This window comes from Levyella massiliensis (genome assembly GCF_000308275.2).
Lineage (GTDB): Bacteria > Bacillota > Clostridia > Tissierellales > Peptoniphilaceae > Murdochiella > Murdochiella massiliensis_A.
In genome coordinates this window covers 288,358-336,608 of the sequence record NZ_HG529490.1, presented here as the reverse complement: position 1 = coordinate 336,608, position 48,251 = coordinate 288,358, and the positions used below count along the sequence as shown (strand labels likewise).

The following is a 48,251-nucleotide window of genomic DNA, read 5'->3' as shown; positions in this document are numbered from 1 at the left end:
TCTATCTGCTTGTAAGCACAAGGTTTCAGATTCTTTTCACTCCCCTTCCGGGGTTCTTTTCACCTTTCCCTCACGGTACTAGTTCACTATCGGTCACATGATCGTATTTAGGCTTAGGAGGTGGTCCTCCCATGTTCCCACCAAATTTCTCGTGTTCGATGGTACTCTTTCGTGATGATTCCTTCTTCTTTCGCGTACCGGACTGTCACCGTCTTTGGTGTTCCTTTCCAGAAACTTCCGCTAGATTTCAGAATCGTGATTCACTGTTGGCCTGTTCCCCGTTCGCTCGCCGCTACTAAGGGAATCGAGTTTTCTTTCTTTTCCTCCGGGTACTGAGATGTTTCAGTTCTCCGGGTCTCCCCTCCTAACGTTATGGATTGGCGTTAGGATGACAGGATCTTCTCCTGCCGGATTGCTCCATTCGGAAACCGACGGATCAAAGCTTTTTGCAGCTCACCGTCGTTATCGCCTGCTCGCGTCCTTCATCGGCGTCATGTGCCAAGGCATCCGCCTCGTGCTCTTCTCAATTTGACCAGAAATATCTATTACGATTGAATTGTCAAGGATCAAACTTTCCTATTGGAAAGATGCCGCACGGCATAAGCCGAAATCGGCATGGAGATAAAGGGAATCGAACCCTTGACCCCCTGCTTGCAAGGCAGGTGCTCTCCCAGCTGAGCTATATCCCCACAAAATCACCCCGAAGGGTGATCAAGTGAACCTAATCAATCAATAAACCTTGAACGACTCTAATTGAGTCTTATCTTGCAAAAAGAATTCCGAATGGGTTTCGCGGGTTCGTCCTCCGTACTTCTTCCGTATAAACGGCCTTTTCCGAATTTCTTCCTCCGTGTATCTCCATCCTTCCTCTCTTTTCGCTTCCTTAGAAAGGAGGTGATCCAGCCGCAGGTTCTCCTACGGCTACCTTGTTACGACTTCACCCCAGTCATTGATCCTACCTTCGACGCCTGCGTCATAGGTTCGCTCAGCGGCTTCGGGTATTACCAACTTCCATGGTGTGACGGGCGGTGTGTACAAGACCCGGGAACGCATTCACCGCGACATGCTGATTCGCGATTACTAGTAACTCCGACTTCGTGTAGGCGAGTTGCAGCCTACAGTCCGAACTGAGACCGACTTTTCGTGGTTCGCTTGCTCTCACGAGGTTGCTTCACGCTGTTTTCGGCCATTGTAGCACGTGTGTAGCCCAGGACATAAAGGGCATGATGATTTGACGTCATCCCCACCTTCCTCCGGTTTATCACCGGCAGTCTCGCTAGAGTCCCCAACTTAATGCTGGCAACTAACGACAAGGGTTGCGCTCGTTGCGGGACTTAACCCAACATCTCACGACACGAGCTGACGACAACCATGCACCACCTGTAGCAGTGTCCCCGAAGGGAACGGTTAATCTCTTAACCCGTCACTGTTATGTCAAGCCCTGGTAAGGTTCTTCGCGTTGCTTCGAATTAAACCACATGCTCCGCTACTTGTGCGGGTCCCCGTCAATTCCTTTGAGTTTCACACTTGCGTGCGTACTCCCCAGGCGGAGTGCTTAATGTGTTAACGGCGGCACCGGGCTTTGACACCCGACACCTAGCACTCATCGTTTAGGGCGTGGACTACCAGGGTATCTAATCCTGTTTGCTCCCCACGCTTTCGTACCTGAGCGTCAGTATGTATCCAGACAGTCGCCTTCGCCACCGGTATTCTTCCTAATCTCTACGCATTTCACCGCTACACTAGGAATTCCACTGTCCCCTCTACTACTCAAGTTTGCCAGTTTTCAACGCTGAACGGGGTTGAGCCCCGTGATTTAACGCCAAACTTAACAAACCGCCTACGTACCCTTTACGCCCAATAATTCCGAACAACGCTCGCCCCCTACGTATTACCGCGGCTGCTGGCACGTAGTTAGCCGGGGCTTCCTCCTGAGTTACCGTCATTATCTTCACCCAGGACAGAACTTTACAATCCGAAGACCTTCTTCGTTCACGCGGCGTCGCTGCATCAGAGTTTCCTCCATTGTGCAAAATTCCCCACTGCTGCCTCCCGTAGGAGTTTGGGCCGTGTCTCAGTCCCAATGTGGCCGTACACCCTCTCAGGCCGGCTACTGATCGTCGCCTTGGTAGGCCGTTACCCCACCAACTAGCTAATCAGACGCAAGACCATCTTTCACCGAAATTCTTTAACCTCTTCCTCATGCGGGGAAAAAGTGTCATCCGGTATTAATAGCCGTTTCCAGCTGCTATCCCGGTGTGAAAGGCAGGTTTCTTACGCGTTACTCACCCATCCGCCACTGTCCTGTGCTATCTTCACCCTAAGGATCTGTCAGCACATTCTCGTTCGACTTGCATGTGTTACGCACGCCGCCAGCGTTTATCCTGAGCCAGGATCAAACTCTCAAAAAATTTTTTTGAGAGCCAATATCTTGACTCTAAATTTGTTGTTTTGAATTATTTCAACTCAAAGTTTATTGATTGATTCAGTTGTTTAGGTTCGCGTCACGCGAGGTGACTTATACATATTAGCAACATCGTATGGCTTTGTCAAGAAATTTTTCAAATATTTTTCATATTTTTTTCATTTCTGTTTGCCCCACGAGTGAAGCCGTTGATTAGAATACTAAAAGGTGCCTGAACTGTCAAGCACCTTTTCCAAGCTTTTTTCATTTTTTCATGTAGAGAAACTCTATTATCCACTGACGAAGGTTTTTTTTCGCCAAATCAAGCCTTTCTATTGATAGAAAAGCATCTCATTTGGTCGATCTTTGGACGACCTTCCATAGACGAGAATTACTGTTTCTCTGCCACATTATGCTTCTGCATAATGGGAATCAACATGTCCCGGTTCTCTATTCCCATGATAGAACGTACAAACATGCCCATCGTATAGTAAAAATCCATTGGACTTTTGGGATCACATTTCTTCTTCGCCTCGTCGATATCCTTTTGATACGCCGCTTTTACATCCGGTGAATCAACTGTTGACAGTAATCTTTTTTCCAAAAGATCAATATCCTTGCGCATCTCTTCTACCGTCATGTTTGAGCATAGTTTATGGCGTCCTCACCGCTTTCTCCAATGATTTGATCAAGCCTTAGATGATCATCTTCCATCGTTAAGAGCAAACGATAAACGCAACCGGAACCGAATGTTTGCGCTTCATTGGTCACAACTGTATCGACTAGCATAAGGATGGAATCCTCTTTTTTAAACGTATCCATCACGTTAAATCGTTCAAATTGTGTCATCGAAGGATCTCTTACGGCGCTATCACGTTCCATATAAAGCGAACGAAAGCATGGTTTTTTTAATATCCATAGTTGCCTCGAATCTTTAAACCTAACCATTGGCGTGTAGAAGATATGCCTAACCCCAGTTTTTTTAATGGATAAATCCGTCTTGCTGTAGTGTGTGCTGAAATCCCTATGTTTCCGGCATTGCTTCCTGTTGAATGAACAATCATCGTATGATACGGAACGCCTCCATCACATGAAGATCGTTACAACGTTTTCGTTAGTTGTCCCTTGCTCATATAAAAAAGTCTATTCGTTACTTGTGACAAGAATTGCTCATCATGGCTTGCAATCAGAATGATTCGTTTCTTAGATGCATACATCTTCAGCAGCTGCACTAATATTTCAATTCCTTGTGAATCCAATGCATTCGTGGGTTCATCTAATATAATGAGACGCGGTGCGTGAAGGAAGGCCGAGGCAAGACCTAATCGTTGCTTCATGCCCAATGAATACTTTCCGTACGCTTTGTTCTTCGCCTTTGCCAGTCCTACTTTGTTCATCATGTCGGATATTTCTTTATCCGTTATTTCCGACTTCAAATAGGAAAGCAATTTTAAATTTTGCTGTCCGCTCAGATAGGGCAAGAATGCCGGAGATTCAAGGAGTAGTCCCACATCCTTTGGTAGATGATCAAAATCTACTTTATGCCCGTCTATGTAACATTCCCCCTCTGTGAGCTGAATGAGTCCAAGAATAGCCCGAAAGAGCATCGTCTTCCCCGATCCGTTCTGTCCTACGAATCCATAAATTCCACCTTCTTCTATGTCCAACGTGACATTTTTCAAAACCCACTCTTCAGCCAACTTTTTTCCAACGTTTTTTAATTCAATCACGGTGTCCTCCTCACAGAACATCGACGTTCTTCGTTCGTCGGTAATAGAGAATAAAAACCACAAATAAATATAGTGCGCAGACAATAAGATTTAGAGGAAGCGAATATCCTTCCGGTTCCATAAAATCCTGGCGAAAAACGAGAGAGCCACTGCCCAACAGAAATGGCGATGGTATCAAGCTAACTGCTCCTAACCACAAAAAAACAACGACAAGCCCCACTCGATACAGTATCCATGCACTTAGAAAAAGCACTGCTGTAAGGAACACAATATTCTCTATGGTAAAAAACAGATGAATTCGTAAAAAAGACATCCATCCACTAACACCTCCGCCTTTGACCAATGCGAGAACGCTTAGTACAAGAACTAACGTCCCATGAAACGCTATACACAGGGTACATAGGCTTCCAAGTCCTACTATAAAGTAAAGTCTTTTCGATCCGGACTGCAATAGGAGCTGACATCCGTTCGCTTGATAGTCCTTCCAAAAAGCATCGGAAAACAGCCACACAGGAAGGAAATGTAATAGAAACCACACCGAAGGAAGTCGATACATGGAAGCATCCACATGCAAGCCCACGTCACATTGAACGATCTGTGTCCATGTCTCATAGGGAGATAATCCCAGATCTGCCCCCTCCTGTAATGCCATCCCCTGGAAAAGCGTAAAAATCATCAGAATGAGAAGTGATTTCCGCAAGCAAAAGAAAAAATAATAGATGAGGTTGCGACTAAATAGCTTCATAGCACATCTCGATTTCGACAGGCATGCAAATATGTTGCGAAAATGAAGAAGACCAAAACGCCGAGTTCGATTTTTGCCATAGTGTTTAAGGCTACAACGCCATAGGGGAATCGGATCGATAGCTGGGCAAACCACTCGATGGGAAGCTGAAGAAGTCGAGCCAATCGGTTCCATAAAAAGTCGAAAACTTGAATGACAAAAAACGGAATAAATAGCCCCGCATAGCTTCCTTTTAACCAATAATTTATTGACAGCGACGCACACGCCAATATTCCCCCAAAAAGTCCACATCGTAATAATGCAAAAACAAGATAGAAGAAAGGCTGCTTCAGGAAAAACAGAGAAAAGATATTTTGACCTGACGCCGGGGGAATATAGTGTTCTGAAATGGGGATCATGGGGATTCGCGTAAAAATGATGGCATTCTGCACCACCCCCAAAAGAAGCAATACAGAAAAGCCGACTAAAAAATTCAGGATATAGTGCGATCTGGTAATTATCTTTTGACTCTTCTCTGTGCGAAAAGGAACAACCAGGCGATGTTTTTGATCTTCATAGAAGAGGTCGCTTGCCGGTAGGGCAACCATCACAAAAGAAAGCCACCCCAATATCGTCGCCGGAATTCCATTGGAGAAGGGTTGCCACATATTCCATGCGCTATTTAACGGAAACCAATGCCTTACATCCAGGGGTATTTCCCCTCCATCTCCAAAGGAAATATCCTGTATGGCTACAACACAACAAATGATGAGGATGGGAATGATCGCCCAAATGCGTTTTCTATAACCTACTCGATATAAGTCAAGATTGAACACGTTTTGCCTCCAAAGGAATAAATTCAAGATAAAGATTGCCTGTGTTCCACTCACGATCATACAATTCAAGATATGCGCGCGGCTTCATCACCAATGCCGGTCGAACGGAATCGGCTTTTTGTGCAGCGCTCAGCAAAAACATAATGCTTCCTTTCACCGTGTTATTGGGCTCCAACACAAGCGCTCTCGTTTCGGGGTCGCGAAGATTTTCTGAATATCCTTGTATATCCGGGAAAATATAATCATTTTCAACCATGGCAAAAGGAAAGAGAGGCGCCTTCGGATCAGGCATCACGTCGCCTGTTTTTACTTGCAAAAAGATCGTACAAGTATGATAGGCTATTCCATCCAGTTCTTTCGTGCCAAACGCATAATCGGTCACCGTTACTTCGGTGCCATCTATGTTCAACGTATATGGCAGTGACTTTTGTACTTCTCTAACTTGATTCGGTATTTCACGATTGATCTGAACGATTTGAAAGGCGCAAAATAGAAAAAGCAATGCTAAAGCACTTAGAAAGACTTTGAATCTCTTAGGCATTTTCATTCCTCCCTTTCTTTGATTAATACTTTTGCAGCGCAGTTGAGTCCCTTGTTTCAGATAGCGATGATAATTTTTAGCCAGTAGAAATCATTTTCCCTATTTAGCCGACAACAATCTTACTTGTGTATACCCCCCCCATTTTCTATCAAGACAACCTAACTGTCTACTCCAATTATAATACATGCTATATCGTTTTCACAAGAAAAATGATGATTATTGTTTTGTAAAAATAGAATGAAAATAAAGAACCGACTTCCACTCAAAATCAAAATTTACCGCCTCTTGTTTTTTTGAAGTCGGTTCATAATTAAGAATTCAGAACGAAAGGATTCCCCCTTAAAACCACAGCGTGTCGCGGTTAATCGGCGTTTGAAAGAGTTTTCGTGCTTCCTTTGGATCCTCGGTTTGACCCAATATCCACATCAATTTTGTCACTACCGACGGCAGCGACATATCATAGGCTTCCCAAAGATCAAGATCTTCTTTCACATCCCGCCCCACGGCATAGACGGACATATCGCTTCCTTCATACGGTACCTGCGTGGTCATCACGATCGTTTTACCTGCCTGCAGCAGCTTTTCGACGGCATCGCGATAAGCACCTGCTCGATATGTTGGCAAACCGCCCACGCCGAACGCTTCAATGATAACAGCGTGGAACGAGCGGCCAAAAACAGTGAGCATCACCGGATCAAGAGACGGCGTCAACTTAAACAGGCCAACAGCAGGATCAAGCGTGGAATAAAAATGAACCGGTGCACTTTGGCGCGCTTTGTCATCAATATAAAAAGCGATGCGCTCCTCCTGGATCGCTGCCAGCAAAGGATAATTCACGCTATCAAAAGCATTGTAGCTTTTTGTACGCACCTTTTGTACGCGCGTACCGCAAATCACCTTTCCCTCAAAAACGACATTGACATCATGGGCGCGCGAATCGGCCGCAAAGCGTACAGCGTCACGCAAATTGACACGCGCATCGGTATTGTCGAGATTTATCGGTTTTTGTGATCCGGTAAGCACGATAGGCTTGGACGAATGCTGAATCAAATAGGAAAGAGCAGCCGAGGAATACGCCATCGTATCCGTACCGTGACAAAGTACAAAACCGTCATAGGCATCGTAATTTTGTTGAATGGTTTTCGCCATCGTCAGCCAATGGCAGGTTTCAATATTGGTGGAATCCAGGTTCAAAATCTGCTTTGCATCCACATCCACTTTGGTAGCAATCTCTGGCACATATTGCAATAACTGATCCGCCTTGATAGCGGGTGTTAATCCGTCTTTCGTCTGTACCGAAGCGATGGTGCCCCCAGTTCCCAGCAACAATATTCTTTTCTTCTTCCCTTTCGTTTCCATTCCATCCCCCTTCCCTATCCAAAGACCTAAACCATGGATTTCGCCAAACAAGCGTTGAGGTTCGATCGTTCTTGCGATGTTCACTCGCTAAAATCTACCTATGGGGCCGTTTCATAGGCATACCCGTTACTCTCAATTGCAAGTGAAGAAATCCATAGATGTCCGCCACGGTTCAAGATTCCATTCTCGCTCAAAGAGCTGATACACAAAGCGCGCATGGCAATAGAATTGCTGTTTCATCACATCCGTATGATCCCAACGCGGGTCATCAGAAAATTTTGCAACAACCGCATCCCATGCTTTTTGTTTGTCCGAGGGCAGCCAAGCCCATCGCTTCGGATACAGCGTGAGGCAGATTTCGCCGCTGCGGGACTCGAAATATCCATCGTTAAAATAGGTATGAAAAACGGCTTCGATGGCCGCTTGATTGTCAATTGTGTCCATTTACTTTCTCCTTCAGAACCATTATAGAGGAGTTGAATGAAAATTAAAAAATAATAGGCAATGCTTAGCAATTCAATGAAACAGCATAACAAGGCGAGATTGACCGGGAATACTGCTTGTCTGCGACAAAGCGATAAATGAGTAGCGGCATTTTTGCTAAGAAAGAAAAGCGCTCGCCATGCTTCTTTATGAGAAAGCGCACGGCTTTATGCGGATGATGCATCTGCAGGCTAGGTAAAAGTTAAAATAGCAGAAAACCCTAGTTAGCTTTTGGTGCCTATGGGCGCTATTCGACTAGGTAAAAACTGTATATGGAAAAATACCTAGCTGCTGTGGAGCGTTCGTGGGCGATTTCCGGCTAGGTAAAAACTGTATATGGAAAAATACCTAGTCGCGGCATGCCGAACGGCTCCGATTTTCGACTAGGTAAAAAACGTATATGGAAATATACCTAGTCGCAACACGCCGATCGGCTCCAATTTCCGGCTAGGTAAAAAACGTATATGGAAATATACCTAGTCGCAGCATGCCGAACGGCTCCGATTTTCGACTAGGTAAAAAACGTATATGGAAATATACTTAGTCGCGACACGACGATCGGCTCCGATTTTCGGCTAGGTAAAAACCGTATATCAAAATATACCTAGTCGCAACACGCCGATCGACTCCGATTTCCGGCTAGGTAAAAAGCGTATATCAAAATATACCTAGTCGCCATCAGGCGTTTCACCATACGGCAAAGAAAGAAGCGGAGGGCGGCCCAAAGGCCGCCCTCCGCTTCTTCACTTAGTATCTCTCTTCTACGCCTTGCCCTTTTTGCGCGTCTTCTTCTTTTTCAGCAATTTTAAGCGGAAAAATTCCTCGCGCTCTTTCTCTTCAAGGGATTGAGCAATGAAATCCCGGAATTTCTTGTACTTCGGGATCTGCACTTTTTCGAGGGCATTGGCACGCTTCTGCGTCTTTAGCATCTCTCGCTGCAAGCGATCGGCGGCATCGGTCACCGACGCGAGCTCCAAGAGGATGTTCTTAAAATCCTGCATTGCTTGGGTGGCAAAGTCTAACGTAATATGCACGGTATCAAAGTCTGTTTCATCCTTTGTGGTTTCGCCGTGTTGCAGACGTGCCACTTCCACGCCCATGTACGAGCGATTCTGGAGGGTTACGGATTCGTCGACAGGCATTCCCGCGGCGATGGACTCCAAGTGATAGTGCCCCATGGCAACCGTAGCATGCTTTAATTTCTCACGAAACGCATCGCTGACGGAAGCAAGATCCGCCTCCAGCTCTTTCTTTTTCTTCAATTCTGCGTTTGCCGCACGCAAGAGCACGACGCGCTTCTTATCCAAAAGAGTGTAGCTGGACTCCATCAGGGCGAGCATGGATTTTACTTTCATTAAATTGGCTTTGGTCGGAGTAATCTTAAAGAATGCCATGACTCACCGCTTTAAATACTTTTCTTTCATCTCCGGGCTGATCTGCGAAAGCTCGCTCTCAGGGAGGAGTTTGAACAGGGACCAGCCGAGATCCAGCGTTTGCTCAATGGAGCGATTCTCCGTAAAGTCCTGTCGCAGGAATTGCTCTTCAAAGGCATCGCCAAAGGAGAGAATCTTGCGATCGTCGTCACTCAAATCATCTTCGCCGATAATCTGGGCCAGATTGCGTACTTCCTGGGCTTTGGCATAAGAAGCGTAGATTTGACGCATGACATCGGCATGATCTTCGCGAGTGAAACCTTCCCCGATACCATCCTTCATCAAACGCGAAAGGCTCGGCAGAATATCGATGGCAGGATAGATGCCGCGGCGTGATAATTCACGCGACAGCACGATCTGCCCTTCTGTAATGTAGCCCGTAAGGTCCGGAATCGGGTGGGTAATATCGTCGTTTGGCATGGAAAGGATCGGAATCAGCGTGATGGAGCCTTCGCCCGAACGCAAAATGCCGGCGCGTTCATACATGGCGGCCAAATCGGAATAAAGATAGCCCGGGAAGCCTTTACGACTCGGTACCTCTTCACGCAAGTTCGAAATCTCGCGCAAAGCTTCAGCGTAAGAGGTGATATCCGTCAACAAAACCAAGACGTGCTTATGTTCTTCAAACGCCAGATATTCGGCGGCCGTCAAAGCGCATTTCGGGGTGATTAAACGCTCCATTACCGGATCATCAGCCAAGTTGATATAACTGGCTACCTTGTCCTGCACGCCGGCCGCACGGAAGGTTTCTTCAAAGAAATCCGCCTCATCCTTCTGCACGCCGATGGCGCCAAAGACAAAGCAAAAGTCGTCATCGGTATTGCGAATCTGCGACTGACGAATAATTTGCGCTGCAATGCGGTCATGATCCAAGCCGGAGCCGGAGAAAATCGGCAATTTCTGGCCGCGGATAATCGTCATCAGGCCATCAATGGCAGAGATACCGGTCTGAATAAAGTTCTTCGGATATTCACGCGCCACCGGGTTCATTGCTGAACCGTTGATGTTATAGCGCTTGTCCGAAAATACCGCGCCACCACCATCGATGGGATTACCCAGGCCGTCAAATACACGTCCCAAAATCGAGGCATTGAGCGGCAAGGAAAGCGGGCGCCCTTCAAAGGTCACGACAGCGTTATCCACCGTCATGCCCGTTGTATCGCCGAAAACCTGGACCATGGCTAAATCGTCTTCAATGGCCATGACTTCGCCGGTATAAGTTTTACCCTCCGAGGTAATCGTCACGATTTCACCATAGCCGACGTCACGCACTTTATCCACGGTAACAATCGCACTTTCGAGGTGCTTCAGTTTGATATATTCAATCTTCATGATGCATCCTCCCCCTGATACTGCAACTTGAGCGCATCGTAATGCGATACGATGGACTCTTCCAGCGCATCGATGGCGGACAAGTCGTCATTGGGCACATTGTATTTCATCATCGTCACCTGTTGGAACAGCTCATCATCGTGAACCACACTAAGAGGTGCATGCAGCGCCAACAGGTCTTTGCCGTTTTCATAGAGGGTATCAATGACCTGCAACATACGCACCTGTTTCTGCAGCGGTACATACGTATCAATCTCATGGAAGGAGTTCTGTTGCAGATAGCCCACGCGCAAGATGCGAGCAATATCCAAGACTAAGCGTTGTTCTTCCGGCAAGACATCCGCACCGACCAAGGAGACGATGTCGTTCAATTTACTTTCTTCCAGCAAAATCTCCATCATCTTGCGACGCAGTGCCATCACATCCACGTCCGTACGATCAATGTAGTCATTGGCCAAAAGATCAAGGTAGCCGGAATAGCTGTCCATCCAGTTGATGGCCGGATAGTGACGGGAATAAGCCAACTCCTTATCCAATCCTAAGAATACTTTCACATAACGCTTCGTTGCTTCGGTGACCGGCTCGGAGAAATCACCACCCGCCGGCGATACAGCGCCGATGAGCGTAACTGAACCGATAGAATGATTCAAATTTTCCACGCGACCCGCCCGTTCGTAGAACTGCGCAATTCGTGAGGACAGGTAGGCCGGATAGCCTTCCTCTGCCGGCATCTCCTCGAGACGGCCGGAGATTTCACGCAACGCCTCGGCCCAACGGGAAGTAGAGTCCGCCATCAACGCCACATCATATCCCATGTCGCGATAGTATTCCGCCATCGTGATGCCGGTATAGATGGACGCTTCACGCGCTGCCACCGGCATATTCGAGGTGTTGGCAATCAGAATCGTACGATTCATCAAATTTTCACCAGTGTTCGGATCCACCAGTTGCGGGAAGGAATCCAGAACGTCCGTCATTTCATTGCCGCGTTCGCCGCAGCCAATGTAGACAATCACATCCGCATCGCAGAACTTTGCTATCTGATGCTGGAGCATCGTTTTTCCCGTGCCAAAGCCGCCCGGAATAGCTACCGTACCGCCTTTCGCGATAGGAAAGAACACATCCAACACGCGCTGCCCGGTGACAAGCAAATCGTTCGTTGCCAAGCGACGGCTCACCGTGCGCGGGCGGCGAACCGGCCAGCGCTGGGCTAACTTCAATTCCACCGTATTGCCATCTTCGGTTTCGACCTTGGCTAACACGTCCTCCACCGTATAGGCGCCGTTCTCGACGACTTCCGTAACCTTGCCCGCTACCCCGGCGGGGACCATGGAGCGATGTTCAATTAACACCGTTTCTTTACAGGTGGCAAAGATGACGCCGGGTGCTACCGTATCGCCGACATGGATGTGCATGGTGACATCCCATTTCTTTTCCGCATCCAGCGCCGGCATCTTTACACCGGTCGCCATGAAATCGCCATGTGCATCATGGATGCGTTCCAACGGTCTTTCAATACCGTCATACATATTCATCAAAAGGCCAGGGCCAAGCACAACCGAAAGCGGTTCGCCGGTGCTATAGATGGACTCCCCCACCTTTAAACCTTCGGTTTGTTCATAGACCTGAATCACGGCATGATCCACATCCAGCGAAATAATTTCGCCCAATCGACGATCTTCGCCGACTTCCACCATCTCATGAATGCCGAAGCCGGTCATATGAACGCCACGGATAACCGGGCCATTAATGGCACGAATGGTTCCTTTTCGGGCGTTATTCATGCTGTCCTCCTTTCGCTACGGAAGACTGATCTGCCGCCGCCGCTTCCTGAACCACGCCATTCATCAGCCATTCATTAAGGCCTCGTCCGATTTCATATTCATTGGCTTGAATCAGATACTGAAAGGTATGACGTGTACGCTTGGCCTGCTGGCGATCCACCAGCACAAAGCCGCCGATTTCCGTGTCCGGCATGCTCTCGATGGGCATATCGTCTCCGCAAATCGAATGCGCCAAGTCCATATCACGCGCAAGAACGTGAACCTGCGCGACATCTAACTCCTTCAGTGCACGCAATAAGTGCTTTTTCATCCATTCTTTATAGTCATCCGTTTGTACGAAATCCGTGAACTTCTGACGAATGGAGGCATTTAAGGCGTCCAGGCATTTACGCTGCGTTTCCAAGAAAATACGCTGGTTTTCCTGTTTATGCACAACCACTCTCTCGTGCGCGGCACGCTCCGCACGGTCCGTATGTTGTTTGACATACGTATCGGCATCGTGCTTTAAACGCGCTTTGCGATCTTCTATCAATTTTGTATTCTGTTTCGTCGAATCATAGAGCATCTGTTCCGAGCGACGCTTTTCCTCCGACCAGATCATATTGCGAAACAGAACAATTTTGTTTTGTAACTCAACCATGATCAATTCTCCTCCTGTTCGGGCAAAACTACCACGAGCGGACGATGATGCTTGGCTCGAAAAGCGGTAATTTCTTCCTTTAAGGCTTCCGCCACATGCTTAGACAAATAGAGCACGCCACAGTCTGCATCATCAATGGCCATCTCCCATTCGGAAGCGATCGTTGATAGATCCGTAATCTCCCGCGTTTGGATGCCACTGAGACGAGAACCCAGCGCCAGCTCTTTGTTGTCGGTGATGAGCTTCATGTGCATGACTGCCTCTTAGCCAATCTGGCCGAGGATCATGATGGAGATGATCAAACCGTAAATCGCAATACCTTCGGCCAAGCCGACAAAGATCAAGGTTTTACCCAAGATGGACTGGTCTTCCGAAACAGCGCCCAAAGCAGCAGAACCGCAGGCGCCTACTGCAATACCGGTACCGATGGTCGCCATACCGGTGGAAAGGGCGGCGCCCAAGTATGCCAAGCCGTTTCCGGCACTACCCGATGCGCCGCTTGCAAACGACGTGGACGGCATGAACATGACAATCGCCATGAGCAGGCACGGAACAAAACAAGTCAGGTTCAAACGCAGCGCCTTCTTCAGTTTTGTCTTCGAAGAGTCCGTATTTTTGTACAGCAGATACAGACCGGAAGAAATAGTCAAGACAACAATGATCGTAGACAACGTTAAAATGATATCCACAGCAATTCTCCTTTAATGGTTACTCAACATTTTTTTCGCATCGACAAAAGGTTTACCATCGCCGACGTAGTACTTTCCAAACAGCTCGTAATATTCCAAACGCAGGGACTGGATAAAGACGATCAGGCCTTCCAATCCGATGATGACGATATTACCAATGATCAACATCGCAATATTACCGGCACCGCCCATCATTCTTCCCATGGTCGAAAAGGCCATGAACAATCCTACGTGGTTGATGGCAAAAGCGCCCACACGGATAAAGGACAGGGCTCCGGAAAAGATGGAAATGAGCGTTTCCAAGAGCGAGAATCCGGTTTCTACATAGTAGTCGCCAACAGTTTGTTTATAAAGCGGTCTCTTCTTCATCAGCAAATTGGTAAGCGGTTGCTGGAACAGAATCCCCGCCAAGGCCAAGAGAATAATGATCGTCAGCACACCTGCGGGAAGAATGGGCTTCACGGCCATATTGACCACCAATAACAAGATGGAAAGATACAGTACAAAACCGCAGAGGCCTTCTTTTCCGAAAAGCGCTTCTTGGACGTCATGCATGCGTAGTTTATTCACAATGCCCAAAATATAGGCAACGCTTGACAAGCCCACCCCAAAGACAATAGCCGCAATCAAAACGGTATTGATGTTGTTAAACGGGCGGATGACCAAGGCCGGAATCACATCTTCCAAGCCGAAGACGGAGCCGTAAGCCAAGCCGAAGGCCATACTGGCAAGTCCCATACGTAAGGTAACGCCGCCCAGATTCGGATGACGCATTTTCTTTAAAAGCAACCCCAACAATGCAAAGATGGCGCCTTGTCCGAAATCACCGAACATCGCTCCGAAAAGGATCACGTAGGTGATGGCAAAGAAACCGGTCGGATCCAATTCGTTATAGTTTGGCGTGCCGTACATGTTGACCATGGCTTCAAAGGGGCGCACCAGCGCATTGTTGTGCAAACGAGTCGGCGCTTTTGCCGACACATTTTTTTCATCGATAAACTGAACAAAGGTATCTTTAAAGCCGGAGATGGTTTGGCGAAATGCCGCTTCATCCGCATCACTCACCCAGCCCGTCACATAGAAGTATTCCTTGCCGCGAGCAAAATACTGCTTCGCCTGATTAACCGCATCGCCAAGGGACGCCGCATAATAGAGGCCTTCCAGATCCTTTTCATGGCGATGGATGCGCGTCTGCTTTTCCTTCTGCAAGGACGCCAGCGTCGCTTCTCCTTCGGCAAGCTTTTGTTCGATGAAACGAGCGCTTTGTTCATTGCTCTTTTCTTTCGGAAATTTCGGACTCAGGCATTTCATGCTCAAGCGATCTTCCAGACGACGAATTTCATTTTCCACCTTGTTGGGATAGACCAACAGATAGAGCTCTTCTTTAGAGATTTGTCCCAAGTGCAAAATGGCTGCCGGTATTTTCTCGTAAGCGCTGCGAATCGCACGTCGACCGATTTCCGATAATGTACCAAAGGCAAAGGAAAATTGTTCCAACCCCGCCAGATCCGCATACTCAATGTCATTTGCGGACAGCAGTCGCAGCAGGTTTAAGTTCACCTTAGCGTCTTTTTGTGCCTTTTTAATTTCTTCGATTTGCTGATCCAGCTGTGTCAAACCTGCAAGAACTGCTTCCTGTTCCGGTGTCAACGTGGTGGTCAGGCTTTTCTGGGCAAAGATATCGCCCATTTCACGCGGCTTACGCTGTAGATAATTGAGTGCTAACCTGCGACGTTCGCCGGTGAAATTTTCCTTCTCAAAATTACGCACCGTCGAAACATCCACCGTCTTTGCCATATTCTCTTCGGTGACCGGTATGGTGAAGGCATAATTTTCAATCATCTTTTCCGCATCCGTCAGATGGATGCCACCGGTTCGAAAAAGCGCAATCACCACAGGAACGAGATCCTCCAGGGGCGCAACCAGCTGCATCATTTTCATTTTTTGAACTGCCAATGCACGCCTCCTATTCCGTTCTCCATTCGATTAAGTACTGTATCATCTGCTCCTCTTTCAATCCTAAACTCTTGGCTTCCAATATACGTCGAATCTCCGCCATGCGTCCCTGCAACATCACAATGAAGCAAAGCGCCGCCAGCAAGCCATCGCCGGTGGTACGGAAAATGCGCTGACAAAAATGATAGAGATAGCGCTGCGTAGCAATGGGCAAGAAGGAATATTCGACTTCCCCACCCTCAAAAAGGGCATGATACGGCGTTTTTTCCATTTGCTCTAAAAACATCGCCAGTGGCTGTGCCACCAAGGTATCTAATTCCTTACCATGAATGGATTTACCGCCGTCTATCATCTGCAGCTGCAAGAAGGCGTCTTCCTGCGGTACAAATTTCTTGACGTGAAAAATGCGTGTCAGATTACGCAAATCAATCATCACGCCGAGAAAATCGTTAAGCACTTTGGCTCTGTTGCCACTGAAGGATTTGGCTTCTTCCCGCAGACGATGATAATACCAACGGGCACTATTCACCGACAAGGTATCGAAATTCAGATCCTTTGCCTTCGTATCATTAAGCACCATCGGTTCCAGCAGTCGATAATACGCCTTATCTTGTAATGTTGCCAAATACGCCGGCACGTCAACCGTAGTATCCGTCGTCAGATTTAACGTGTTTGCATAAATGCTGTGCAACACAAAACTCATCTGCTCTTCGTGATTTTGTCTCTGCAAAACACGCAAGAATCGTTGCAATTCCAACAATTCATCTTGCACCAAGAAGCTTTGAATGAAGTCGCGCTCCTTGGTATCTAGGAAGTGCAGCAGTTCTGCATTCCTTCGACGTTTCCAAGATTCCAATTCCCTTTCACATGAAACGACATCATCAAAAGGTCCGGCATCCGGACCGACAATCGCACGAATACAACGCAGAACACCGGCCGTATCCGTTTCCTGTACCATGTTGTGCAGTTGAATCGGGTTCAAATATTTGCCGAATCGCCCGCGCACCTTGGCTACCAATGCCGTACTAGATCCCATCGTCATCACGCAGTCTTTGGAACCACTCGGTTGCCATTTTCTCGCGATGCGCATCAAAAAAGCGCCAGATAATCGCTATCTGATCCTGCGATGTTGACGCAAGGTCGCTTTCTTCTTTTTTGCGTTTTTGTTCAATGGCTTCTACCTTTTGTTCCGCCTCATCTCGCATTTGACGGTTCGATTCCTTCTGAAGATCCGCCATAACAGATCGCGTATTATTCATTTCTTCTTCTAAAATACGCTCGGTATCTTCTTTTAGTTTTTTTGTCGAACGGTCTATTTCGAGGATGGCTTGAATGGTTTCGTTCATTGCCCCTCCCTCCTTTACGATCTTTCGTGCTCATGAACGAGCAAATTCATACTACCCCTTTTCTTATATAAAGAAAAGGAATCGACAAGGTTTTCTTGTTCGAATGAACGTAATTCATGGATGGATCATTGTCTGCCCATCATAAAAACGAGCGGCCAAACGGCCGCCCTCTTCTTACGAGTACTTCTTATAGCGTTGCATATTTTCCGGCGATAAGAACTCATAAGCCGCATTGATATCTTGGAATTTCTTCGTGGCTGAAGGATCCGGGTTCACGTCGGGATGGTACTTCTTTGCCAGCTTGCGATAGGCGAGCTTGACTTCGTATTCCGTGGCATTGGTGGAAACGCCGAGGACGCTGCAGCTCTTCTCGTAGGTCTCCTTAAATTGATCCATTGGGTTTTGCCCGGCCCAACCACCGGCATTGCTGCCATAGCCGCCGTAACCCCCGAAGCCTCCATTGCCGGTATTTTGGTTGAAGCCGCCGAAGCCACCATAGCCGGAGTTTTGGTTGTAACCGCTGTTTTCGTTGTAATAAAATCCGCCATTGCGGAAGTATTCATTAAAGATGCGATCCCATTTTTCTTTCTCTTTTTGTTGGGCTTCACGACGCTTCTTCTCCTCTTTTTCCCAGAGCTTTCGGCGATAGGCGGGGCCGTAACTGGAGAAGGAGCGGCCGGGTTTGCGTCCGGTGCGTAAATCATCGGAAAGATCGTAGAGATATTCGGTGAAAACATATTTGCCATATTCCAGCATGGATACAAAGCCTCGTCCGAGCAAGGGGAAGATAACTAATATAAGGATAATGAGCCAGACGCCGGCAGGCAGGCGAATAATCGGAATATAAAAGAAAAGAAGCGGCATGGAAAATATCGCTGTCGCCAGACATCCCACCAGGGGTCTGAAAATATTACGAACCGATTCCACCAAGCGAACTGCCTCTTCCAGCAAAAAAATCAAGCCTGAAAAAAGCAGATCCAAGCCTTTTGCCACCAGATATAAAAGTTGACCGAGTACCTTCTTCATAGTTCTCCTCTTCAATGCCCTGTTTGCGCTAGCGCTGACGGCAATAATCGCAATCCCGGCTTCTTTTTAAAAGCATGTCGTTCTTGCGATCGTTCCATTCATGGTATCATACCCCTGAAACAGAAAAAACAGTAGGAGTATAAAATGTCACAACATACGATTCTCATCACCGGTGCTTCCGGCGGCATCGGGAGCGCTTGTGCCCTGCAGCTTGCCGAACCGGAGCATCGCCTTGTATTGCATTGCCATCGCCATCAGGAAGCTGCCGAAAAAACGGCTGCCAAGTGCCGTGCAAAAGGAGCAGAAGCCATGGTCCTCTCCGCCGATATCGGGGTATCGGATAAAGTTAACGCGCTCTTTTGCAAAGCGGAACAACGCTTTGGCAACATTGATATTCTGGTCAATAACGCAGGCGTTGCTGTCTACGGCCTGATACAAGAAATCGAGGATGACCAATGGAATCGTGTATTTGCCACCAATGTCAACGGCATGTTTTACTGCGTCCGTCGTGCGCTGCCGGCGATGATTTCCCAAAAATGGGGCCGCATCATCAATATTTCCAGCATGTGGGGCCAGGTGGGCGCTTCCTGTGAAGTGCTCTACTCAGCAACCAAGGGGGCGGTGGACGCCTTCACGAAAGCCGCTGCTAAAGAGCTTATTTATTCGGGCATTACGGTCAACGCTGTCTCTCCGGGCGTTGTGGACACGGCCATGATGCGCGCCATGGGCGAAGAAACCTGCCAAAGTGTCGTGGAAGAAATTCCACTCGGGCGTGCCTTACAGCCGGAGGAAATTGCTCGGTGGGTGGCGCATTTTGCTTCTGATGCTTCTGATGCCGTAACCGGACAGATCCTCGGCATTAACGGCGGCATGGAAATCCACTGATTCGAGGAAGGCTTGCCGAGTCGGCGTGCCTTCCTGCTGCAAAGTTCCTACTGTAAACGATCCGCTGTGCCATGCCGAATCCAATAGAGATACGCTGCCTTAACCGGCTTGTGATACGCTAGTTGCAACGCCCGCGCATAAAGCGCCAATTGCTTGCGGTATCGCTCGGGATTCGGATGGCGATCCGATTTAAAGTCCACTAAAATCATGCCGTCCGGCAGATCGACAAATAAATCAATCTGCCCGTCCACGGCAATTTCACTTTCTTCATAAGGTAAGCGCATCGTAAAGCTATGCTCCCTCACCACGTTTTTCTCATGGGCAATTACTGCTTGTCCCAAAGAACTTTCAAAAAAGCGCAATAAGAGCGCTTCCTCAAGCAGGGATCGCTCCTGCTCTGTAAAGAGCGCACGCGATTCCATCGCGTCCAGTGCTTGTTTCATGGTTTCTTCCGTATACTTTTTTAACGGTAAATTTTGCAGCGCACGATGCAACAACGTGCCTATGGTAGCCGGATCAGTTTCAACCTTTCCCTGCAGAAAAACAGGAAGTGGCATATGCTCGACGCTTTCCGTCGTGCTCGTCTCTGTCTTTGTCAGCGCACCGCCATACCACGGCCAATCTTCAAAATGCGGATCTAAGATTTGATTTTTCCCGGAGAGTTGTGAAACCGTCATTTTTAATGGCAACGGCGTTGTTTCTTCCTTGAGATCAGACGCCTGCAAAATCGCATCGATATCAAGAGCCCCTCCGTTCTCGCGATCGAGTGCCGTATCAGAGAGCGCCGGCAACGTGCGATAGTCTTCGCCTTGCGCAAAAAGAATCTCCAATCCTTCCTGCGACGAGAGCTCCTCGGCACTTGCTGAAAGAATTCCCAACGTCCAGTCCAACACTGTATTGCTTTTTTCTAGAAATGCCTCTACGTCCGGCACTTCCGGTTTTGCTTTCTCTATATTCGTAACGTGTCCCACCAAATATAAGCGATGCACGGCTCGTGTCAGTGCCACATAGAGGATGCGCACTTCTTCCGCGCGCTCTTTGTTAAGAATGGCATTGGTAATGAGGTTTTGATAGGTTGTCTTTTTGCGAAAACAGCTGCCCCCTTCGGGCGCACGGTAGTTCAATTGCAACGCCGTCCCCCATGAGGGATCCGATACCAGTGCCTTTTTCTTCACGGTTTCATTGAATTTTTTCGCCAAATCCACTAAGAACACCACCGAAAATTGTAACCCCTTCGCCTTGTGAATCGTCATCAGGCGAACGACATTGTCTTCTTCCGACAACGGTACGGACGGTAACGTATCTTCGCCATTGCCGGCAGGGCGCAACGCCTCCTTCAAAAAGCCTGTCAGATCGCCGCCTTCCCGGCTTTCATAGTCTTCCGCTAAACGTATGAGGGCTAACACGTTTTGCAAACGCATCTCGCCATCCGGAAGCGTGGTCAAATACGCGAATAAGCCGCTCTCCTCGAAAAGAAACGTCATCCATTCCGAGAGCGGCATTTCCGTATAGCGCTGCCGCCATGCGTTGCGTTTCGCCAAAAAGCGATCTCGCTTCGCCTGCAATGCCTCGGAGACGAACGACGTTTCAGAAAGAAAAGCTTCATGGAAAGCACCATCCGGATATGCCGCACGCATTTGCGCCAGTTCTTCCTCTGAAAAGCCGCCCATTTGTGATAACAAAACAGACAGCAGCGGAATATCATAGCGACGATTATCCAGAAAACATAACAGATTTTTGGCCAGTTGCAACTCGAGCGTTTCCTCTTCTGACGCCGATGCGTCCTGAAAATACGGAATACCAAAGCGTCGAAATACCTGCTCGTATTCCGGCATGCGAAGGTTCGTACGTGCCAGCACCACACAATCGCGGTACTGACCGCCCGCCTTCACATGCTCTACGATCTGATGCGCCACATAGAACGGTTCGGAAGAAATTTCATCCAATGCACTTTTCGGTTCCGCATCATCCTCTTTTTCACGCACATCCTCCAAAACGCAGAGCGTAACCTCGCCTTTTCCCTCATGCTCTGCCGAAGCCTGCGCCCGATGCCCCGATGAATCATATGTCACACCGCCGCGCTGTTGCGTCATCAAGGGCGTAAAAATCCGATTCACAAAATCCAAAATACGACTGTCGCTACGGAAATTGGTCGTCAAGTTAAGGGCTTGCTCTCTGTCGGAGGCTTCATAGCGATTGAAGCGCTGCACAAAGTTTTCCGGCAAGGCCTGGCGAAAACCGTATATGGATTGTTTGACATCGCCGACGAAAAATAAATTGTCCTCGCCTGCTAACGTCTCGACAATTTGTTCTTGAATGGCATTCGCGTCCTGATATTCATCAAAGAAGATGCGTTGGTATTGCTCCTTTAACGACTGCACCACTTCCGGATTTTGGAGTAAACGGATTAGTTCGTGTTCGACATCGTTAAAATCCATCCCATTGGCATCACGTTTTAGCGCTTGTAAGCGATGTCGATACTGTGTGGCTAGAAAAGCAAGCGGACGCAAGCGTTCCTGCAAAAGCTCCTGTTCTCGGGTAATGGCATCCCAATCCCATTGCTCCAGCCCTTCCAGTAATGCCTTAAAATCGTTTTTTAAAGCCTCACGCTGCTTTCGAAATACTTCTTTGACGCGCACTGCCTGCGCGCCGTCACGTTTTTCGGTTACCGTCGGTTGTGTCTCAAAGCGGAATGCTACGCCTCGGGACAAGCGATCCATCAACGCTTCCCGTTGTTCTTCAGTTAAGGTAAGTGGCCCCTTCTCCCCCTCCATGGCTTCAAATAGGGTGGCACGCAATTGAGCACACTCCCGATAGAAAAACTGCGCAAGAAACTCCGGCACTTCCTTCCAAGGTAATGCTTCCATCCGACGCAGCTGTCTCTCCACGGAAAGAGCCGGCGCGATGATAAGCGCATCGCGAATGCCGTCCATGATTTTTTGAATGGTGGCTTTCTCGGTTACCCCTTCCACGTTCTTTTGCATCCACTGTTTTGGATCGGCAGAAGCATCGGCCAGGCCATCCCACTGTTTTATGAGATCTTGCAAGGCCTGGTCGTCACGACGATTCGTATCCATATAACATGCCAAAAAATCATGCAACGATGCCGCCGATACCGAAAAAGAGTCTGCCTCCGATAAAATGGTCCCCTGATACGCCGCGCGCAACACGTTTTCCATGGCCTCTTCCTGCAGCCCTTCCAATTGTCGGCCGGATAAAATATGGAGTCCCGGATCGCGATCCAAAAGGTCAAAGTGACGCTGCAACACTTCCAGGCAGAACGCATGCAGCGTTTGAATATTGGCCGCCGCTAAGAGATTGAGCTGGCGAAAAATCCAGACCGGATCACTGTTTCCATCGGATAGCCGCTGCTGCAGTGCCTCACGGATACGACTGCGCATCTCACCAGCTGCTTTTTTGGTAAAGGTGACAACCAGCATTTGATCCAGACCGATGTGATGAATGGTAATTTCACGCAAAATGCGTTCAACCAATACTCCGGTCTTTCCGGCGCCCGCCTGTGCCGACACGATACGATTGGCGGGCGTTAATTCCAACGCTTTTTTCTGTTCGTCTGTGAAATTCATGCCTCGCCTCCTTTCGGCTCCGTTTCTTGTTGCGCCTTCCAACTTTTCCAATCCGTCGATGGAAGGATACGCTGGGCTCCAAATTGCCGCAGCCGTTCAAAGCGACAAATCGCCGCATAGGGACAATAGTGACATCCTGAATGTCTTGAAGAATCGGAAATCTTCCAATATACCGGATGGGCAGAAATATAGCCGCTCTCACGAGACGCTGTCAGTTTTTGTGCTTTCTCGACCGATTCCTGCAATAAACGTTCCATTTCCGTCTGCGTGAGCACATTCTCTCTCTTCGTCCAATCCTTTCCGTTGCCGTTAAATTGATAGACGGACGCCGCAGCACTCTCGGCCAAGCGTTCATCCAACGCTTCGCCTACCGGGACGCGACTCATAAATCCGCTAAGCTTTAATTCCTTCGGCCACAGCAGCGTCTCCCCGTCGCCCTCCTTTTCTTCCGAAGGGGCGGGCGCATGCACGGGGAAATAAAAGGCTCCTAGCGGTTTTCCATTTTGGGAGGCAGCTTTGAGATAGAGCGGCAGCTGAAGACGAGTGCCGCTCATCATGGCCGTTAAGTCAAAACTCGTCTTCCCTGTTTTGTAGTCGATGACTTCTACATAGCGTTGTGCGTTTTCTCGAATGGTGTCCACACGATCCATGCGCCCCTCTAGCAGTACCGATCGCGGAGATTCGGCCAGAACAATACCCGGTAAGTTTCGGCCCGGGCCAAAGGAATATTCGTGATCCACGCGGCAAATCTTACTCTTTGCCAAATGCGAAAGCAGACGGGCATGGGTTTCCCGCATGGTTTCTTTAGCTAAATCCAACATAAATGCATTTTTCGGATCGTTGCGCTTTACAGCGTCCAAGAAGGCTTGTATCGATGCGTCGCCGGCTTGAAGAAGCACCGCTTCCGACGCGGCAAAGTCGGGAAGTTTTCCCTGTTCCAGATAGCCCGGCAACAACGTCGTCCATTGGTCCACAGCCGCATGCAAAATGCTCCCGATATCCAATGCCTGAATGGATAGATCCTCGCTTTCTTTTGCACGCAAACCATAGCGAACAAAATATTGATACGGGCATGCCGCAAAGCATTCCAATTGTGAGGCACTAATCGTCTCCGAAGGATAAAGGGCGAGGGTAATCTCTTGCGGCAAGAGCGGACGCTCCGGAGATTCTGCGCCTTCCCGTTCCAGTGTTTCTGCCAGCTCGCGATAGGCGGGCAAAGCTTTCATATGGCTTAAAACGCGTTCGGCAAAACGGCGCACGGCAGGAGAAGTATCTTCTTCTCGCAACAATGCAGGCAAGCGCTTCAGTAAGAGCCCGCGAGAATACAGGATCTCCGGAAAGCTGAAAGTATCCTGCACGGATAGCACAAGGCCCAAACATTCTTTCATGCGCAAGAGCCAGTGGCTGGGTGTCATTGACACATTCGCACTGTCCTGCATCGCCGTGGACAAGGTCAGGCGCTCTGTTGCTTGCTGCAAGACAGAATAGAAATTCAGACGCTCCTCTTCTACCGCAAAGCGTTGCATCGAAGGCAAGGCTTCGCCTTTTTCCAACACCAATGCCTTTTCTTCTTCGCTTAAAAGCCCGGTCTCTTTATGCATGCCCGGCAGCCAAGCATCCGTCATACCGAGTATGAACACATATTTACGTGGTTGCATACGGCTACGGAGCAGATCGCCGACAAATACCTGCTCTTTAAAGGGAGGAATGACCCCCAGCGATATACCGGCAAGACCTTCTTCACAAAGGCCCGCAAACAAGGCAAGATCCGTCTCCTTATCGGCAAAGAGTTCGACCATTTCGTCCAAACGTTCCATGAGAGCACTCCAAACGCGCTCATGGATGGCCAATCTCTCCTCTTCCCCTTCCGCCTGCAGGGTTTCGCCATAAGCAAAGAGGGCATTTTGCGTAGTCGGCGTACGTAGAGTTTCTACCAATGCTGCCGCAAAATCTTTCACCCGATGCGCCGTTTCGATGCGTCTTGCGAAAAAGTGCAGCCGTTCCAAAACGATGGTATTCACACGACGCGCGACATCATACGGATGACGATAGCGCGCTTCTTCCTCAGCATCACGAAATTGCCGCGTGGGATCCGCCGTAAAATAACGAATCTCCTCAAACATTCCATAGCGAATGTGCCGTTCTTCAATGAAGCGTTGATAGATCTCGATCTCCTCTTCTTCAACGCCCAACAGACCCGCCTTCAAGAAGGCCAGCATCGTTTCAGGACGCGGTCCCTTCAGATTTAAGGCGAGCAAAGCACGAATTGTTCGCAGCAGCGGATGATAGGCCACTTCCTTCACTTCATCGTAGAAAAAGCGAATGCGATCCCTATGGAAGGCGCGTTTGAGCATGGAGGCATATTCCGTCTGCTCCGTTAAAAAGACAGCGATATCGCTAAAGTGCGCCCCTTCTTCTGCCATCAGCTTTTTCATGGCGACCACCAAGCCGTCCACTTCCTGCTCGGTATTGCGATAGCTCACAAGGCGTATGCCTCGGCTCTTGTTTTCCGAAGCCAAAGCCTCTTTAGCAGGATGCGGCGGCGTCTTTAACGCAAAAACCGCCTGCGCCGCCTGTAATGACTGCTTTTGATAAGGCGTAGCGGGTCGGGCGGCAACAGGACGCAGCGTAACGGATGTCATCGCAGCAAGTTGACGTACAAAACGGGTGCTCAACGAAAACGCCGCAGCATCATCCGTTTTCTCAGAAAGCATCCATTCCAAGGTCTCTGCACCGATTTCCGGCGGTGCGGAAAGAATGATGCGCGCCATTCCCGGATCCATGGTGACCGAGACATGAAGCGTATGCCCCGTCTTTTCTAAGGCCGCAAGCGCTTCCCCTTCTATCTTTGACATGGAATGAAAGCGATCAAAGAAAAAATCCACACCATCGAATACCGAAACTTCCGATAATTGCGCAAAGGCATGACGCATTTGGTCATCGCCATCCAAGCGAATGTTGCCTAATGCTTCTTCATAGGCTTCATAAATAGCGGCAATCTCTGCAAATTTACGGCGCGTGCGATGATTTTCCGGCGCTTTCTCCGCTTGCGCCTGCAGGCGTTGACTATCAATGCCGTACTCTTTCCATTCCTGCATCTGGCGTACAAAATCATCCACCAATTGCGTGCCGATCGTCCCTGCGGTAAAAACCTCTCGTTCCTCTTTTTTGGATTCCAACAGCGAGCGCACCAGCATGCGGCGGCCTTCTTCGGTTAACACCGGCGTGCGCAGACCACTGCCTTCCTGCAAAATATCGCGAACTAAAGAACGAAAACTTTTAACCTGCGCTTTCATCAGAATCGGCGTGTCCAGCGCAGCAAAAAGAGCCTGCTCCGCTTCCACCGTAAATTGCGAAGGCACCACTAAATAGGCGTGTCTTCCGGCAGCAATGCTTTGCCGAATGGCATCGGTTAACGCATACCAAGCCTCCATCGGGACACGTGAGGCGTAAAGATTGAGCATTACGCTTCCTCCGCAGGAAAGACGAGGCGTGCTGCGCCGATCATACCCGCTTTATTGCCAAGTTTTGCCTGAACAATGGGCGTTTCCCGTGTGGCAAAAAAGGCATATTTGCGATACGCAATGCGAAGCGGCTCGAGCAGCGTATCGCCGGCATTGCTCACGCCGCCGCCAATGACAAAGCATTCGGGATCCAGGGTGGCGCTTAAAACCGCTAAGCCCCGCCCCAGCGTATCAGTGACGTGCTCTACCACGCGCTGACAAAGAGCGTCGCCGTTTTGTGCACCGCGGAAAATGGCACGAGTGTCGTAGCTGTCACCATAGGGGCGTAACGACGATGGCTCATCCGATTGCGCCAGAAGTTCACCGGCGTAACGCAGAATATTGGGCGCCGAGCAGACTTGCTCCAAGCAATAATGGCCGCCGCAGCCACATTCGAAAGAAAAAGGCTCCGACAATATCGGCATGTGACCAATCTCACCGCCGGCGCCGTGTACGCCCGCTAAGATTTGATCGTCCAAGATTATTCCCCCGCCGATACCCGTGCCGATAATAATAAACACGATGGAATTGCGATCCGAAGCGGCGCCTTGCCACACTTCGCCAAGAGCCGCCACATCCGCATCATTTTCCACAACAATGGGACAAGTAAATCCTTCCTGCTCCCTAAAGAGATCTACGAGAGGCACCAGCCCCCAGCTCAGATTGACGCAACCGTTCACGAGTGAATGGTTCATCACCGGACCCGGCACACCAATGCCGATCCCGGCCAACGCTTCTTCCGTATAGCCCTCTTCTTTTAGAAAACTGCGAATCCGTACAGCCATCTCGTGAATCAGCGTATCTTGCGCTTTTGCTTTTCCCGTGGGTATGGAAACAGACTTACAGAGTTTTCCTTTTTCATCAAATAAGCCAAACTTTGCCGTCGTTCCGCCCAAATCTATGCCAATATATGCCTTCATGCGCGCCTCCTTAAGGATCTGTCAAGTCTTCTCTATTTTATCATGATGGTGTCGTTCTCGCCCACCAATCGCTTTCCTCGTCCAAACAAAATAGGAGCATGTAATAGGTATTTTTTATATCAATGACGATACACGTGTGTTTAAGATAGAACATCACCACTGCTTAATGTTGCTAATAGAACTTTTCTCAACATATCGCGTTTGAATAAGGGGCAACGGGTAAAAAAAGATAAAAAGGTAAACCCTTTCTCTTTGCGTTTGATCTTCTACTACTGTGGAAAGGAGGAAAGAATGCTATGAAAAAAAACTTTTTTCGTTCCGTGAGCGGCTGGATATTCTTCGCTTTCCTATTGCTGTTGACCGCCTGTACCGGACAAAAGCCGCCGGAAGAAAGTGAATCGCTGATCATATTAGAATCGAAGCGGGTTTCCGAATCGTCAGAGGAAAGCCGTGTTCTTGGAAGCGGTGATGGATGGCTGGAGGAGGTGCGCTTCTATCAAGCAAAGGATGTATTTCCCTTATTTGTTGCTGGAGACCAGTATCGTCTTGACGTGAATCTGGAAAGAGTGGATTCCTCTTTTCGCGTCGACATGTCCATGTTTGATTCCCCGCAAATCTATGCCATGGTTTCTTTCGACGGAATCATCCCTCACACGATGAAAGAAGCAAAAAATAAGATTTTTACCATACCGGTGGATAACGGGTGTATGCCCGGGACGATTTCCCTCTCCCTGTCATCCGATACGAAGGCGTTTGACAATGAAAATGAAGCGATACTCCAGGAGTTTATTCATGGCAAACGGGATCGCTTAAACGCAAGCGTATATTTGTTTGCTCCGGACGGCTATGGTATTGAAGTTTTAGCCGGCATTCTTCTTCCGGAGAATATCCTGACGGGGATGAATACCATATACGCAAAAGCCGTGGCGAATGCGGCGCCTGTAGGCGATGCGCCTATTCATGTGCGTCTCATCGAAGAAAACGGGAAGAGCGCATTTGATGTCCAATTCGATTGTGATCAACCGATTCCTTCCGATGCCAGTGATAGCTACTATCTCCAACTGAATGCTTCCGATCGTTTCCCGTATCGCGCTATGGATGGCGAAAATGTGAAAAGAGTGCCTCTAATCAAGACAAACACGGAAGATGGGAAGCTGGAAATCAAAAAAGAAGAGCATTATCGTTTTCCGTTAGATACGGCATTGACAAAAGAACAACGCTTGCGTCTGGAAGGTTTTTTGGCACACCCCGATACGCAAGGCTTTCCGCTGTCGATTTCGCTTCATGACCAGCGCGGGCGCATCCTCCGCAAGGCGATTGTATACATGAATCCCGTACAATAAAGGGGGCCGGCAAAGTTTTGAAATTCGATAAAAATAAAGAAAGGCACGAAAACGGTAACCGCTTTCGTGCCTTTCTGATTTCCTATTTTTTATTTCAGTATCTTTATACTTGTATGCATTCTCGGTGCATACATCGGCAAACTGACGTCTGTCTGCCAATAGCCATCGTCCGGGGTAAAGGCAATCGTGATTTTCTGTCCGTCATAGGCTGCCATCTCTTCGGGAAGGCCTACCAGATTCACGCTTTTTGTCCGATATCCCCCATAAGGATCTCCGGAATGGACGGTAATATCGACATTGTTTTCTAGAAGCAGAACAATATAACTTTCTCCCATGTCAGGCAAGACATTTGGATCAAACTTTTGAATTCAACCATTTCATCGTGATTAAATTTTTTAACGACGCCCGTAACGACGGTTTTGCCGGCGGCAACGGCTGCTCGTTTCTTGCCTTCCAAAGTATTCGGAGTGGACGACTGTTCGGTATTGGCTTTTGATTCCGATTGTGGCTTTCCACCAGTCAAGATTTTAAGCAAGGCTTCCTTCACTTTACCATCTTCCGTTTTTGCCAGTTTGTCTAAAGTGCTTCGATCGCGAACAGGCAAAAAATCGATGGGAAAAGATCCATCCTCTTCCTTATTGTTGATTTTTCCTTCCCAAATGGTGTTCTTCTTAATGACCAGCTTCCCATCTTTAACCGACGTTGTCAGCGCTTGCGTTTCCGCATCACCACTACCGGCGGAAAAGGTCGTGTAGAGTAAAGAGCCTTGCTTTCTGCTTTGATTCATTCCGCCACGAAAGCCGCCGGCGGCAGATGCACCGATGGAAAAGAGCTCTTCATTCGTCACTACATTTGTATAATCATTATCAGCAGAAAAGAATTTAATGGCCGCTACACCACCACCGGTTTCCGTACAAACCGCCAATTGCGGCATATCTTCGTCATTCATATTGACCAACGCGTAGGAATAGTTCCCATTGACAGAAGAGGCGTTAAAATCACTTTCGCCGATCGTATCTAACACTTGGCCGTATAGCTTTGCCAGTTTTGCATTCTTCTCCGTAGTAGCTTCTTTGGGGTCTGCTTCCTTTTTTTGCTCCGTGGAAGAGACGCTCGTATTGCTCAATTCTGACGTCTCACTTGACGCATCTTCGCTATTCGTTTTGTTAGGGCTTTTTCCACAAGAAGTTAAGATAAGCAGCAATACCAGCCCACCGCAAATGAAAGAAATCCATCTTTTTTTCATGGCTCTTCTATCCCCTTTCGAGAGAGTATGGAATGTGACGGTTGACGTTTTATGGAATCATTTGTCGATATTCTACTGTTTATTTTACACAATAGTATGGACTTGCGTACACCTTTGGGTATCTAAAATAAGGATGAAAAATGATGCGCTTTTAAACGCAGCATCGATATGTAAAGGATCACTCTGAAGGAGGATACTATGCCAAGCTATGAATTATATAAAAAAGATGTCTGTCCCTACTGCCAAAAAGTCATGAAGTTTATGAAAGAAAACCACGTCGAAGGTGTGGTCATGAAAGACATTATCGAAGATCCCAAGAATCAGGAGGATCTCGTAAAACGCGGCGGAATGGATCAGGTTCCCTGCCTCTTTATCGACGGGGATCCGCTTTATGAATCGGATGATATTATCCAATACATGAAAGAACATTTGGTCAAAGGCGAAGCACACGAAGACGCAAACGAAGATCCCGGCGTTTGCAACGTACTGTAATTCGGCACCCTTACATTCGAATTTTAAGCAAATCACGGTGGACAATCTGAGAAAACGGATTTTCCACCGTGATTTTTATGCTTTTATGGGGAAAGCATAACATGTGGCCAATTCGCCTTCATAAGTCCCCATGTACTTCAGAAAAAAAGGGTAAATACTTCTTTGAAAACGGAAGGAGGTTTTATGATGAATAAAAGAAATCAATGGCTCCCCCTTCTGGTATTTTTTGCTATTCTTGCGTTTTTCTTTTTACGACAGAACACCGCAGAGCCTGTGCATAAGACGGAAATCGGCTCCAAGGCATCGATAAGCCAAGAAATAAAAACGGAAACGCTGAAAAAAGAGGGGCGCTACTACGCTAAAGAAGAAGTCGCAGCGTACATCCATGCGTTCGGAACTTTGCCGACAAATTACATTACAAAAAAGGAAGCCAAAGAGAAAAATTGGTCAGCTTCTGATAATAATGGTTATGTGATTGGTGGCGATCGCTTCGGCAATCGCGAGGGAAAATTGCCCGCGAAAAAAGGGTGTATCTATTATGAAGCCGATCTCATCGCCGGCTATCACGAGCATCGCGGTCCGGAACGTCTGGTGTTCTCAAACGATGGCGCCATTTATTATACCGGGGATCATTATGAGCATTTTGAGCAATTATACGGATCGGAGGAGTAAATGAATCGTTACGTGTTAAACGGTACCGCCTTTACGTCCCGCGAAGCGGCCTACTCCTATATGCAGCAGATCTTTCGTTGGCCGGATTATGTGGGCCATAATTTAGATGCTCTTTGGGATATGTTACAAGATTTACATGGAGTCGAGATTGAAATTAACGAGGCGCGCGCCATTCCCGAACAATTGGGCGATTACGGCCTACGCCTGTTGGATGTATTCGGGGATTTGCAACGAGAAGAAGGCTACAGCGTCCATATTTATTGGTAAAAGGCCGTATGGAATCCGTCGTGGTTTGCCGCCGTGGTTTGCCGCCGAGATTTACGGCGGCTTTTTGCATTTTTGCGTTTTGCCGCCGTAAAGCTACAACGTTGACATCATAAAAAAGGGCTCACCAAAAGTCCGATCTTGGCACAATGCCGAAGATCGAATCCCCGCATTTCAACGCTTTACGTGTCGAAATGCAGGCGTCTTGCCTTTTCTTCCGCGTTCATTTTGGCAACCTTCTGCTCTTCCACAAGGCGTGCTTTGATATTGCTCTCGATCTCGCTTCGGATATTTTCCTCGCGTGTCTGCTGTGCCTTGCTCAGTCTGCGGTCAAACTCTGCCTGCATCTTCGGGTCTTTCAGGATGTCGTCAAAGGACGGTGCGGACTTTTCCGCTTTCTCCGTGTCTTTCTGTTCATCCGCTTTAGCCTCATCGACCTGTTCTTCGTCTTTCGCTGTGATCATTTCCTCTGCCATTGTTTTCTCCCTTCTTTGTCCGCCGCGTTCTTCGCCCACGGTGTCCTTTTGTTGCATATAAAAAGCGCGACCGTTTCCGGTCACGCTTTATGCCTATAGCGATGGTTTATTTTAGATGTTTCTCGTATTCCTCTTTTGTAATATCAATGGTGAATATCTCTCCGATGAGTATCGGACAAAATCTTCGTTGATCAAACATTTCTTTCCCATTATCATCGATTGAATAAAAAGCCCCGTTTACTCTCTTCACATATTTATCATAATCTGGGCAATAATAATACTCTGTTGGTGTTAAGCTCATAGCGTCTCCTCTTTCATTCGTTCAATATGTTTTTCCGCCAACTCTTTCGCTTGTATCTGTTCCCCGTTGCCGCCGCGATCGAGCAAAAACAGTCCGGATGAATCGGCGGTGCGTTCACGCCCGGTCAAATGTCTTTTACTGCGAAAATCTTTCCATCATGCGGCGCGCAATGATCGCAGGCGCTCTCGCGCGCGATGAAAACATAGTGCGTATAGCCGTTTTTCTCAAAGGACTGCATCTGCGCTTCTATCTGTACACGTGCCATTTCGGTTCGTGCCAGACGTTAGGCGTTATACATGGAGACGCCGAAGCGTCTGCGTAGTATCCTCGCCATTTCCTGTGAGCTTTTCCCTGCTAAATAGCCCAAACATTGAAAAATGCCCGTTTCCTTGAAATTACAAGGACGGGCATTTCTCTACTTTGGAGATGGAGGGAATCGAACCCTCGTCCAAAAAAACATCCAAACGAGTTTCTCCGAGTGCAGTTTATTTCATTTGATTCCCGAATGACCGGGGAAATAAACAAACGAAGTCATTCGGTAGCTTCATAGATCCAACCTGCGGGCAAAGCTTAGCGCAGGAAGTTTCCCGACATAGTTGAGGTCAGTCCGTCTGTTACGGGTCCAGCCGGAGGACCGGCCGCCATGATTAGGCAGCGTAAGCTAATTCGTTGTCGTTAGCAGTTATTGTTTTTGCCTGATTTACGTCATCTGCCTGACGACTCGCTTCTCCTTCTTCCGTTTCCCTGTCGAAACCGAGCATCCCCGTGTCGCGCCATTGTAGCATAGGCGCATTATTCACGCAACCGAGCACCGGACGAATCCAATGCCCTGTTCATGATAACAAGTGCTGAAAGCAGAAGGACGAAAAGGCGCCTCCCTTAATAGTGAAATTCGGACGAGCCTTTTGTTTCGTTGGGATCAAAATCGTCCCCCGCCGTGATCTCGGCGCCACCCTGCAGATAATTCATAATATTGCGCACCGGGATATCTTCATAATCCTCTTCATGCAGGGAATAATGCTTCGTACCGGCTTTCGGCACGGACTTGCCATTTTTAATCAAATCCATGATTTCCAAGATATCACGCTTGCTGGCTTGGCTGGGCAAGAACATGTACAGGCGTGAACCCGGCATCTGATAAGAGGGCAATCCCATGGTTTCAAAGCCCTGCAGCTGCGAAGAGGTTGTCTTCCATTTTTCGTTATGGGAAATCTGATAGTTGATATAATCCACCATCGTTTCACGTGGCATATTCGTGGAAACTTCACGCGCAATGACCTGTAAAATCGCAGGATAGTTGGTGAGAATAGCCGGCGATGCCGCGCGTTCGATAATTGCCTTCATGATGCGCACGTGATTACGCCCGCGGGCTAATTCGCCCTCTCCCAGGCCATAGCGTTCCCGCGCAAAGGCCAGCGTTTGTTTACCATCCAGATGTATTTTACCGGTAGAAAAATGATACCCTTGGGCGGAGAAAGACTCCGGATTCTCTACATCTACACCATCCAACGCATCCACAATGTCCACGATGGAATCAAAATTCACCATCACATGATATTTGATCGTAATCCCAAAGAAATTTTCCAATGTACGCTCGGACGTCTGGACACCGTAGTTTCCGGCATGCGTCAATTTATCGTAGCGATCATTGCCGTCTCCGGCAATTTTCATGTAGGCATCACGCGGCACGGTAGTAATATGAACCGAATGCGTCGACGGATTTACCGTCAAAATCATATTGACATCGCTACGCGAGGACTTGTCCAAAGAACCGTTCGTATCTTTGCCGCTCAAATACACATGAAACGGTTTCACTAGTTCTTCTTCCGTCTCGGGAGCGATCGGGCGTTCCACGCTCTCTCCTCCCAATTCCCCTTTCTTATTGGAAACAATATCCAAGGTACGAATGGAAGACCACACAAAATAGCTGCTGTACGCTTCGGCACCGATCACCGAGATCAACAACAGTCCAAGCACCACTGCCGATCCGCGGCGCGCGTGTCCGAAGCCGATCATCAGTAACAAATTCAATACGAAAAAGATGCCAACCAAAAGCAGGCGCTCTTTGAGCGGCAAAAAATTATTCACGCATAGGATCAACCCAAAAGCAAGGTAGACCACTATGGCGATAAAAACAATGAACTTCTTTCCCTTCTTCATGCTGCCCTACTCCCTTAAATTAGAATCGCTGTGGCAATATCAACCCTTTCGGGTTTTCAGCTACAGACGCTACCATAATATCACTTAATGACGCGAGAATTCTCTTTTTTTCTCACGCGTCATTAAAGAAAGCACCGTTTCCCGCACATCCCGGCCATCCAGGACCATCGCCACGGCATCGACCAATGGCATTTCCACTTGGCATCGCGACGAGAGTGCTTGTGCGGCGGGAAGCGCATTCATGCCTTCTACCACCTGTCCCACCTTACGGATGGCCTCCGGTACAGGAACCCCCTGTCCGATGTACACTCCGCAGCGATGATTTCGACTGTGTACCGAAGTCGCTGTAACAATCAAATCCCCGTAACCGGCCAAACCGGAAAAGGTGGAGGGCTCACATCCTAAGGCCAACCCGAGACGTGTCATTTCCGCCATTCCACGCGTCATTAGAGCCGCCTTCGTATTATCGCCAAAGCCCAGTCCGTCCGAAATGCCTGCCGCCAGAGCAATAATGTTTTTTAACGCACCGCAAAGTTCTACCCCATGCACGTCGTGATTGGTGTACACGCGGAAATTCTCGTTCATAAAAGCATCCTGCACGCGATGCGCCGCCGCATCTTCCCGACATGCCGCGACAATCGCAGACGGCAAATCACGCGAGACTTCCTCGGCATGGGTCGGTCCGGAGAGTGCCACCAGTGGCAATGCAAGCTCCGGTCGTTTTGCCTGTAACACATCGCCAATGACCTCTGTCAATGTCAGACCGCTGTCCTTTTCGATCCCCTTCGCCACGTCAACAAGAATCTGGCCTTCTTTAAGATACGGTGCAGCCTCTTCCGCCGTCGCACGTACAAAAGGAGATGGCACAGCAAAGACGATAATCTCCGCCCCGGCAAGCGCCCTATCCAGCATCGAAGCATACTGCAATGCCTCAGGGATCACCGCCTCCGGCAAATTCGGATGGCGATGCGTGCGCTGCATCGCCTCTAATTCCTGCGGAATCTTAGACCACAGCGTAACGTGATGCTTATTTTTCACCAAAAGCCGCGCCAAGGCAGTGCCCCAAGTTCCGGCGCCCAAAACGGCAATCTGCATTTTTCTTCCTCTCATTTTCGTAATAAGGAGCCGGTGCCCCTTTCCGATTTCCCTGTACCATTCTATCATGATATGGCTACGCTTTGGGGGCCGCTTTTTCCGCCAGTTGAGATGTTTTCCTGTGGCTCTTTCACGATTGGACTGTGCAGGAAACGCGAAAAAGGATATAATCGATGCAAACATTAGAAAAACAAAGAAGGAGGAAGCATGGCGCTTTATCTAGAGGAACCATCCCGTACATTCAGCGAATATTTGTTAATTCCCGGTTATTCATCCAGCCAATGCATGGTGAATAATGTCAATCTGTCGACCCCGTTGGTGCGTTATCATCGCGGCGAAGAGCCAGAACATACCTTAAATATCCCCATGGTCTCCGCCGTGATGCAGTCCGTATCCAATGATTCCTTAGCCATTGCTCTCGCGCGTGAAGGCGGTCTGTCCTTTATTTACGGCTCGCAGTCACCGGAAAGCCAAGCCGCCATGGTAGCCAATGTCAAAGGCTATAAAGCCGGCTTTGTTCCGAGCGATGCCAATGTCTCTCCGGAAGATACGCTGGAAGCTGTCTTAGCCTTAAAGGAGAAGACCGGCCATTCGACTATGGCCGTCACCGAAGATGGCACACAACACGGTAAGCTGGTGGGCATTGTCACCAGCCGCGACTATCGCGTTTCACGTATGGATCCATCAACGAAAGTCAAGGAATTCATGACGCCGTTTGACGAGCTGATCTTCGGTAAAGAAGGCACTACGCTCAAAGAAGCCAATGATATCATCTGGGATAAAAAGCTCAATGCCCTCCCCATTATTGATGCCAATCAGCGTTTGCTCTATTTTGTCTTCCGCAAGGACTACGACAGTCATAAGGAAAATCCACAGGAACTGTTGGATCACAAAAAGCGCTTAAAGGTGGGCGCCGGCATCAATACGCGCGACTATGAAACCCGCGTACCACTTCTGGTCGAAGCTGGCGTAGATGTCCTGTGCATTGACTCCAGTGAAGGCTATAGCGAATGGCAAAAACGTACCATCGAATGGATTCGCAGTCGCTACGGCGACAGCGTCAAAGTTGGTGCGGGTAACGTCGTGGATGGCGAAGGCTTCCGCTTCTTAGCGGACTGCGGCGCGGATTTTGTGAAGATCGGTATCGGCGGCGGATCCATCTGCATCACCCGTGAAACCAAGGGAATCGGACGCGGTCAGGCGACAGCGGTCATTGATGTCGCACGTGCCCGCGATGAATACTACAAAGAAACCGGCATCTACGTACCGATTTGTTCCGATGGCGGCATCGTCTACGATTATCACATCACGCTCGCCTTAGCCATGGGGGCCGACTTCGTAATGCTCGGTCGTTACTTTGCCCGTTTTGATGAATCGCCGACAGCAAAGGTGACCGTCAACGGTTCCTCGATGAAAGAGTACTGGGGCGAAGGTTCTGCCCGTGCCCGTAACTGGCAACGCTATGACTTGGGCGGTGAAGCCAAGTTGCAATTCGAAGAAGGCGTGGACTCCTATGTCCCCTATGCCGGCTCATTAAAAGATAATGTCGGTATTTCCTTGCACAAGGTGAAATCCACCATGTGCAATTGCGGCGCACTCTCCATTGCCGAACTGCACGAGAAAGCTAAGCTCACGCTGGTTTCCTCCACTTCCATTGTGGAAGGCGGCGCACACGACGTCATGCTGAAAACCAATCGTGCACAGAATATTTAACGTATAAATTATCTCTATAAAGAAGGCGGCCCATTAGGGTCGCCTCCTTTTTTCTCAAGCGGAATAAAACTTTTTTTGCTTTCGTCTATTTTTTCAACCGAATGGAAATCTCTCCCGACGAGAGCGCCTCTTCTTCCCCATCGTTATAGCGCACCAACAGGTGACAATGCTCATCCACATCTAAGGCGGTTGCTTCGCGCTTTTGGGTACCGCGCAAAACCATAATCTCCTTACCAAGAACAAAGCAGCGCTTGCGATAGGCATCAACATAATCGGAGCCGGCGGCATCTTGATAGTAGGGCATGAAATGACGCAGAAATTCAGCAGCCAGACGATTTTTGGCATCCTTTTGCGGTGAAGCAAATAGCGCCGTAGCCACATCCTTTAATTCCACCGGAAATCCGCCCTCGGGTTCATACACATTGGTGCCGATGCCCAAGACGGCATACTCGACACGCGCATTTTCCATATTGAAGGAAGCTTCTGTTAAGATGCCACATAGCTTTTTCCCATCCAGGAAAATATCGTTCACCCATTTGATCACCGCATGCTTACCGGATACTTTCTCCATGGCTTCACACATAGCAACGGCGGCCATCGTGGTAATATTGGTTGTTTGTTGCATTAGATTTTCCTTCGGACGCAAAAGAAGGCTCATGTACAAGCCTGTTTTGGCCGGAGAATAAAAGGAGCGCTGCCGACGCCCGCGTCCCTTCGTCTGCTCGTTGGATACGATAAAAGTGCCCTCCGGCGCACCGGCATTCGCTTTTTCACGGACGTCCAGATTGGTGGACTCTGTTACAGGGAGTACCGTAATATCAAAAATTTCGGGATGCGTCAGATATTTTTTAATCCCCTGTGCGGACAAAATATCCGTTTCTTCCGCCAGACAATATCCCTTGTTGGTCACGGCATCAATAGAATAGCCTTCCGCTTGCAACGATTTAACTGCCTTCCAAACCGCAGTACGCGAAACGCCCAACTGCTGAGCGATTGCTTCCCCGGAAAAATATTCGCCCCGATGCGTCTCAAAAAAGGCCAACAAATTTTCTTTGGTTGTCATTGCTATCTCCTTATCCGCCGTCATGGCAAGCTGTCTGATGCATTTCCCTTATTATAACGATTTGAACCGTAGGGTGACAATCCAAGCCATGGCCAAGCCGCGAAGGCGTCTCATCGCTTTTCGGATAAAAAACTCAATGCGTTTTAAACCATGCCTTCATCGTGGTCAACACCTTGACGAGTTCCTCTTCCGTAATGACATAAGGCACCATGGCGTATAGGTATTTGAGGAAAGGACGGGCAAAAACACCGCGATCATAGGCAAATTGTTGGTAGCCTTCGAGCGTTTTTGCGTCTTTGACCTCGATACAGACGCAACCGCCCATCATGCGCACGTCTTCGATGCGCGAATCGGTGAAATTTTCCATCTCGCGACGGGTGATTTCCGCAATGCGCTGAATTTTATCCATGTAGTGCTCGTTTTCAAAAAGCTCGATGGATTTTAAAGCCACGCTGCAGGCCAGAGCATTGCCCATAAAGGTCGGACCGTGCATGAAGGCATGCTCCGGATTGTCATCATAGAAACCGTCAAAGACTTTCTGATTGGCCACCGTGACGGCATGGCCGATATAGCCGCCTGTCAGGGCCTTTCCGAGCATGAGGATATCCGGTTGTACGAGGTCCGATACAAAACGATGCCCGGTGCGACCAAAGCCTGTCGCAATTTCATCAAAGAGCAGCAGCACATCGTATTTATCGCAGAGTTCACGCGCTCGTTTCAGAAACGAGATATCGTACATCCGCATGCCACCGGCGCCTTGCAGAAGCGGTTCGACCAGGCAGCAATTCAAGCGATCGTGGTAAGTATCGAACGCTTCTTCGAGGGCGGCAACGGTGGTCGGAATGTGTACAACATGGGGATTCGGTCCAAAGGCTTTCAAGACAAAATGGTAGTCCGCATCATCGCCCACTTCCATGGTTTTAAACGTATCGCCGTGGTAGCCGTTTTCAAGCGACAGCACCATGGTCCGCTGCGTTTCATTGCGGTTCATATAGTATTGAAGTGCCATTTTGAGGGCGACTTCCACCGCAACGCTGCCGGAATCGGAGAAGAAGCTATAGTTCAGGTCGCCCGGCAAATAGTTTTTGAGCTTTTCGGCTAAGCGCAAGGCTGGATCATGCGTCAGACCGCCCAACATCACATGCGCAAAATGCTTAAGCTGATCATCAATGGCTTGATTTAACACCGGATGATTGTAACCGTGAATCACGCTCCACCAAGACGAAACGGAGTCGATCATTTTTTGATCATCGGTGTAAAGATACACGCCTTTGGCATCCACAATGTGATAGGGCACATTCATTGTTTTCATCTGTTCATAGGGGTACCAGAGCATTTTCTTGTCCTCCCTCTTTGTCTAAGCAAATAATGCTTCCAGTTGTTCTTTGGTGAGCGCGATATCCGTATCGCCATCCTGAACGCAGGCAACAACCGGCACACCGGTAATGTGTTCGCACATTTTGATGTTATCCTCCTGCATCACATTGCCCGGGCTATAATGGTTCATCAAAACGCCTTTGACCGCGATGCCTTTTTGTTGCATATAAAAAATCGTAAGACCGACATGGTTAATCGTTCCTAAGCCGGCATCGGCTACGACGACACAGGGAAGTTGCCGAGCTTGAATTACATCTTCCACGCCGAATTCCGCTTCGTCAAAGCAAAGCGGGCACAGGATGCCGCCGGAGCCTTCCATCACCACGTGATCATAGGCTTCCAAGGTCGCATCCAGTTCTTTTAACACGCGATCCATCTGCACCGGATGGCCTTCCAGCCTTGAGGCCAAATGTGGCGATACCGCCGTTTCGTAAACATAAGGACACATGGCCTCCAGCGATTGCTCCACGCCGGAGGCTTCTTTGACGTGCAGCGCATCGCCCGGAATGAGTGTTCCGTCTTCCCGACGATCATTGCCACTCATGGCGGCTTTAAAATACGCCGGATTCATGCCGTATTCTTTCAGCTTTTTAACCAAAAGACCGCTCACATAAGTTTTACCGATCTCCGTATCCGTTCCCGTTACAAAAAATGCTTTGCCCATCTTATGCCTCCATTCCTGTGGTGGCGGTTGCTTTTTCTTCTTCGACCGCCGTTGGCAGTACTTCATCGTTACAAAGGCCCGGCTCATAGCCCAATTCGTCTAACATTTCCAAATCTTTGGCTACCGTAATGCCCTGCGTTGTGAGCATATCGCCGGATATGGTGGCGTTAGCACCGGATTTCCATAAGCTGCGCCCCTTGTCTTGCATCAGGCCACGACCACCTGCCAATCGTATGGAGGCGTCTGGCAGCAGGAAGCGATACACCGCAACGATGCGTTCCATGTCTTCTTGTGTGAGTCTTGGAAGGTTCTCCAAGGGCGTACCGGGAATGGGATTAAGCATGTTGACCGGTACACTTTTCACCTGCAGCTCCCGGAGCGATATAGCCATATCAATGCGATCTTCTACGCTTTCTCCCAGTCCGACAATACCGCCGGAGCAGATGGACATGCCTGCCGCACGCGCAGCCCGAATGGCTTCGCATTTATCGTCAAAGCTATGTGTTGTACAAATTTCTTTGAAGTGATTGCGTGAGGTTTCCAAATTATTATGTATCCGCGTCATGCCCGCATTACGCAGTCGGCGATACTGTTCTTCGGTACATAGTCCCAATGAGGCACACACGGATATGCCTACTTCTCGGCAAATACGTCGCGTCACCTCGCACAGATAATCCACTTCTTCATCCGTCAAACGTCTCCCCGACGTGACCAGAGAATAGCGCAATACGCCCTTTTCATAATCCGAGCGCGCTTTTTCCACAATCTCATCCATGGGCAGCAAGCCGTAGGTTTCCGCCTGTGTCTTACTATGGGCCGACTGCGCACAGAATTTACAGTTTTCCGGACAATTTCCGCTTTTGGCATTGATGATGGTGCAAAGATCAAACCGATTACCACAGAAATGCTTGCGAATACGATTGGCCGCTTCGGTTAATGGCTTCAACGGCTGATCGTATAAAAAGAGCGCTTCCTCTCGCGTTATCTCGTCCCCACGGAGTACTTTTTCTTCCAATTCTTCGACTGTCATCCTTCTTCCTCCTGCTGTCTTCTATCGTTGGGGTGAACGCACCTTCTGCGGTGTGCGTTGCGCCGAAAAACTAACTTCCATTCGCGGCATCACGCGCTTGGCCACGGCTGCCGCCACAAAGCACAGGACAAAATCGCCCGGTACCGCCAGCACGAAGCAATACAGAAACAGCGTCCATACGCCCATCGGATCGCTCATGTAGAGGTTATGAATCAGATAGCAATGCACCATGCCAAAGGCGTACACGATGAAAAGTCCGATCAGATTCGCCGCCAACAGACGCCCGAATCGCGGCGATTCCTCCGTATGCGCTATTTTTCCCGTGGCATAGGCTCCCACAATAAAGCCCACGAGATAGCCAAAGCTCGGGTTAAACACATAGCCGAAACCACCGCCTTGGGTAAAAATCGGAAAGCCGATCAGCCCCATGCCTACATAAAGCGCCACAGCCGCCGCGCCGAGCTTTGCTCCCAAGAGCAATCCGGCAAGCATCGTGAACAGATACTGCAGCGTGAACGGCACAACCGGCACCGGGATGCGAATAAATGCCCCGATAGCGATCAATGCGGTAAACACTCCACACAATGCCATATTTTTTGCGTTTCTCATTTTTCTTCCTTTTTCACGTTTTTTACGACATTCCAGTTTTTACTACCTTCCAGTTCTCACTACGTTCCAGTTTTCAAGACAGGTCTGTGATGAATGTTCAAACAGCGTAACGATAGCATATTTTTCCTTAATTGTAAACTTATTATTTATAATAGTTGACAATTAGGCTGCAATACGGCTGCAAGCAGCGCTTCTTATTTACCTACTGCCGGCCGGAGGGCCGGTCCCTTATCGTCGCCGCCGGCGACTCTTTTTAGGTTTTGCCCCCCATGTTATTTCACATAAAACAATTTAACATGGGGCCAAACTGCCGGTGCCCCATGTTATTTCAAAAATCGCATTTTAACATGGGGTAATTTTTCGCTCCGAAAGCGGCTTTACCCCATGTTATTTTTACAATTCGCAATTAACATGGGGTAATTTTTCGTCCCAAAGGCGGCTTTACCCCATGTTATTTTTGCGATTCGCATTTAACATGGGGTAGGACAGGCTACGATACCCCATGTTATTTTTGGAATCACGTTTTAACATGGGGTAATTTTGCGTTTCGACTGCAAATGCACCCCATGTTATTTTTAGGATTTGCTTTTAACATGGGGTAATGCGAAGAATTTAGAGATTTTTTACCCCATGTTATTTTTACGATTTACATTTAACATGGGGAATGCCGAAATTGGGCCCCCATGTTATTTCAATAAACGCATTTAAACATGGGGTGCCGCCGCAACTTGACTCGTACGCAGACGCAAATTGAGGGGCATTTCACCAACTGGCATTTTGGCCCGTCATTTCAAGCATATAAATTACAGCCAATCAAATTCAAAGCCTTCGATATCAATTACATCATCTTCTGTCGGATCGAGGGCACGCACACGATCCATAATTCCCATCTGCTCGAGAGAACGCTCGAAGAATTGCACCGATGCGCCATCATTGATGATGAGCTTCTTCGCGAGATTGGCCACCGGCTCACCCGACACCGTAATGCGATGTCCCTTGCGTGTTACGGTAACTGCAGTATCGCGCCGGTAGAACTGTTCCACATCCACAATGTCCTCGTCGAAGGTGAGATTGGTCTTCTCCACGCTTGAGACTGCTTTCCAAAGCTCATAGCGCAGTGCTTCAAGGCCTTCGGTCGTAGCAGCAGAAACCGGAAGTAATGTTAAAGCAGCTTCTTGCTCCTGTGGTTCCTTCCAGGGATGCAGAATTTCTTCTTCTTTGCGTTCGGTAGGCGTGACCAGCGTCACACCGCGCTTTGTCATTTCATGACGGAAGCGTTCCAAATTTTCTACCGCACCCGGCAAATCCATCTTATTAGCGACGATCACGCGCAAGCGCTTGGGTAATTCCGGATGGTACTCTAAAAGTTCTTCTTGTATCAGGTCAAAGTCTTCAATCGGATCGCGCCCCTCGCTGCCGGACATATCCAGCACATGCGCTAAAGCACGGGTGCGTTCGATATGACGAAGGAAGTCGTGCCCGAGACCCGCGCCTTGACTGGCGCCTTCAATGAGCCCGGGGATGTCCGCCATGATATAGGAACGGCCTGCCCCCATATCCACAACGCCAAGATTCGGTTCCAAGGTCGTAAAGTGGTAATTGGCAATTTTCGGACGCGCATGGGTAAGGATCGATAAGATTGTACTTTTGCCCACATTGGGAAGGCCGACCAGGCCCACGTCCGCAATCAGCTTGACTTCCAGAATGATTTTTAGCTGTTGTCCGAAACCGCCCGGTTTTGCAAAACGCGGAGCTTGACGAATGGAGCTTTTGAAATGCACATTTCCTTTTCCGCCGGAGCCGCCCTTTGCCACCACAAATTGTTGACCGTCTTCCCTGAGATCAGCAATGGCAGCCCCGCTTTCACACTCACGCACAATGGTGCCGACAGGAACCTTTAAAATTAGATCTTGCCCCGCCTTACCGAATTGCTGCTGGCCGCGCCCGGGTTCCCCGGATTCCGCTTTATAAATCGGATGATATTTAAAATCCAACAGAGTGCCGACATCCTGGTCCGCTTCCAATATGATGGAACCGCCACGACCGCCGTCTCCGCCGTCCGGGCCGCCATCCGGAACATACTTTTCACGTCGCCAGGAAATGGCACCATCGCCACCGTTACCGGCACGAACTTCAATTTTTGCTGTATCGATAAACATAATTCTCTCCTCGGGCTCTGTTCTTGCCCTTATTGTAGCAGGCGAAAGATCATCTGTCATGATTGCTGAAAACAAGAACACCCCATTCGACTGATGGCCGAATGGGGTGTTAAAGTCTGTGTTAGCAATCCGACGTATCTGCGGAAATTACGCTAATGCTTCCACCGGATAGACGCTTACTTGCTTCTTGTCCTTGCCCAAGCGCTCGAAACGTACCACACCGTCCGAAACGGCAAACAGCGTATCATCGCCGCCCTTCATCACGTTCAGGCCGGGATGAAACTTCGTTCCACGCTGGCGAACCAGAATGTTGCCCGCTTTAACAACAACACCGTCATGGCGTTTTACGCCCAGACGCTTTGCATTCGAATCACGTCCGTTCTTAGAACTGGACACACCTTTTTTACTCGAAAAGAGTTGAAGATTAAATTGAATCATAATGACCTCCGATATTCCACTCCGATATGATCGGGATATTTCTTCTCTAACTGCTCCATATTGATCTGCAATCCCAGCAGAAGTGTTTGACAAACGGTCTGCTGCACTGTCTCTAAAGATTGCTCCACCCGCAGGCTGACATCGCCTTCGTTGCAACGAATTTGCACCCGATCTCCAAAATCTGTTGCTTCCTGAAACGTATTCAGGGCGGCTGTCACAATGCCTGACACGGCAGCACAGAGCAAATCATGACCGGCCTCTCCGAAATCTGCGTGGCCTTTTACATCAAAGCCGACCAGCCGAGAGGGATCTTTTGCATCTTGCCAAAACACGGTGCGAATCATTACGCGTTAATTGCCTCGATCTTGAGCAGCGTATACGGCTGACGATGGCCACGCGTACGACGGTAGCCCGATTTCGGACGGAACTTACCGATAAGAATCTTCTTGCCTTTCCCCTGTTCCAAGACGGTGGCTTTTACGCTTGCGCCTTCCACATAGGGAGTCCCTGCTTTAAATGTCTCTCCGCCAAGCGCCAGAACTTTATCCAGTTCCACGGTAGCGCCGACTTCAGAGGTCAGCTTTTCAACTTTTACCTGATCACCGACTTGCACCTGATACTGCTTGCCGCCGGTTTCCAACACTGCGTACATATTTTTCTCCTTAACTTTCGCGACGCCATCGAGGCAGTTTGGCACAGGCCGTCCAAACATTTACTCTTGCCTTTTCAGAGCGAGTTCACATCGACATATTTTATAGGATAAAAGGCGTTTTGTCCAGTCCTTTTGCCCTTATTCGCCAATCGGTTCTGCTTCCGGGTTGCGCGTTGCGCTGCTGTCCGAGCTGTCTGAAGTGTTCCCACTCTCTGAAGACAAGCGTCGTGATGGCTCGTACGTTTTCAGTCCCTCATAGAGAGAAGGCGTCTCGTCCTGCGACGCAGGCACCTTCAAATAAGACGCCACAATATCACGAGCAATCGGCACGATATTCAAACTGGTATCGCCATCCGGCATAAAGACCGTCGTAGCAATGGTGGGATGGTCATAGGGTGCAAAACATATATCCCAAGCGTAGGAGGCATATTCCCCTCCGGTACGCGGATCCACGCCGGAACGCGTTGCCGTTCCCGTTTTACTGCCCAACGGGAAATTGAGGCCGTTAAATTGCAGATGACTGTCCTGTGCCGAACGCAGCATGCCTTCACGCACCTGCTGAAAATACAGGGGATTGCCGGGCACTTTGCGCCCACGCGGCGTCTGATTGTACAAGACTGTTTTATTATCGGCGCTGCGAATTTCCTTAATCAGCGTAAAATCATAGTCCGTGCCGCCATTGGCAAAAATCGACGCCACCGTACACATCGAGATGGGCGTATACGCATTTTGTCCCTGTCCGATCAAAGCATTCATGGAATCGGCCACCGTCCAATTGGTCTGGTTGAAATAGGTGTATTTCAAAATATCTGCCAATCCACTACGTGCGCCGTCCAAAGGACGCTCGGCATAATAGCCCAATTTTTCCAGGTCGGCAATCAATTGGGTGCGGGGATAGTTTTCTCCCCTTTCCGACCATTTCAATATCGTGGCAATGTCCTGTGCCACGACGGCAGGTTCCTTCTGACTCTCTTCTTTGGCATAGCGCTTCAAATTGCCCTTCAGGTAATTAGATAGCAACGTTTTTGCCAAATTCATTTTGGCTTTCAGACTCGGAATGCTGTTTGGAGCTTCGGACGGTTGCTTAATTTCCAATCCCGACGCCCGGTTCAGTCCTAACTCTATGGCTGTCTTTTCCAGGTCATCCACCGTGACCTGCACGCCCATGGATTCTCCCGTCGCGGGAATACGGCCCAATCCCAAAATATAAAAATAGTAGTTGTTGGACTTACCGATGGCATCGTACATATTGATCATGCCGTTGGAACCGCCGGTCAACGTGTAATAGAGGTTATTAAACTGACGATCCCCGATTTTGACAAAGCCATAGTCGTAGATGCGTTTGTTGGGATTCAAGCCCTTCTTCAGTGCGGCTAAGGAAGTGACCGTCTTAAAGGTAGATCCCGGCTGTACAGCGGACTGCGTTGCCAGATTCAACAAAGGACGCGGTGCATTGGTATCCGTGCGCGTCGGCAATTGATACATCTCCCAATCAGAATTAGAAATGCCCGTTACAAACAGATTCGGGTCAAACATCGGATAGGAGGCCATCGCCAGTAAAGAACCATTGTTGGGATCTACAGATACGCTCGCAGCGCTATTAGCCGTGGGTGAATAATAGGTCTTGTTCGTTCCCCACTTCGTGACATACGGTAAACCGTGACGAATGGCCAAAATGGATTTTTTCAGCGATTTTTCTGATTCCAACTGCAGATTCATATCCACCGTCAGATAAATATTGTTCCCTGCCTTTGGCTCCTGGCGATCCACGACTTCCGTACGATTGCCGAACGAGTCGACCAAAACGGTCTCTTTCCCACTGATACCGTGCAGTGTACTTTCAAAGCTCTGTTCCACGCCGGTCTTACCGATGAATTCATTCGGTAAATACTTCTTCTCCTTGACATACGTCTGCACTTCGGCATCCGTGGCAATTTTACCGATGTAGCCTAAAATATGGGCTGCCGACTCGCCAAACGGATAGTAGCGGATCGGTTGCTTCGAAACCATAATGCCTGTCGCATTGGAGATATTCTCCTCAATTTTAGCAACGGTATCTTCGGACAGTTCGTAGCAAATGTTCACCGGCCAGAAGGCGTAGTTTCCGGGGCGTCCCACGCGATTCGTAAGCAGCATGATGCCCTGCTGTAATACAGGATCCATGTTCGGCTCAATTTCATAAGTCTCCAACAAGTGACGAAACGCTTCATCCGCGCTCTTATCCTTCAGGCTGTATTTTTCCAGAAAATCGCTCTGATCCTTTTCGAGACTGTATTGCCAGTTTTTCAGGGAAATGCCCGGATAGCAGCCCTCCGCAAACATGGCTTTCTCGGCCAAAAACTTATACGTATCCTGGGTAATGATTTCATCCAGAAGATGATTCTCTTCCCCGAGTTTTTTCAGCTGATCCAGTGCCGTGCCCTTGGTCCCCTTGGGATTCACAAATTCGATGGTAACACGACGGGCATCTGCCGCAATCGTGTACTTCAAATTCGTCTTCACGCCTTTACTTGCCAAGCGGTTCAACAGGCCTTCGGCGGGGATTTGAAAATGATTGTCCTCCGCCACTTCGAGCGATGTCAAAAAGCGATCTAACGCTATTTTTTTAATAATCGTGACGAAATCATTTTTGGCAGAAGATGTCAGCGTAATCTCCGGGAAAGCCTGATGAAAGGCCGCCTTATTGCGGCGGTATTTTTCCACATAGGTATAGTTGCTTTCCGCCAAACGTAAATTGCCCGTGAGTTTTTTCTGTGCCAGCAGATCATAAGCCAGTTTCCTGGCGGCGGGATGATTCAAAACATGATCCAACAAATTTTCATTGTCTTTCACGCGCTGCGTGAGATAGGACAAAGCATTACTGTCTTTCGTGATGGCTTTGCTCTTCAGTAGAGCATCATATTCCTTCCCGGGAACCCATTGCAGGCGAAAGTTCTGCGCCGGGTCCGCCTTGATCGGCAAGGCACTGCCTTTTAATGACATTGCATTGAGCGCTCGTGCTGCCGGCGATACACAAAAGTCACGATCCAGTGCTGTCCGATACACCATCTGCAGCCAGTCGTCCAACAGATTGTGTTCAATGAGCAGACGCTGTACCTTTGAATCCGGGGTTTCCTTTTCTTTCAGATATTCCGCCTCCGAAGAATAAACGATCTGATTGAGCGAAATCGGGAAATCTTCTTCGCTATAATCGGCGCCGTCTCTTTCAACATAGCGCAGTAAGCGGGCCAGTACATCGTTACGCTCACTATTTTTTAGTTGCATAAGGTCATCTTTAAAACCTTGCACTGCATAGGAAGAGCGGGTACCCGCCAAAAGA

General features: G+C 48.8%; 44 protein-coding genes, 1 tRNA gene, 1 rRNA gene, 1 other RNA gene and 1 other annotated feature (2 of these 48 only partly in view). Of the genes, 6 read left to right on the top strand and 41 right to left on the bottom strand.

Annotated features, from left to right (window positions below; all coding sequences use genetic code 11):
- Positions 1-534 (bottom strand) — a sequence feature (mutual gap in cmsearch alignment for this rRNA model is longer than 100); it reaches 1,421 nt to the left of the window's first position.
- Positions 535-616: 82 nt separating this feature from the next.
- The 20 genes from BN98_RS01555 to BN98_RS08545 all read right to left on the bottom strand — a co-directional run bounded on the left by BN98_RS01555 (position 617) and on the right by BN98_RS08545 (position 18,283).
- Positions 617-689: transfer RNA gene (locus tag BN98_RS01555), tRNA-Ala, on the bottom strand.
- 198 nt (positions 690-887) lie between these two features.
- Positions 888-2,411: ribosomal RNA gene (locus tag BN98_RS01550) — 16S ribosomal RNA — on the bottom strand.
- 384 nt (positions 2,412-2,795) lie between these two features.
- The gene (locus BN98_RS01545; RefSeq protein WP_154654942.1) at positions 2,796-3,029 is read right to left on the bottom strand and encodes a hypothetical protein; all 234 of its coding nucleotides are present in this window, start codon (positions 3,027-3,029) and stop codon (positions 2,796-2,798) included.
- Between the two features lie 11 nt (positions 3,030-3,040).
- A complete protein-coding gene (locus tag BN98_RS01540) occupies positions 3,041-3,253 on the bottom strand; it encodes a hypothetical protein (protein ID WP_019190081.1) in 213 nt (70 codons plus the stop codon).
- Between the two features lie 251 nt (positions 3,254-3,504).
- Positions 3,505-4,134, bottom strand: coding sequence for an ABC transporter ATP-binding protein (locus BN98_RS01535; RefSeq protein ID WP_019190082.1), 630 nt, complete (start codon positions 4,132-4,134; stop codon positions 3,505-3,507).
- A 10-nt stretch (positions 4,135-4,144) separates the two neighbouring features.
- Positions 4,145-4,879, bottom strand: a complete 735-nt coding sequence (locus BN98_RS01530; protein ID WP_019190083.1) for a hypothetical protein — start codon at positions 4,877-4,879, stop codon at positions 4,145-4,147.
- Positions 4,876-5,694 carry a hypothetical protein gene (locus tag BN98_RS01525; RefSeq protein WP_019190084.1) on the bottom strand — a complete coding sequence of 273 codons (819 nt, stop codon included), beginning with the start codon at positions 5,692-5,694 and terminating at the stop codon, positions 4,876-4,878. The genes BN98_RS01530 and BN98_RS01525 overlap by 4 nt, the downstream gene beginning before the upstream one ends.
- Positions 5,681-6,241, bottom strand: a complete 561-nt coding sequence (locus BN98_RS01520) for a hypothetical protein (RefSeq protein ID WP_154654941.1) — start codon at positions 6,239-6,241, stop codon at positions 5,681-5,683. Before BN98_RS01520 ends, BN98_RS01525 begins: the two co-directional genes overlap by 14 nt.
- Before the next feature lie 333 nt (positions 6,242-6,574).
- The gene (locus tag BN98_RS01515; protein ID WP_019190086.1) at positions 6,575-7,594 is read right to left on the bottom strand and encodes an asparaginase; all 1,020 of its coding nucleotides are present in this window, start codon (positions 7,592-7,594) and stop codon (positions 6,575-6,577) included.
- 132 nt (positions 7,595-7,726) lie between these two features.
- Positions 7,727-8,038 carry a DUF2599 domain-containing protein gene (locus BN98_RS01510; protein WP_019190087.1) on the bottom strand — a complete coding sequence of 104 codons (312 nt, stop codon included), beginning with the start codon at positions 8,036-8,038 and terminating at the stop codon, positions 7,727-7,729.
- Between the two features lie 800 nt (positions 8,039-8,838).
- Positions 8,839-9,471: a V-type ATP synthase subunit D gene (locus BN98_RS01505; RefSeq protein WP_019190088.1), complete on the bottom strand. Its 633-nt coding sequence runs from the start codon at positions 9,469-9,471 to the stop codon at positions 8,839-8,841.
- A 3-nt stretch (positions 9,472-9,474) separates the two neighbouring features.
- A complete protein-coding gene (locus BN98_RS01500; RefSeq protein ID WP_019190089.1) occupies positions 9,475-10,842 on the bottom strand; it encodes a V-type ATP synthase subunit B in 1,368 nt (455 codons plus the stop codon).
- Positions 10,839-12,626, bottom strand: coding sequence for a V-type ATP synthase subunit A (locus tag BN98_RS01495; RefSeq protein ID WP_019190090.1), 1,788 nt, complete (start codon positions 12,624-12,626; stop codon positions 10,839-10,841). The genes BN98_RS01500 and BN98_RS01495 overlap by 4 nt, the downstream gene beginning before the upstream one ends.
- Positions 12,619-13,266, bottom strand: coding sequence for a V-type ATP synthase subunit E (locus BN98_RS01490; protein ID WP_040942500.1), 648 nt, complete (start codon positions 13,264-13,266; stop codon positions 12,619-12,621). The genes BN98_RS01495 and BN98_RS01490 overlap by 8 nt, the downstream gene beginning before the upstream one ends.
- A 2-nt stretch (positions 13,267-13,268) precedes the next feature.
- Entirely contained in the window at positions 13,269-13,520 is a 252-nt protein-coding gene (locus BN98_RS01485; RefSeq protein ID WP_019190092.1) for a V-type ATP synthase subunit F, read from the bottom strand.
- Positions 13,521-13,529: 9 nt separating this feature from the next.
- On the bottom strand, positions 13,530-13,955 hold the full coding sequence (locus tag BN98_RS01480; protein ID WP_019190093.1) for an ATP synthase subunit C: 426 nt from the start codon (positions 13,953-13,955) through the stop codon (positions 13,530-13,532).
- A 12-nt stretch (positions 13,956-13,967) separates the two neighbouring features.
- Positions 13,968-15,911 (bottom strand): V-type ATP synthase subunit I, encoded by a 1,944-nt coding sequence (locus BN98_RS01475; RefSeq protein WP_019190094.1) that lies wholly within the window; start codon positions 15,909-15,911, stop codon positions 13,968-13,970.
- A 10-nt stretch (positions 15,912-15,921) separates the two neighbouring features.
- Positions 15,922-16,953, bottom strand: a complete 1,032-nt coding sequence (locus BN98_RS01470; protein ID WP_019190095.1) for a V-type ATPase subunit — start codon at positions 16,951-16,953, stop codon at positions 15,922-15,924.
- Positions 16,937-17,257, bottom strand: coding sequence for a hypothetical protein (locus BN98_RS01465; RefSeq protein ID WP_019190096.1), 321 nt, complete (start codon positions 17,255-17,257; stop codon positions 16,937-16,939). The genes BN98_RS01470 and BN98_RS01465 overlap by 17 nt, the downstream gene beginning before the upstream one ends.
- A gap of 174 nt (positions 17,258-17,431) precedes the next feature.
- Positions 17,432-18,283: a DnaJ domain-containing protein gene (locus BN98_RS08545; RefSeq protein ID WP_019190097.1), complete on the bottom strand. Its 852-nt coding sequence runs from the start codon at positions 18,281-18,283 to the stop codon at positions 17,432-17,434.
- A gap of 144 nt (positions 18,284-18,427) precedes the next feature.
- On the opposite strand from BN98_RS08545, the gene ymfI reads away from it, so the two are divergent.
- Positions 18,428-19,168, top strand: coding sequence for an elongation factor P 5-aminopentanone reductase (gene ymfI / locus BN98_RS01455; RefSeq protein ID WP_019190098.1), 741 nt, complete (start codon positions 18,428-18,430; stop codon positions 19,166-19,168).
- Positions 19,169-19,215: 47 nt separating this feature from the next.
- On the opposite strand, the gene BN98_RS01450 is transcribed toward ymfI, so the two are convergent.
- The 3 genes from BN98_RS01450 to BN98_RS01440 are packed head-to-tail and all read right to left on the bottom strand — an operon-like array spanning position 19,216 to position 27,178.
- Positions 19,216-22,755 carry a UvrD-helicase domain-containing protein gene (locus BN98_RS01450; RefSeq protein ID WP_019190099.1) on the bottom strand — a complete coding sequence of 1,180 codons (3,540 nt, stop codon included), beginning with the start codon at positions 22,753-22,755 and terminating at the stop codon, positions 19,216-19,218.
- On the bottom strand, positions 22,752-26,219 hold the full coding sequence (locus BN98_RS01445; RefSeq protein ID WP_019190100.1) for a PD-(D/E)XK nuclease family protein: 3,468 nt from the start codon (positions 26,217-26,219) through the stop codon (positions 22,752-22,754). The genes BN98_RS01450 and BN98_RS01445 overlap by 4 nt, the downstream gene beginning before the upstream one ends.
- A complete protein-coding gene (locus BN98_RS01440; RefSeq protein WP_019190101.1) occupies positions 26,219-27,178 on the bottom strand; it encodes an ROK family glucokinase in 960 nt (319 codons plus the stop codon). The genes BN98_RS01445 and BN98_RS01440 overlap by 1 nt, the downstream gene beginning before the upstream one ends.
- A 296-nt stretch (positions 27,179-27,474) precedes the next feature.
- On the opposite strand from BN98_RS01440, the gene BN98_RS01435 reads away from it, so the two are divergent.
- Positions 27,475-28,521 (top strand): hypothetical protein, encoded by a 1,047-nt coding sequence (locus tag BN98_RS01435; protein ID WP_019190102.1) that lies wholly within the window; start codon positions 27,475-27,477, stop codon positions 28,519-28,521.
- A gap of 89 nt (positions 28,522-28,610) precedes the next feature.
- On the opposite strand, the gene BN98_RS08295 is transcribed toward BN98_RS01435, so the two are convergent.
- Positions 28,611-28,763 carry a hypothetical protein gene (locus tag BN98_RS08295; protein ID WP_019190103.1) on the bottom strand — a complete coding sequence of 51 codons (153 nt, stop codon included), beginning with the start codon at positions 28,761-28,763 and terminating at the stop codon, positions 28,611-28,613.
- Positions 28,764-28,825: 62 nt separating this feature from the next.
- Positions 28,826-29,767, bottom strand: a complete 942-nt coding sequence (locus tag BN98_RS01425; protein ID WP_040942498.1) for a hypothetical protein — start codon at positions 29,765-29,767, stop codon at positions 28,826-28,828.
- A 198-nt stretch (positions 29,768-29,965) separates the two neighbouring features.
- Here BN98_RS01425 and BN98_RS01420 point away from each other — a divergent pair, with 198 nt between their 5' ends.
- The 3 genes from BN98_RS01420 to BN98_RS01410 all read left to right on the top strand — a co-directional run bounded on the left by BN98_RS01420 (position 29,966) and on the right by BN98_RS01410 (position 31,198).
- Complete coding sequence (locus BN98_RS01420; RefSeq protein ID WP_019190104.1) at positions 29,966-30,259, top strand: glutaredoxin family protein; 294 nt, start codon at positions 29,966-29,968, stop codon at positions 30,257-30,259.
- A gap of 183 nt (positions 30,260-30,442) precedes the next feature.
- Positions 30,443-30,931, top strand: a complete 489-nt coding sequence (locus tag BN98_RS01415) for a ribonuclease domain-containing protein (RefSeq protein WP_019190105.1) — start codon at positions 30,443-30,445, stop codon at positions 30,929-30,931.
- On the top strand, positions 30,932-31,198 hold the full coding sequence (locus tag BN98_RS01410; RefSeq protein ID WP_019190106.1) for a barstar family protein: 267 nt from the start codon (positions 30,932-30,934) through the stop codon (positions 31,196-31,198).
- 179 nt (positions 31,199-31,377) lie between these two features.
- Here BN98_RS01410 and BN98_RS07790 read toward each other — a convergent pair whose 3' ends face one another.
- From BN98_RS07790 to BN98_RS01390, 6 genes are all read right to left on the bottom strand, one after another.
- Positions 31,378-31,671 carry a hypothetical protein gene (locus tag BN98_RS07790; RefSeq protein WP_154654940.1) on the bottom strand — a complete coding sequence of 98 codons (294 nt, stop codon included), beginning with the start codon at positions 31,669-31,671 and terminating at the stop codon, positions 31,378-31,380.
- A gap of 106 nt (positions 31,672-31,777) precedes the next feature.
- Positions 31,778-31,972 carry a hypothetical protein gene (locus tag BN98_RS01400; protein ID WP_019190108.1) on the bottom strand — a complete coding sequence of 65 codons (195 nt, stop codon included), beginning with the start codon at positions 31,970-31,972 and terminating at the stop codon, positions 31,778-31,780.
- A 124-nt stretch (positions 31,973-32,096) separates the two neighbouring features.
- Entirely contained in the window at positions 32,097-32,252 is a 156-nt protein-coding gene (locus BN98_RS08100; RefSeq protein WP_288554654.1) for a phage minor head protein, read from the bottom strand.
- A gap of 140 nt (positions 32,253-32,392) precedes the next feature.
- Positions 32,393-32,737: a transfer-messenger RNA gene (ssrA, locus tag BN98_RS08095) on the bottom strand.
- A 114-nt stretch (positions 32,738-32,851) separates the two neighbouring features.
- Positions 32,852-34,132: an LCP family protein gene (locus BN98_RS07785; protein WP_019190111.1), complete on the bottom strand. Its 1,281-nt coding sequence runs from the start codon at positions 34,130-34,132 to the stop codon at positions 32,852-32,854.
- A gap of 84 nt (positions 34,133-34,216) precedes the next feature.
- Positions 34,217-35,227 carry an NAD(P)H-dependent glycerol-3-phosphate dehydrogenase gene (locus BN98_RS01390; RefSeq protein WP_019190112.1) on the bottom strand — a complete coding sequence of 337 codons (1,011 nt, stop codon included), beginning with the start codon at positions 35,225-35,227 and terminating at the stop codon, positions 34,217-34,219.
- A gap of 207 nt (positions 35,228-35,434) precedes the next feature.
- Between BN98_RS01390 and BN98_RS01385 the strand changes: the two genes are divergently transcribed.
- Entirely contained in the window at positions 35,435-36,940 is a 1,506-nt protein-coding gene (locus tag BN98_RS01385) for an IMP dehydrogenase (protein WP_019190113.1), read from the top strand.
- Between the two features lie 85 nt (positions 36,941-37,025).
- Here BN98_RS01385 and BN98_RS01380 read toward each other — a convergent pair whose 3' ends face one another.
- From BN98_RS01380 to BN98_RS01335, 10 genes are all read right to left on the bottom strand, one after another.
- Positions 37,026-38,003, bottom strand: a complete 978-nt coding sequence (locus BN98_RS01380) for a biotin--[acetyl-CoA-carboxylase] ligase (RefSeq protein WP_019190114.1) — start codon at positions 38,001-38,003, stop codon at positions 37,026-37,028.
- A gap of 133 nt (positions 38,004-38,136) precedes the next feature.
- Positions 38,137-39,339: an adenosylmethionine--8-amino-7-oxononanoate transaminase gene (gene bioA / locus BN98_RS01375; protein ID WP_019190115.1), complete on the bottom strand. Its 1,203-nt coding sequence runs from the start codon at positions 39,337-39,339 to the stop codon at positions 38,137-38,139.
- A 21-nt stretch (positions 39,340-39,360) separates the two neighbouring features.
- Positions 39,361-40,044: a dethiobiotin synthase gene (gene bioD, locus BN98_RS01370; RefSeq protein ID WP_019190116.1), complete on the bottom strand. Its 684-nt coding sequence runs from the start codon at positions 40,042-40,044 to the stop codon at positions 39,361-39,363.
- A gap of 1 nt (position 40,045) precedes the next feature.
- Positions 40,046-41,074: a biotin synthase BioB gene (gene bioB / locus BN98_RS01365; RefSeq protein WP_019190117.1), complete on the bottom strand. Its 1,029-nt coding sequence runs from the start codon at positions 41,072-41,074 to the stop codon at positions 40,046-40,048.
- Between the two features lie 21 nt (positions 41,075-41,095).
- Positions 41,096-41,683, bottom strand: a complete 588-nt coding sequence (locus tag BN98_RS01360; RefSeq protein ID WP_019190118.1) for a biotin transporter BioY — start codon at positions 41,681-41,683, stop codon at positions 41,096-41,098.
- An 803-nt stretch (positions 41,684-42,486) separates the two neighbouring features.
- Positions 42,487-43,842 (bottom strand): GTPase ObgE, encoded by a 1,356-nt coding sequence (obgE, locus tag BN98_RS01355; protein WP_019190119.1) that lies wholly within the window; start codon positions 43,840-43,842, stop codon positions 42,487-42,489.
- Positions 43,843-43,989: 147 nt separating this feature from the next.
- The gene (rpmA, locus tag BN98_RS01350) at positions 43,990-44,280 is read right to left on the bottom strand and encodes a 50S ribosomal protein L27 (protein WP_019190120.1); all 291 of its coding nucleotides are present in this window, start codon (positions 44,278-44,280) and stop codon (positions 43,990-43,992) included.
- Complete coding sequence (locus BN98_RS01345) at positions 44,277-44,624, bottom strand: ribosomal-processing cysteine protease Prp (protein ID WP_019190121.1); 348 nt, start codon at positions 44,622-44,624, stop codon at positions 44,277-44,279. Before BN98_RS01345 ends, rpmA begins: the two co-directional genes overlap by 4 nt.
- Positions 44,624-44,932, bottom strand: coding sequence for a 50S ribosomal protein L21 (rplU, locus tag BN98_RS01340; protein ID WP_019190122.1), 309 nt, complete (start codon positions 44,930-44,932; stop codon positions 44,624-44,626). The genes BN98_RS01345 and rplU overlap by 1 nt, the downstream gene beginning before the upstream one ends.
- A gap of 138 nt (positions 44,933-45,070) precedes the next feature.
- A protein-coding gene (locus BN98_RS01335) for a penicillin-binding transpeptidase domain-containing protein (RefSeq protein WP_019190123.1) crosses the window boundary here: on the bottom strand, positions 45,071-48,251 show its 3' portion. Its footprint extends 194 nt past the window's final position; the window shows 3,181 of its 3,375 coding nt (coding positions 195-3,375); its start codon lies off the right edge, out of view; the stop codon is at positions 45,071-45,073.

Bases quoted from the DNA above. Each gene is read 5' to 3' on its own strand.
- BN98_RS01515 (WP_019190086.1), bottom strand. From the start codon at position 7,594: ATGGAAACGAAAGGGAAGAAGAAAAGAATATTGTTGCTGGGAACTGGG.
- BN98_RS01485 (WP_019190092.1), bottom strand. From the start codon at position 13,520: ATGCACATGAAGCTCATCACCGACAACAAAGAGCTGGCGCTGGGTTCT.
- BN98_RS01425 (WP_040942498.1), bottom strand. From the start codon at position 29,767: ATGAAAAAAAGATGGATTTCTTTCATTTGCGGTGGGCTGGTATTGCTG.
- BN98_RS01540 (WP_019190081.1), bottom strand. From the start codon at position 3,253: ATGACACAATTTGAACGATTTAACGTGATGGATACGTTTAAAAAAGAG.
- BN98_RS01390 (WP_019190112.1), bottom strand. From the start codon at position 35,227: ATGCAGATTGCCGTTTTGGGCGCCGGAACTTGGGGCACTGCCTTGGCG.
- BN98_RS07785 (WP_019190111.1), bottom strand. From the start codon at position 34,132: ATGAAGAAGGGAAAGAAGTTCATTGTTTTTATCGCCATAGTGGTCTAC.
- BN98_RS01435 (WP_019190102.1), top strand. From the start codon at position 27,475: ATGAAAAAAAACTTTTTTCGTTCCGTGAGCGGCTGGATATTCTTCGCT.
- BN98_RS01470 (WP_019190095.1), bottom strand. From the start codon at position 16,953: ATGACGATGGGATCTAGTACGGCATTGGTAGCCAAGGTGCGCGGGCGA.
- BN98_RS01360 (WP_019190118.1), bottom strand. From the start codon at position 41,683: ATGAGAAACGCAAAAAATATGGCATTGTGTGGAGTGTTTACCGCATTG.
- BN98_RS01520 (WP_154654941.1), bottom strand. From the start codon at position 6,241: ATGAAAATGCCTAAGAGATTCAAAGTCTTTCTAAGTGCTTTAGCATTG.
- BN98_RS01420 (WP_019190104.1), top strand. From the start codon at position 29,966: ATGCCAAGCTATGAATTATATAAAAAAGATGTCTGTCCCTACTGCCAA.
- BN98_RS01380 (WP_019190114.1), bottom strand. From the start codon at position 38,003: ATGACAACCAAAGAAAATTTGTTGGCCTTTTTTGAGACGCATCGGGGC.
- BN98_RS01465 (WP_019190096.1), bottom strand. From the start codon at position 17,257: ATGAACGAAACCATTCAAGCCATCCTCGAAATAGACCGTTCGACAAAA.
- rpmA (WP_019190120.1), bottom strand. From the start codon at position 44,280: ATGATTCAATTTAATCTTCAACTCTTTTCGAGTAAAAAAGGTGTGTCC.
- bioD (WP_019190116.1), bottom strand. From the start codon at position 40,044: ATGGGCAAAGCATTTTTTGTAACGGGAACGGATACGGAGATCGGTAAA.
- BN98_RS01500 (WP_019190089.1), bottom strand. From the start codon at position 10,842: ATGAAGATTGAATATATCAAACTGAAGCACCTCGAAAGTGCGATTGTT.
- ymfI (WP_019190098.1), top strand. From the start codon at position 18,428: ATGTCACAACATACGATTCTCATCACCGGTGCTTCCGGCGGCATCGGG.
- obgE (WP_019190119.1), bottom strand. From the start codon at position 43,842: ATGTTTATCGATACAGCAAAAATTGAAGTTCGTGCCGGTAACGGTGGC.
- BN98_RS01440 (WP_019190101.1), bottom strand. From the start codon at position 27,178: ATGAAGGCATATATTGGCATAGATTTGGGCGGAACGACGGCAAAGTTT.
- BN98_RS08545 (WP_019190097.1), bottom strand. From the start codon at position 18,283: ATGAAGAAGGTACTCGGTCAACTTTTATATCTGGTGGCAAAAGGCTTG.
- BN98_RS01545 (WP_154654942.1), bottom strand. From the start codon at position 3,029: ATGCGCAAGGATATTGATCTTTTGGAAAAAAGATTACTGTCAACAGTT.
- BN98_RS01415 (WP_019190105.1), top strand. From the start codon at position 30,443: ATGATGAATAAAAGAAATCAATGGCTCCCCCTTCTGGTATTTTTTGCT.
- BN98_RS01495 (WP_019190090.1), bottom strand. From the start codon at position 12,626: ATGAATAACGCCCGAAAAGGAACCATTCGTGCCATTAATGGCCCGGTT.
- BN98_RS01450 (WP_019190099.1), bottom strand. From the start codon at position 22,755: ATGAATTTCACAGACGAACAGAAAAAAGCGTTGGAATTAACGCCCGCC.
- bioA (WP_019190115.1), bottom strand. From the start codon at position 39,339: ATGCTCTGGTACCCCTATGAACAGATGAAAACAATGAATGTGCCCTAT.
- BN98_RS01400 (WP_019190108.1), bottom strand. From the start codon at position 31,972: ATGAGCTTAACACCAACAGAGTATTATTATTGCCCAGATTATGATAAA.
- bioB (WP_019190117.1), bottom strand. From the start codon at position 41,074: ATGACAGTCGAAGAATTGGAAGAAAAAGTACTCCGTGGGGACGAGATA.
- BN98_RS01510 (WP_019190087.1), bottom strand. From the start codon at position 8,038: ATGGACACAATTGACAATCAAGCGGCCATCGAAGCCGTTTTTCATACC.
- BN98_RS01345 (WP_019190121.1), bottom strand. From the start codon at position 44,624: ATGATTCGCACCGTGTTTTGGCAAGATGCAAAAGATCCCTCTCGGCTG.
- BN98_RS01385 (WP_019190113.1), top strand. From the start codon at position 35,435: ATGGCGCTTTATCTAGAGGAACCATCCCGTACATTCAGCGAATATTTG.
- rplU (WP_019190122.1), bottom strand. From the start codon at position 44,932: ATGTACGCAGTGTTGGAAACCGGCGGCAAGCAGTATCAGGTGCAAGTC.
- BN98_RS01445 (WP_019190100.1), bottom strand. From the start codon at position 26,219: ATGCTCAATCTTTACGCCTCACGTGTCCCGATGGAGGCTTGGTATGCG.
- BN98_RS01530 (WP_019190083.1), bottom strand. From the start codon at position 4,879: ATGAAGCTATTTAGTCGCAACCTCATCTATTATTTTTTCTTTTGCTTG.
- BN98_RS01505 (WP_019190088.1), bottom strand. From the start codon at position 9,471: ATGGCATTCTTTAAGATTACTCCGACCAAAGCCAATTTAATGAAAGTA.
- BN98_RS01490 (WP_040942500.1), bottom strand. From the start codon at position 13,266: ATGGTTGAGTTACAAAACAAAATTGTTCTGTTTCGCAATATGATCTGG.
- BN98_RS01410 (WP_019190106.1), top strand. From the start codon at position 30,932: ATGAATCGTTACGTGTTAAACGGTACCGCCTTTACGTCCCGCGAAGCG.
- BN98_RS07790 (WP_154654940.1), bottom strand. From the start codon at position 31,671: ATGGCAGAGGAAATGATCACAGCGAAAGACGAAGAACAGGTCGATGAG.